This window comes from Amycolatopsis sp. WAC 01376 (assembly GCF_003947415.1).
Taxonomy (GTDB): Bacteria; Actinomycetota; Actinomycetes; order Mycobacteriales; family Pseudonocardiaceae; genus Amycolatopsis.
Map to the genome: position 1 here is coordinate 168607 of NZ_QHKL01000001.1, position 57671 is coordinate 226277.

Here is a 57671-nt window from a genome sequence, read left to right on the forward strand (position 1 = left end):
GAAGTGGTGACCTCCGCGGTGGACGTCCTCGAAGACCTGGCCGACGGCCCGGTGCTCGAGTTCGCCGTCGGAACCGGGCGGATCGCGATCCCGCTGGCCGCGCGCGGTGTGCCGGTGCGCGGCATCGAACTGAGCAGGGCGATGGCGGCGCGGATCGCGGACAAGCCGGGTGGCGACGCCGTCGAGGTCACGATCGGCGATATGACGAAGACGCGGGTGGCCGGTCAGTTTTCGTTGGCCTACCTGGTGTTCAACACGATCGGCAACGTGACCACCCAGGACGGGCAGGTCGACGTCTTCCGCAACGCGGCCGCGCATCTGCGGCCGGGTGGGCTGTTCGTCGTCGAGGTGGGCCTGCCGGAGCTGCGCCGCCTGCCGCCCGGGCAGGACATCGTCCCGTTCGCGATGGCATCCGGCTATGTCGGGTTCGACCAGTACGACGTGGTCACCCAGGAGTTCACGTCGAACCACGTCACCGTGACACCGGACGGGCGGGGACGGTTCCGCCGTATCCCCTTCCGGTATGCCTGGCCCGCCGAGATGGACCTCATGGCACGCATCGCCGGGATGCGCCTGAAGCACCGCTGGGCGGACTGGGATCGTTCGGAATTCACCGCCGAGAGCACCAAACACGTGTCGGTCTGGGAGCGTGCACCGCACTGACGGGTCAGGACGTTCGCGGAGACCTGTTCGTGGCGATGATCAGCGCGCTGACGGCGAGTGGGGGCAGCGCCCACAGTGCCGTGGCGAGGTAGCCGTTCTGCGTGGGGAGCAACGCGCCGTCCGGGGTGGCCGCGGCGAGCAGCAACCCGGCGAGTGCGCTGCCCACGGCCATGCCGATGCTGCGGGCGATCTGGTTGATCGAAAGCACGCTCGCCGTTTCTTCTGGTGGCACACCGACGAGAACGAGCTTGGGCATCACCGCGAAGACACCTCCGACGGCGAAGCCGAGCAGGGCGATCGCCACGAGGACGAGAGCGAGCGACTGGTTGCCGGCCGCGAACAGCAGGGCGCTGGCCGCGGCGATCACGATCGAGACCGCGTACGTCCAGCGCTCGGTGACGCGCGCGATGAGGCGCGGCACCGCTTTTCCCGCGGCGAACCCGAGCAGCGAGAACGGGATCAGGGCCGCTCCCGCGGCGACACCGGGAAGCGCGAATCCGTAGTGGGCGTCTTCGGGGGTCTGCACGTAGCGGGTGAACAGGCTGAACAGCAGGTACAAACCGGCGCCTGCCACGAGTATCGCCAGGTTCGCGCGCAAGAGGGGCCCTTGGCCGAGCAACCGAAGGTTCACCAACGGCACCGCGGTGCGCAGTTCGATGAAGGCCCACACCGCCAGGACCGCGGCGGAACCAGCGAGAAGTCCGGCGGCCAGCCATGGGGTCGACCAGATCGTGGATTCGGCGATGACCAGCAGGATCCCGAGAGTGCCGAGCGCGAGGAGCACCGCGCCCGTGACGTCGATCCGGGGTGGCTCACCCGGCGCCTCAGCGGGCAGCGTCCGCCAGGCGATGACCAACGCGACGACGGACAGGAGGAATCCGAACCCGTAGGCGGCACGCAGCCCCGCGAGTTGGTCGAGAAGGCTGATCACCGGATAGCCGACCCCGATGCCCACGGTCGAGGCGACCGACAACGCGGCGATCGTCGATGTCGAACGCTCGGGCGGCAGGTGCGAGCGGGCGACGCTCATCAACAACGCCCCGACAGCGACCCCGAGCCCCTGTAAGCCGCGCCCGATCACCAGCGCCGCGTACGGAAGCGGGAGCACCGTCAGCAGCCCACCCACCACGACCATGGCCAGGGTGACCAGGATCGTGGCGCGGCGATACGGGCCGCTGCCGAGCCTGCCCAGCACCGGTCCCGCGATCGCGCCGCTGAACAGCGTCACCGTCAAGGTCCACTGTGCGGTGTCCAAGGACACGTGCATCCCGGTGGCGACCGGAGTGATCAGGGGCGCCCCGACACTGCCGATCACCGCCCCCGCCAACGCCGTGCCCACCAACGCTGGACTCAACCGGTCAGCCATGGTCACTAAGTTACTGGTTACTAACTACTAACTCGATGTGATGTCGATCCCGAGAAGCGTCCGGACACGACAAAAGCGGCCCCGTGACTTGGTCACGAGGCCGCTTTGGTGTGGCGAGTGAGGGATTCGAACCCCCGAAGGCTGTGCCGTCTGATTTACAGAGAAGTCCTCAAGGGCGCCCTGATCTGCGGTTTTGCCGTCATGCCAGCTAGCTTTGGGGCGTATTTGGCGCAGATGCACTACGACACCGTCAACCAAAACTGTTCTTCAAGCCGTTCGGTACTCCATTCACCGTCTCGGAGTCACCCGCAGCTTCGCTGTTCAGGTACTGCTTACCCCCAGTCGAGACACTTCGCGTAGATCCTCAGCAGCTTAGAGAGACTGTGTCCCGACTGGTCGGGCCTACAAACCAGCCGGTTACTACGTAAGCAGCCTTGCCCCTAGGCCTACACGTTGGACCTACTGCTGATTTTGCCAAGGGAATGGCTGCACGTCTTCTGCCTGATGCGTAGCCACATAGTGCGCAAACTCATCGCGCTCCAGTGGATACCACTCATCATATGCATAACGTCGAAAAAATTCAGCAAGACGCTCACGGAAATGCTCGCCCGCGACGTTATTCAAACGACCTACTCGGTTCGAGGCGCGGACCGATTCCAACCCCCGAACCCCAAGTTGGAGGACAACTCGAAAGTCCACCGCCATTCGCTCAGTGATTCGATAATTGTCATCCCGAGGAAGGTAGAACCACTTTTGGTTCATCCTCGCATGCTGAGTTACGAGCGAGACCCATTTTTTAGGCTTGTCAGCCTGATCCGCAGCACGCCTTTCCACCGAATGAAACGGTCGAATTTCACACAGCGAAACATCTTCTGCGCGCCCAGCGTCGCAATCTTGACTAATAACGATGGCCGCCACTGGTCGAGCTTGCAGCAGGAGTGACACTCCGTCGCCGCCAGCCTCAATATCAGCCCAATTATGCAGTTCTGCCCCACGCTCGCCAGCAACTAGCAAGCTCCCCAGATCCAGATCAACCCTTGGCAGGGAAATAAAGATGTCACCTTGCCTAATGGGCTCCGAATCCTGAACTGCATCGTATATCACGTGCGCGTCCCCTAGACTTCGTACTCGCTAAACGCCCGAGCCTCACGCTCCGCAAGAGCCAACCTGCGAGCCTCAGCATCCTTCATTATCTTAATCGCTACCTGCTGCGCCTCTTGAAACGATAACGTACGATTCGATGCATCAATGTTATCCTCCCGTAAGCTGTCGATTTCAGCCTGCCTGGTAACAAAGCTGGCAATCTCGTGGACGTCAGGAGCAAACGCGAGGTTAGACGTGTGACCAGCAAGGGGCCGAAAATCTGGCTCCCGCACGTAAGGTGAAGTTGCTAGCGCCGACGCAATGACAACCGCCGCCACGACGGGGAAGCGCCTAGCTCGGCTATCACTGCCAATTAGCGACGCGGATTCCCGCGTGAATAATTGATCAACTAGCGGTTCGCAAAAAACTGATTCAGCGCCAAAACCTCCACCCACACTCGGCATCTCAAGTTCTGTCCGCATGGTCACTTCCCCCCTCAAATTCGCGCAACAACGAACCCTCAACGAACGAGAAGAACCATTCCTCGGAAGCCTCATGCGCCTTCGAGAGCCAATCGGAAAAGTCCAGATCTTTGCCCGAGACACCTTCAACGCTGGCAGTTACAGAAATATCGAGGATCATTGCAGGGCGTTCATCCTTAGCGCCCAAACCAAGCTTCACTGTTCCAATGGAACCATTGAAAGCGAGTGGGTAAGATACCTGAACTGACGTCGCAACAGACGGGCCAGCAGCCGATGCGACCACTGGACCAGGCAAGGTTATTTGAGTTCCCAACCTCTCTCGCAGAAACCCCAGGGGGTCAATGCCAGACTCCAACTTTATGGCACTGATATAGCGAAGCTGAAGATGTCGATAGTCGGGTGGGCTAGCATCACTCGTAACAGCAGCGTAAGCCGCGTCAAGATGGCCTTTCAGATCAATGGCGCTCGCGCGAAACTTATCCCAGTCATAATCGGAAGTCGCGTTGTACGACACAATACCAGGACCGGCTTGCACTAACGGCCACCCGTCAGCACTCGCCCGGAAGCGGTGCTTTGCGTTGTACGGCGCCATTTCATCCGGCACCTCCGCCACCGGCAACCTTTCCTGAAAAGGATAATTCTCGCGAATTGCCTGAAATAAGTTCCCGACGTACAGGGGGTGTGCCGGGTCGATCTGCCCACCGTTCGGCCCGGGTTTGAGCGCCCACCTGAGCTCAACAAGCGCCTCAACCAGAGGGGCGTTGGGCAGTCTATGCGGCTGCTGGCGCATTCGGCGGGACCTCCACGGACCTTCTACACGGCTCTACGTGGCTTCAGCCTACCCCAGCAACGTCACGTTTCTGACGCTTCAAGCAAGCCTAAAGACAGACGCGATCAGGCAAAACTACTCACAGTCAAGCACTGCAAGCCGTTACCACCTCACAGCGACGTTTCGGATCGTGCGCTACCTCCTGTCATGCGCGAGAGCCCCTGCGCCTGGCGTCCTTCGGGCGGCTTAGAAACATCGACTACCAGATCATCCTCATCGATCGCTCCTGGGTGATACCGCGTTCCATTGGCGTGAATGGCGTCCACACGCATCTGGATGAGGCGCCTACGCGCCTCGTCCTCCTGCGGGTTCCAGTACGACTCAGCCGCCGTCGTCTGCGCGGGGTGCTTCCGGTAGAGCATGCTCGGTTCGGCGATGAACTCCCCCGGCGTCACTGCCTCTGCCGCCAACAGCGTGGCGATGGTCTCGGCCCCCGTGAGAGCCATCCACCCGCCCAAGGACCAGATGAGATCCGTGTGCATCGCGACATTCGCCGCAAGCACTGAGAGCCTGTTCTCTGTCTGCTCTTTGTAGAAGCGGCCGGGCTCCACCGGACCATTGGGAGGGTCGTACGGCCCAGGCGTTGTCGTCCCATCCTCGTGCAGGTCAAGACCTGCTGAGACGCACCAGGCGACGCGGTGCAACGCGTCGATATCCCGCGCCAGTGCACCTGGCAGCAGCACGTCGTCCGCGTCGAGGTTGCGAATCACGATCCCCTGCGCCTGAGATAGCGCCATGTTGCGGGTGACGGCCGCGCGGCCGGCCAAACCGGTGCCGTAGTGGACGCGAGGATCATCGTCGGGAAGCTCTTGTTTCGGCACACCGCTACTGCCGTCTTCCTGAACACACCACTCCCAGGACCAGCCTTCCGGCATCTCCTGAGCCCGCAGAGACTCGTAAGCTTCCTTGAGATAGTGGTGTCCGCCCTCAAAGACGGCCGTCACTACGGAGATCAAGCGTGGCGTTGCCATTGCTTACTCGTCCCACTTTCGCAGCTCGGTGGTGTACGACAGGGAAATTCGGTCCGCCGGAGTCAGGAGTTCCGCCACGTCCACCGCACGCCCCGACGTGTCGTAGCTGATCTTCAGGATGGGAATCACGGGCACGTTGAACGGGATGTCATAGAGGGCCACCTCTTCCTCGGTGGGCATGCGCGCGGAAACGCGATCCTCGATCTTCCCCACCTCCACCCCTGCCGTGTAGAGCTGGTGAAGGGTACCGCCGGGCCATGGCTCGTTGGACGAGTCCAGCAGCGGCGGGTGATCCTTGACGAGCGAATACGGCAGGTACGAAACCATCCTGCTGTAGCCCTCGCCTTCCCGATATTGCCGCAGGTAAGTCCTGCGTAGGACGTAGTCACTCGACGCAAGCCCCATGATCTTGGCTACCTCGTCCGGCGGGGGTACGACCTCATAGGTCACCTTGTCGTCATTGACGGCAGCGATCTCAACCTTGGCATCCCGCTCCGCCGAGCCGTGGCGCCGACGAACGTCCTCAGGCTCTTTAACCAGGTCTTTCTCCGCCTGGTAGTTGATGTTCGAGCGCGTCAACTTCTGCGGAACCACGCGAACACGAACGGGCTGCCCTCGGCCGCCGGGCGCTAGAAGACCCTCCCCCTTCAGGGTCTGCACAGCGGCGGAAACGACGTTCTTCCCGACGCCAAACCGCTCTCGAAGTTGCTCGGTGTTCGGCAAGGTCTCCCCTGGCGCGAACCTGCCCTCGTGGATGTCCGCCCGGAGCTGCTCAGCTACCGCTTTCGCGTCCATTCGTTCCATGCCCTCATCCTCGCACACCATCCCAGGTTTCGAAACTTCATCCCGGGATGGACTTGACAACGCCGGGATGCAGACGGCAAAGTTCTCGGTACGCCATCCCGGGATGGAGAGAACATCCCAGGATGAACCTGGAATCGAACGAAGGGGACCCGATGAGGTCGGCACAAATCTCCCGCCGTCAGGCCGAAGCGTCTTTTGACGGGCTGGAGTTCGATGTTTCTGCTGTTCAGGCTGCCGCGCCGATGGCGTGGGACTTCCTGGAGTACACCGACGAAGAGCGCGAGGTTGACGCGCTGATCGCGTCGGTTGACGCGGAGCTGGCGGCTGCGACTGTTGCGGCGGATGTGCGGGTGACGCACTCGTTTACCGACGTCCGCCGGGCGACCCGCTCGGAGCGCCGTAGCGGCCGGACGGTGCTGCGGGCGTTGCCGTCGCTGCTGGACGCCACCGCTGCCGCGTCGTCTGAGGGCGAGGCCGCGTGATGCACACCTTCGATGAGGCGTTGCCGCAGGTCCAGCGGGCTCACGAGCACGTGCGGGACGACCTGCGTAAGGCGGATACGAAGGCGCAAGCGCTGTTGTCGGTGGTGGCTGCGGTGCTGGCCGGTGTGGTCGCGCTGTCCACGCGGTCGGTGTCGCCGGTGGCGATGGTCGCGCTGTGGGCGGCCGCTGTTCCGGTGTTCGGGGCGGTGTTGGTGCTGCTGTCGGCCCTGCGTCCCCGGATTTCGCAGTTCCCCACGCCGGGGTCTTGGCTGCACGCGGTCTACCACGGTCCGGCCGCGCTGCTGGAAGCGGCGAGCTCGGCGGCCGCGCAGACCATCGCGGCGGACGTGGTGCTGATCGGCGGGGTCGCGGTGCGGAAGTACCAGCGGATTTCCCGCGCTGTCGGGCTGCTGTTCGTCGGGATCTGCGTCCTCGCCGTCGCCCTGGTGCTGGCGGTGCTGACATGACGGCCCGGCTGATCTTCTCCACCGTATCCGCTGTTTCTGACCCCGACCTGCGCGGCTCGAACCGCCAAGAACGCTCCGCGCAGACCGGGACTCCCCACCACCACGCAGGTAGCTACACGGGAAGGCCCCTCATGGTACGGAGCAGGAAGCAGAACGTCGTGCACATCGCTGACGGCGACACCACCCTCGTGGCGCTGGCCCAAGGGACCCGGGACGGGCTCCCAGTGTTCGGGTGGGGTGAGGCCCCGGCCGGACTGCTCACCACCACCCAACTCCGGGCGGCCGGGCTATCGCCCGCCGGGCTGGACCCGCTGGCGTTGCTGGTGTTCCGCCACCGCAAGCCCTACGCCCGTCTGACCGTGGCGGAGCTGTATTCCGCGGTTGCGGCGGCCACCCGGCCGGAGCCGAGCGAGGCACAGCGCACCGCCCGTTTGCGAAACCTCGAGTTCGCTCACCGGGCACTGCGCACCTGCGTGGACTGCGCGCAGGAGAAGGACTACCGCATGCCGACCAGCACCCGTCAGTGCTGGTCCTGCCTGGAAATCGAGATGGCCAACGCCGTGGAGGTGGCCGCATGAACACGCACACCCTGATGATCCTGGGTGGGCTCGCGCTGGTCGGTGTGTTCAGCGTGTGGCGTGCCGGGCGGAAGTCCGCCACGAAGGCGCAGAAGGGCGTGCGGGAGGTGACCCGCATGACTGGCAACACCATCCGGCTCATCCTGGCCACCGCCGTCATCGCGTTCGTTCAGTGGCTCGTGGTTGTGAAGATCGGCAACACCACCGCTACCTGGATCGCGCTCATCGTCCCGGCCATGTTCGCCGCCGCCACCATCGTGCGGCTCATGGCCATCACCGAGGTCGTCACCACGCGGGGAGGTCGTCACTGATGAGCATCGAAACCGTTGCCGGGCCGCAGGACGCGCAGCACGTGCCGCTGTCCGAGGCGGACAAGCTCCGTCAGGATGCCGAGTCGGCTGCTCAGGTCCGCCGTCTGGCCAACCACCCCGACGTGATCGCGCTGCGGGTGGAGAAGGTCCGCACACAGATCGACGTGCTGTTGTGGGTTGGGATCTTCCTCGGTCTCGCGTTCACGATGGTCAACGTCCAGGCTTTCGCCGCCTCCGGTGCGGCCGTGTGGTCGCTGGCGTGGCTGTCCGCGTGGTTGCTGGATCCGATGGTGTCTCTCGTGCTGGTCGCGGTGCTGCGGGCGGAGCAGATCACCGCCCGGTACCAGGTCCAGACCGGGCGGTGGGCGCACCGGACGAAGTGGTTCGCGTTCCTGGCCACCTACGTGATGAACACGTGGAAGTCCTGGACCCACTTCGACGTCGCGGGGGTGGCGCTGCACTCGGTCCCGCCGGTGCTGGTGTTCCTCGCCGCCGAGACCGCGCCCGTCCTGCGGGACAAGCTCACCGAAGCCGTCATGAAGGCCGCCGGGCACGCCTTCACCGGCGAGGCGAATACGCAGGAGACGGCCCCGGCCGCCGAGGTCACCCCCGCCGTACCCGCCGAGACCCCGGACGCGGACGAGACGGTGCCGACGCCGGCACTCTCCCCGGCCCCGGCTCCGCGCCGCACCACCCGCAAGGCCAAGGCGCCCGCCAAGCAGGGCCGCAAGCTACGCGCCGATTACCTCGCCGAGGCCCGCGCCGCATGGGCTCCCGGCATCGAGATCACCCCGGCCTGGGTGCGTGAGGTCTGCCCCGAGGTCTCGCGCGGCACCTCCAAGAACGTCGCCGACGACCTGATCGCCGAAACCCGCACCGCGCCCACCGTCCTGCCGGTGCCAGCCCCGACCACCACCGCCCGCACCGACTCGGAGGAGGCCGCCTGATGTCCACCACCGCCGACCACACCCCCGCATCCGCGAACGGCCCCGAACCCGAGAGGGACACAACGGTGAACACGCCCAACCCGACCCCGGACACCACCTCTGACGAACGCCCGGACGGCCGCGTCGTGAACGGCAACGTGGTGGAGTTCAAGCCGGGCACCGCCCACGCCCCGGAGGAGATCCCGGCCCCGCGCGACACCGCCGCCGTGGTCCGCTCGGACGTCGTCGACGCGGAGATCGTGGACGAGTCCGAGCCCGCCACCTCCACGGTGAAGGTGGACCCCAAGGATGTGAAGAAGTCCTGGTGGGAGACCGTGTCCGACGCCAAGGCCCGGCCGCTGGTCGCGTCCTGGCTGCTCTCGGCCGAGGAGTTCAAGTCCCGCGCGAAGTTCCTCGTGCAGCTCGCCGGACACCAGACCGCGTTCCACGCGCTGCGGGTGCCCGTGTACGTCCCGAGCGCGTTACTCAAGGCGCCGGGCGCGCTGTGCCGGGGCACCGTTCGTGTACACCGCTGGGTGTTCGACGCGGAGTCGAAGCCGGTGCGCATGGACGCCCGGGATCGGGCCGACGTGAACGAGTACATGAGGTTGCGCGAGGCCCGCAACGAGACCGTTCGCCGCCGGTCCGCGCCGGTGATGGTCGGGGTGCTCATCCTCATCGGGATCGTGTACCTGGCCATCACCTATGTCACGCCGTTCTGGAACTGGACCATCCTCATCACCGCCATGACGTTGGTGGGCTGGTTCGGGGCGCCGAAGGACAAGCCCGTGGCCGGACGTGCGGTGGACAGCGCGAAGGCGCCGAAGCTCACGTCGTCGATGATCGAGGACGCTCTTGGGGCGCTGGGTATCGCGGGGATCAACCAGGCCCTCGCGAAGGGCAAGGGCATCGGATTCCCCTCGCCGATCGTGCGCGACGGCCCCGGATGGCGCGCGGATATCGACCTGCCGCCGGGCGTCACGGCCGGGGACGTCATCGACCGCCGTGAACGGCTCTCCTCTGGCCTGCGTCGTCAGCTTGGGTGCGTGTGGCCCGAGGGTGACCCGACCATCCACGAAGGCCGCCTGATCATCTGGGTCGGGGATAAGGACATGTCCACCACCAAGCAGGCCCCGTGGCCGCTCGCCAAGCCGGGCGCGACGGTGGACCTGTTCAAGCCGCAACCGTTCGGCACGGACCAGCGCGGCCGGTGGGTGCCCATCACCCTCATGTTCGCCTCCGGGGCCATCGGCGCCATCCCTCGCATGGGCAAAACCGTGTCCCTGCGCGAAATCCTGCTCATCGCCGCCCTCGACCCGCGTTCGGTGATCTACGCCTACGACCTCAAGGGCACCGGCGACCTGTCCGCTCTGGCGCAGGTCTGCCACGGCTACGGCGTCGGCGACGACCCCGAGGACATCGAAACCGCCGTCGTCGAACTCCGTGCCCTGCGGGAGGAACTGCGCCGCCGCGCGAAGGTGATCCGGAACCTCCCGGAGGACGTGTGCCCGGACAACAAGGTCACCCCCGCGTTGGCGTCCCGGAAGGATCTGGGGTTGGCGCCGATCATCATCGGGGTGGACGAGTGTCAGGTGTGGTTCGAGCACCCTGAGCACGGCGACGAACTCAAGGAAATCGCGACTGACCTCGTGAAACGTGGTCCCGCGCTGGGTATCGGGCTGTTCCTCGCCACGCAGCGACCGGACGCGAAGGCCATCCCGACCGACATTTCGGCGAACCTGTCCATCCGTTACTGCCTGAAAGTCATGGGGCAGACCGAAAACGACATGGTCCTGGGCACTTCGCAGTACAAGAACGGCATCCGCGCGACCACCTTTGCCTGGTCCGACAAGGGGATCGGCTACCTGCGCGGCGAAGGATCGGACGCGCAGATCACCCGGTCCGTCTACCAGGACGGGCCGACCGCCAAGCGTATCGCTGCCGGTGCCCGCAAGCAGCGCGAAGCCCTGGGCAACATCACTGGCTACGCCGCCGGGGAGGAAGTCGACCTGGAGACCGCCCGCCTGGACACCCTCGCCGACGTCCTGAGCGTGTTCGAGAAGGGCGAGGAGAAGCTCTGGTCCGATGTGATCGTGTCCCGGCTCGCCGAGCTGCGCCCGTCGACCTACGGGAAGTGGAACCCGGCCGCCCTGGCCACCGCACTCAAGCCGGACGGGGTGAAGCCTGGACAGGTGTGGGCCACCGACCCCGAAACCGGCAAGGGCAGCAACCGCAACGGCTACACCCGCGACGCCCTCACCAAGGCCCGCGATAACCGAAAGTAGTCGGCGAGTGGAGCTAGGGGCGCTCCGCGCTCTAGACCGGAGCGCCCCTAGACCTAGACCCCCACTCTAGAACCCCGCGAACTTCTGACCAGGACTCTAGGGACCTAGACCACCCCCGCGCCGACCAGCGGAAACCCACGGAAACCCCGGCTAGCCGCCATCGCCACCGGCCCTAGCCCTAGCTCAACGCACCCAAAAAAGACACACACAGTCACCGACGATAGGACACGCTTTGACCACGCACACCACCGGCCGCGCCATGTTCGCCGCCGTCCCGCTCGCCCTCGTGACGCTGTTCGTCACCGGCTGCGAGGTCCCGGCTGCCACCGGAACCCCCGGCACCCTCGACGCCACCACCGTCACCCGGCAGCTCGCCAAGCTCGCCGTGAAGCCCGCCGACACCGGCGCCCACTACAGCCGTGACGACTGGCCCCACTGGGACTCTGTCGGCAAGGGCTGCAACCGGCGCGAGGACACCCTCAAGACCCAGGGCCGCAACGTCACCACCGGCAAGGGCTGCAAGGTCCTGAGTGGAGAGTGGACCAGCCGCTACGACGGCGTGAAGGTCACCGACCCCGAAGCCGTCGACATCGACCACATGGTGCCGCTCAAAGAAGCGTCTCGCTCCCACACTCGCGACTGGACCGAGGCACAGCGGACCCGCTACGCCAACGACCCCAACGTGTTGGTCGCGGTGTCGGCGAAGTCGAACCGCTCGAAGGGTGACCAGGACCCCGCCAAGTGGCTGCCCGCCAAAGACCGGTGCGGATACGTCGCGCACTGGGTGCGGGTGAAGACCACCTACCGGATGAGCGTCGACCAGGCCGAGCACGACGCGATCGCCGCCGTCCTCAAGCGCTGCTGACCGACTGTCCCTGACTGTCCACTGTGGAAGGTAGTTCGATGACCGCGCACGCTGGAAACCCGCTCTTGGACTGGGCGCTGTACCTCGCGGGGATGGGATGGGCCGTGTTCCCGCTCGCGCCGGGAACCAAGCGGCAGCCCGTCGTGAAGGACTGGGAGAACCGCGCCACCACCGACCCCCTCCGTATCCGCCGGTGCTGGTCAGCCGACCGCTTCAACATCGGCGTGGCCACCGGGCCGTCCCGGTTGGTCGTGGTGGACCTGGACATGCCCAAGGATGGCAGCGGCCCGGACGGCGTGACCGCCCTCGCCGCACTCGCCGCCGAACGCGGCGGACCGATCCCGGACACCTACACCGTGAGCACCCCGTCCGGTGGGCGGCACCTGTACTACCTCGCCCCGGCCGGAACCACGCTGCGCAACAGTCAGGGACAACTCACCTCCTGTGTGGACACACGAGCGGGAGGCGGATACGTGGTGGGGCCGGGGTCGGTGCTCCCCAACGGCGCCTACGACCTCGCCGACGACACCGACCCCGTGGAACTGCCGGGCTGGTTGGTCCAGGTGTGCGCGGAACGGCGCTCTACGGCCAACTCAGGGCCGCTTGAGATCCGCTCTACGGACACCAGCCGCTACGGGTCCGCTGCACTCGCCGGGGAGTGCGACCGCGTCCGCAACGCCACACCAGGCACCTACAACGAAGTCCTCTCCAGCGCGGCCTACACCATCGGCCGCAAGGTAGGCGCCGGAATCATCGACCACGCCACCGCCCGCGCCGATCTCATCGCCGCCGGGGAAACCCTCATCGGCTCCGCCCACTGGCCGCCCAACGCCCGCGAAGTCGTCCGCGTGGTGGACGCCGGGCTGACCGCCGGTGCCCGAAACCCTGTCACCCGAGGAAAGGCCGCCTGATGACCGTGCCCGCCCTGCGGGTGGTGTCGCCTCCCCGTGAGCCGACCGCCACGTCCGCCGATGGCGCCGAAGTCCTGGATCAGATCGGAGAGTTCGTGTCCCGCTTCAACGTCTTCCCGTCCGAGCACTGCGCCCCGATGCTCGCGCTCTGGTACGCCCACACCCACGCCGCCGAGCACTTCTACATCACCCCGCGGCTTATCCTCTCCTCCGCCGAGCCCGGTAGCGGGAAGACCCGCGTTCTGGAGGTCGCGCAGTACCTCGTGGCCTCACCGGAGATGACGTTGTCCGCCTCACCGGCCGCGCTGTTCCGGCTCGTGTCCGCCGCACCGATCACGATCCTGTTCGATGAGGTGGACGCCATCTTCAACCCGAAGAACACCGGCAACACCGAGGACCTGCGCGCGCTGCTCAACGCCGGATACAAGCGGTCGGCGACGATCCCGCGCTGTGTCGGCGACGCCAAGGCCATGGCAGTGCAGCGGTTCAAGGTCTACGCCCCCGCTGCTTTGGCCGGCATAGCTGGGCACATGCCCGACACCATCACCACCCGCGCCATCACCGTCCACATGCGTCGCCGCGCACCGGGCGAAACCGTCGAACCCTTCAAGACCCGCCGCATCGAGTCCGAGGCCGAACCCCTGCGGGACCGGCTCGCCGACTGGGTTCGCAGCGTCGCCGAACAGGTCGGCGAGGCCGAACCCGAGATGCCCGACGGCGTCACTGACCGCTCCGCCGAAATCTGGGAACCGCTGCTTGCCCTAGCCGACGCCGCCGGAGGCGACTGGCCGGAGAAAGCCCGCGAAGCCTGCAAACATTTCGTGGCCAACAACAACCCGCGCGCCGGAAGCATCGGAACCCGCCTGCTCGCAGACCTCCGCGATGTCTTCACCGCGCACCAGGCCGAACGGCTGCCCACCACCGTCATCCTCGAATCCCTCCACGCGATGGAGGAAGGCCCCTGGGCCGACTACTACGGCAAGCCGTTCGACGCCCGCCACCTGTCCAAGGAACTCGGCAGGTACGGGGTGGAAGTCCACGCGTTCAAGCACAACGGCACCACCGCCAAGGGCTACCGCACCACCGGAGAAACCGGCCTTGCCGACGCCTGGACCCGCTACCTCCCACCGCCCGAAACCGGGGATTCCCGGTAACTGCGGTAACCCCGGTAACCGTGCAGGTCAGACGGTTACCGAGCCGAAATCGCTGCGGTAACTGCGGTAACCCGGTTACCGAGGTTACCGAGCCGAAAATCCCTCGGTAACCGTCTGACCAGCGAAGTTACCGAGGTTACCGCAGTTACCGACAACACCCGCTCAAGCCGTCAAGGAGACCGCCATGCACGTCGCGCACGCCACCACCACGCACCGCCGCGCGAGGAGAACCCGCCACCATGGCCACCACGAACTGGCTCACAGTCGCCGAATTCTGCGCCGAAATGAAGATCTCACGCCGGACATTCCAGCAATGGCGCGCCACCGGGCGCGGACCTAGCTGCCTGAAACTTCCGAACGGCGACCTCCGTATCCGCCGTTCTGAATACGAACGCTTTCTGGACCTGTGCGAGGAGGCTGCCGCCTGATGGCGACTACACATGACGTCCGCATCTGGAAACTCGAAAAGTACGAGGGGAAGCAAAAGACAACCTATCGAGTTCGCTGGGTTGTCGACGGCGAACGATTCGGCGAAAGCTTCGAAACCCTCGCACTCGCGGACAGTTTCCGCTCCAAGCTGCTCACGGCCGCCCGTGAGGGTGAGGCGTTCGACACCGAGAGTGCACTACCGGTCTCAATGCTTCGCGCGACCGAGGTCAAGTCTTGGTTCACGTTCGCGTGCGAGTACGCAGACATGAAGTGGCCGGAATCGTCGCCCAAGTACCGCGCTTCTCTCGCAGAGTCCCTGATGACCATCACGGTTCCCATGCTCAAGGGGAAGCCGCCGTGCGATCCCAAGACCCTGCGAAAGGCCCTCAAGACCGCCTTCAACCTGAACACCCGGAACGCTCCTCAAACCGACGAAGTCCGACAGGCTCTCTCGTTCGCTGCGAAGGCGAGCCGCAACGTTGGCGAGTTGGCGAATGCGGACACGCTGCGCACTGTTCTACGCGCCCTGGATCTCAAGCTGGACGGAAAGAAGGCAGCGACCAACACCGTTCGACTTCGCCGCGTCGCCCTCGGAAACGCCATCGAGTACGCAATGTCGCCCGAACAAAAGCTTCTGACGGCGAATCCGGTTGAGGACGTGAAGATGAAGAAACGAAAGTTCGTCGTCCATGAGGTGGACCCGAAATCCGTCGTGAATCCGATTCAGGGGCGAATGCTGCTCAAAGCAGTCGGCACGATCGGGAAGCAGGGGCCGCCCCTGGTCGCGTTCTACGGGCTGATGTACTACGCCGCTCTCCGGCCGGAGGAGGTAGCGAACCTGAACAAGGCTGACCTGTCCCTCCCCAAGGAAGGGTGGGGAGATCTGCTCCTCAGGAGGGCGCGCCCGGAGATCGGGCAGGAATGGACGGACTCCGGCGAGGCATCCGAAGAGGGGCCGCTCAAGCACCGGGCCGAAGAGGAGGAGCGGACGGTGCCGTGCCCACCTCAACTCACAGCCCTACTCCACGAGCACCTACGCCAGTTCGGGACCGCGCCGGACGGCAGGCTGTTCCGAGGAGCCCGCGACGGCGGCCGCGTCGGCAGCTCGGTCTACGGCCGAGTGTGGGCTACGGCACGCGAGAGGGTTTTCACGGCTGAGGTGGCCGCTGGACCGCTGGGGAAGCGTCCCTACGACCTTCGCCACGCTGCGGTGTCGACGTGGCTCAACGGCGGTGTGGAGCCCACGCGGGTGGCCAAGTGGGCGGGACACAGTCTCTCTGTCCTGCTGAGGGTCTACGCGAAGTGCCTCGACGGCGGAGAGCAGGCCGCCCGAGACCGCGTGACCAGGGCTCTTGGTGGCGAGTAGGCCCCGGGGAGCTTTGGGGCGTATTTGGGGCGGACAGCCGCCTACAGCCGCGCAGTGCTGCACACAACTGCACATAACAAGATCGGCCCCCTGACCTGGTTTCGCAGGTCAGGGGGCCGATCTTGCTGGTGTGGCGAGTGAGGGATTCGAACCCCCGAAGGCTGTGCCGTCTGATTTACAGTCAGATCCCTTTGGCCGCTCGGGCAACTCGCCGTGGCCGGGTGTCCCCGGCCGAGACGAAAGAATACCCAATGCCATGGCGGGCCGGTCAACCGGGTTCCGCAGGGCTAGGGTGGAAGCTCCTGACAAGCGAGTACGAGGTGTGAGAACACGTGGCGGATCCCTCTTTCGACGTGGTGAGCAAGGTCGATCGCCAGGAGGTGGACAACGCCCTGAACCAGGCCAGCAAGGAGCTCGGTACACGGTTCGACTTCCGGGGCACCGGGACCAAGATCGACTGGTCCGGCGAGGAAGCGATCGCGATCGAGTCCGAGACCGAGGAGCGGGCGCTGGCGGCGGTCGAGGTGTTCAAGGAGAAGCTGATCAAACGCGGCATCTCCCTCAAGGCCTTCGAGGCGGACGAGCCGGCGTTGTCCGGCAAGATCTACAAGGTCGGCGGCAAGATCCTGCAGGGGATCGCGTCGGACAAGGCGAAGCAGATCGCCAAGTTCATCCGCGACGAAGGCCCCAAGGGGGTCCAGGCGCAGATCCAGGGCGACCAGCTTCGGGTGTCCGGCAAGAAGAAGGACCAGCTGCAGGACGTGATCGCCTTGCTGAAGGGCAAGGACTTCGAGATCGCGCTGCAGTTCACGAACTACCGCTGACAGCCGCATCGACAAGGCCACCTTCGGAAGAAGGTGGCCTTCGTCCTGTCTACGACGCGGTGATCGTCCAGGTCCCGTCGCCTTCCAGCGACACGAAGGCCGGGCCGGACACGGGCACGCTGCCCTTGTAGTCGCCGAGCTGGTTCACGGGCAGCTCCGCGTAGTCGCCGCTGCGCACCCACACCGCGGTGTTCCCGTTGCCTTTGGTGGTGACGGCGACCGACGAGACGGCGTCGGGCACGGCGAAGACCGCGTCGCGCTTGCCCGAGAGCGGTTTGCCCGGTTGCAGCACGGGCAGTCCGCGTTCGTCGGTGATGGTCAGCGTCCAGGCGGCGTTGGCCTTGACGGTGAACGTCTTCGCCCGGTGGTCGGGCATGTCGTTGATCCACTGCGTGCCCTTGTACGGGCCGATGTCGTTGACGATCAGCTCGTTCTCGGTGTTGACCGCGACGTGCCCGGAACACTTCGGGCAGTCGAAGGTCACGAAGCCGATGCGCATCGGCCAGGCCATGGGGACCGACGCGTTCCCCTTCCCCGAGTGCTTCTCTTCCGACTGTGGGCCGGGCCGCGGGGTGGTGGTGGACGTCGGCGGCGGGGTCGCCGAAGGTGTGCGCAGTCCTTCCGGAGCGGCCGCCTGCGGGACGACACGGCCCAGGTTCGGCGGCGAACAGGCCGGCAGTCCGATGGTCAGCAGCACGGCACTCAACGCCGCGCCCAAGCGCCTGATCACGTAATTCCCCCCAGTCGAACCCGTCATCGGATCTTCGTCGGCCGATAGCCCAGCGTTACCGGACCACCCGGCCGAGCGATTCAGGACACTCGGACGTGGGTTTCCGCCGCGACGCCTTCGAGGGAGTCCTAAAGGGACAAATGCCCGTGTTGTAATCCGGCGATCGCGTTCGAGGAAGGTCACGATGAAGCGCCGTTTCAGCACCGCACTCGCCTTCGCGCTGTCACTCACGGTGATCGCGTCCCTGTTCACCGCCGCGCAGGCCGCGGAACGGCAACAGCTCGTGCCGGGCTACGGCTCGTACCCCCGGCTCATCCGCTTGGAACACTCCTCTGTCGGTCGCGGGCGCATCCTGGCGTCGCTGACCAGCGAAGACGCGAGCGGCAAGTTCACGCCGATCATGGAAAGCACCGACGAGGGCCAGACCTTCCACAAGGTCGGCGAGGTCCGCGACCGGGACGGCCGCCGCGGTATGTGCTGCGGGACGCTGTACGAGCTGCCGCAGCGGGTCGGCAGGCTTCGCGCGGGCACCCTGCTGTGGGCCGCGAGCTACCGGCAGGACGCCGGGCCGCAGCGGCGGATCGGCATCAAGATCTGGTCCAGCCGCGACGCCGGCCGCACGTGGTCCTTCCTTTCCGAGGCCGCCCGCTCCCACAACCACGACGGCATCTGGGAGCCGGAGTTCACCGTCGACGCGGGCGGCACACTGTGGCTGCACTACGCCGACGAGACCGAGGCGCCGCAGTTCGCGCAGGTGATGAACCGGGTCGCCTCCACCGACGGGGTGAACTGGGGCACCAAGCAGCGCACGATGGCCATCCCGCCCCATCGGGTGCGGCCGGGAATGCCGATCATCCGCCGTCTCCCCGACGGCCGGTACTACCTGGCCTACGAAATCTGCAACTACCGCGACCGCTACTGCGACCCGTACTTCAAGATCTCCTCCGACGGCGCCAACTGGGGCGACCCCCTCGACCCTGGCACCCGCGTCACCACCGCCAACGGCAACTACTTCCAGCACGCCCAGACGATCGCGCTGTTCCCCGGCGGCCCGAACGGGGTGCGGCTGGTGATGGTCGGGCAGATCTACACCAACGCGGCCGGTGTCCCGCAGGGCAAGAACGGCAAGGTCCTGCTCGCCAACGACAACTTCGGCGCCGGGCACTGGTACGAGCTGCCCGCGCCGGTGCACATCACCGGCATCCACAACAACTTCTGCCCCAACTACAGCTCGACACTGCTCCCGGTCGACGGCGGGAAGAACGTGCTGCAGATCTCCACCGAGTACAACCTCGGCTGCAAGGCGTATTTCGCGAAGGGACCGGCGTTCTGAGCCACCCGGTAGTGTGAGGCCGAGCGATCGGCTACGAAGCGGGGGCATCGCATGAAGGGCATCGTGCTGGCCGGGGGCAGTGGGACGCGTCTGCATCCCATCACCCAAGCGATCTCGAAACAGCTGCTACCGGTCTACGACAAACCGATGATCTACTACCCGATCTCAGTGCTGATGTTCGCCGGGATCCGCGAGATCCTGATCATCTCGACCCCCGTCGACCTGCCGCATTTCCGGCGGTTGCTCGGCGACGGCAGCCAGTTCGGGCTCAGCTTCAGCTACGCCGAACAGGCCGCCCCCAACGGGCTGGCCGAGGCGTTCGTCATCGGCGCGGACTTCGTCGGCGATGACGACGTCGCGCTCGTGCTCGGCGACAACATCTTCTACGGCCAGGGGTTCTCCAGCAGGCTTCAGGCCGCGGCGACCACGCTCGACGGTTGCGTACTGTTCGGCTACCCGGTCAAGGACCCGCAGCGCTACGGCGTCGGCGAGATCGACGCCGACGGCAAGCTCCTCTCCATCGAGGAGAAACCCGAGAAGCCGAAGTCGAACAAGGCCATCACCGGCCTGTACTTCTACGACAACCAGGTGATCGAGATCGCCCGCGACCTCAAGCCCTCCCCTCGCGGTGAGCTGGAGATCACGGACGTCAACCTCACCTACCTGCGGCAGGACCGCGCGACCCTGATCGATCTCGGGCGCGGGTTCGCCTGGCTCGACACCGGAACGCACGACTCGCTGCTGGAGGCCGGCCAGTTCGTGCAGGTCCTCGAGCACCGGACGGGCGTCCGGATCGCCTGTCTGGAGGAGGTCGCGCTGCGGATGGGCTTCATCGACGCGGACCAGTGCTACGCGCTCGGCGCCAAGCTGTCGAAGTCCGGCTACGGCGAATATCTGATGAACGTCGCGCGCACCCAGGGCGCTACCTGCTGAACAAGTTCTCCCGCAGGGTGTCTCCGGTGTAGTCGGTCCGGAAGACACCCCGTTCCCGCAGATACGGGACGACGTCGTCGACGAACGCGTCCAGCCCACCAGGGGTCAGATGCGGCACCAGCACGAATCCGTCGGCGGCGTCGCTCTGGACGTATTCGTCGATCGACTCCGCGACCTGCCGGGCGGTGCCGACGAACTGCTGGCGCGCGGTCACCTCGATGACCAGTTCGCGGATCGAGAGTTTCTTCTCCTCCGCGATCGCCCGCCATTTCGCGGCCACGGCCAGCGGATCCTTCTCGTGCCGGACGCGGCCCCAGGTCAGCGGTTCGGCGTCGGGATCCGGGTCGACCTCGGGGAGCGGGCCGTCGGCGTCGTAGGCGGAGAGGTCGCGGCTCCACACCTGTTCGAGGAACTGGATCGCGGTGGCCGGGCGCACCTGCTGGTAGCGGATCTCACGGGCGTACTCGTGCGCGTCCTCCTCGGTGTCGCCGAGGACGAACGTCGCGGCGGGCATGATCAGCAGCTCGCCGGGCTCGCGGCCGTACGCGGGCAGCCGTCGCTTGACGTCGGCGAAGAACTCCTTGCCGCTCTCCAGTGAACCGTGGCGGCTGAAGATGACGTCGGCGGTCTTGGCCGCGAACTCCCTGCCCTCGTCGGAATCGCCTGCCTGGATGACGATCGGCTGCCCCTGCGGGGTCCTCGGGACGGTGAACTCGCCGCGGATGTCGAACTGCGGTCCACTGTGGACGAATTGCTCGATGCCGCGCGCGAAGACGCCGTTCTCCTTGTCCCCCACCAACGCGTCGGGCGCCCAGCTGTCCCAGAGTTCCCGCACGGTAGCGAGGAATTCTTCGGCTCGGCGGTAGCGGTCCTCACGTTTCAGGAAGCCGCCGCGGCGGAAGTTCTGTCCCGTCCACGCGTCCGGTGAGGTGACGACGTTCCACGCGGCGCGACCACCGGAGAGGTGGTCGATGCTCGCGACCTGCCGCGCGACCTCGTACGGCTCGTTGAAGGTCGAGGAGAGCGTGCCCGCGAGGCCGAGCCGGGTGGTGACCGCGGAGAGCGCGGCCAGCACGGTGGTGGTGTTCGGCCGCCCGACGACGTCGGAGTCGAGGATCTGGCCCGCGTGCTCGCGCAGGCGCAGGCCCTCGGCGAGGAACAGGAAGTCGAACTTGCCCCGCTCGGCCGTGCGCGCGAGATGTTCGAAGGACGAAAAGTCGATTTGGCTACCCGAACGCGGGTCGCTCCACACGGTCGTGTTGTTGACGCCGGGGAAGTGTGCGGCGAGTTTGACCTGTTTGGGCATCTGTCACGCCTCCGCGTACTGGTTGGCGGCGACCCCGAGGCCGAGATGGTCGCGCAGGGTGGTGCCGATGTAGGCCTGCCGGAACGCGCCCGCGGCCTGGAGCGCGGGGACGGTCTCGGCGGTGAAGAACGCCAGGTCGTCGGGCAGGACGGCGGGCCGGATGTGGAAGCCGTCGAGTCCGTTGGACGCCGCGAGGCGTGGCAGTTCGGTGGCGAGGTCGGTGGGAGTGCCGGTGAAGCTCAGGCTGTGCGGGAAGGGCGCGTAGGCCTCCAGCGCGCGACGGCGGTCTAGGGCGGCCTGCTCGGTTTCGGCGAGCACGATCGACAGGCCGGCGAGAAGTTTGGCGTCGGGGAAACGCTCGCGGGCGCCGCGGATCTCGTCGATCAGGACGACGTCGGCGCCATGCGCGTAGGGCGAGTCGCCGTACACCGCGACGACCGGGTGGCCTTGGGGCGGACGCGGCGTGATCGAAGGTCCCTTGATGCTGAAGAAGCGGCCTTCGAAATCGACGTAGTGCAGTTTCTCGCGGTCGATGAAGCGGCCGGTCGGCTCGTCGCGGATGATCGCGCCGTCCTCCCAGCTGTCCCAGAGTCGCGCGATGACGTCGACGACCTCGGCGTTCTCCGCTTCGGCGTCCGCCTCGGACGGCAGGGTGCGCCTCCCGAAGTGCGCGACCTCGGCTTCGGTGCGCGAAGGCACCGCGAGGACGCCTGCGCGGCCGCGGCTCGCGAAGTCGAGCGAAGCGACGGCCGTCGAGATGTGGAACGGCTCGGTGTGCGTGGTGGTGACCGTCGGGACGAGGCCGATCCCGCTGGTCACGGGGGCTATCGCGGCGAAGGTGAGCAACGCGTCCAGTCGGCCTCGGACGACCTCTTCGCCTCCGGACTGGAGCGCGAGGGTGTCGTCGAGGGTGACGAAGTCGAGCGAAGCCGCTTCGGCGAGCTTCGCGTGGGCCAGGTAGTGGGCGGCGGTGAACAAGGCGACCGGTCGGACGTCGGAAACCCGCCAGGCGGCCGGATGCTGCCCGGCCCCGTCGAGCGCGACCCCGAGGTGCAACTGCTGTGCGGAACCCATGCCCGGGGAACCCCCGCGCGCACCCCTCGATTCCCCCTCCCACGAGGTGGGAACCGGATCGCGTTTAGCCCGCTAACTGCGCTCCGGTGGCGACTTGCGTTTAGCCCCCTAATCGCGATCTGGGGAGCGGAGCGCGTTTAGCGGGCTAATCGCGATCCGGGCGACGTGTCGCGTTTAGCGGGCTAATCGCGCTCTGGCGGGCGCGTCGCGATTAGGGGGCTAAACGCGCTCTGGCGGGGCGTCGCGTTTAGCGGGCTAATCGCGATCCGCCTGGTCAGAAGGGGCGCCGGGCCATCTCTTCGAGGCGCCGGATGCGTTCGTCCATCGGCGGGTGGGTCGAGAAGAGCTTCGAGAGGCCCTCGCCCGGCCGGAACGGGTTCGCGATCATGAGGTGCGACTGCGACACCAGCTTCGGCTCCGGCACGAGCGGCGCCGCGCGGGTTCCGTGGTCGAGTTTCCGCAGCGCGGAAGCCAGGCCGAGCGGGTCGCCGGTGAGTTCCGCGCCCGACGCGTCGGCCTGGAATTCCCGCGAGCGGCTCACCCCGAGCTTCACGATGGCGGCCGCGATCGGCCCGATCAGCACGAGGAGCAGACCGACCAAGGGGCTGTCGCCGTCTTCGCGGTTGCCGCCGCCGAAGATGCTCGTGAACATCGCGATGTTGGCGATCACGCTGATCACGCTCGCCAGCGCGCCCGCGACGCACGAGATGAGGATGTCGCGGTTGTAGACGTGGGACAGTTCGTGCCCGAGCACGGCCCGCAGTTCGCGCTCGTCGAGCAGGCCGAGGATGCCGGTGGTGCAGCACACCGCCGCGTGGCGGGGGCTGCGGCCGGTGGCGAAGGCGTTCGGGGCCTGGGTGGGGCTGACGTAGAGCCGCGGCATCGGCTGACGCGCCGTGGTCGCCAGCTCCCGCACGATCCGGTACATCGCCGGCTGCTCGGCCTCCGAAACCGCCCGTGCGCGCATGGCCCGCAGAGCCAGTTTGCCGGAGTTGAAGTAGGCGTACGCGTTCATCCCCAGCGCCACCAGCAGGCCGATGACCAGCGCACCCCGCCCGAAGAAGCCGCTGATCCCGACGATGATCGCGGACAGCACGCCGAGCAGGACGACGGTCTTCAGCCCGTTCTGGTGTTTGTGCACGACGTCCCGCTCCTTCCTTCTCCGGGGGTTGGGGGTTACTCATCGGAAACAACGCGATCGGGGGACGCGAAGTTCCTTCGCGTGCCCGGTTCGCGGGTTATCGTCGAACCCCGGAGCGATCATGGGGAGGCGCCTGTGCGAGGACCCGAACTGAGCCGCCGAGCCCTGTTCACGCTGGCCGCGGCCGGCGTTTCCACGGTCGCCCTGGCCCCGGCGGCCCGAGCGGAGAAAGTACTTCTCGTCGAGGTCGGAGGCACTCCGGAGGCTGTCGCGGTGAATTCCGTCACCGGCTTCGCGTACGTCTCGGACCCCTCCACCGGCACGATCGTGGTGCTCGATTCGCGCAGCGGCACCGTCGGCGACGTGATCCCGGTGGGCGGCGAGCCCGCCGGGCTGGCCGTGGACACGGCGACCAACCGGATCTTCGCCGCGAACCCGCCCGGCGGGACCGTCCTCGTCATCGACGGCCGGACCAACGACGTCGTCAGCGTGGTGCCTGCCGGCCCTGGAGCGTCCAGTGTCGACATCGACGAGCGGGCGAACCGCATCTACGCGGTCAGCGCGCTCACCGGGACGCTCGCCGTCCTCGACGGCGTCGGCTGCCGCCTGCTGGACCTCGTCCCCGGTCCCACGCGAGGGCTGTCGTCGACGGCGGTCGACAGCGGCCGCAAGCTCGCGTACTGCACCAGCACCGACACGGACTCGCTGGAGGTCTTCGACATCGGCGCGGGGAAGTTCATCGGCGGCATCCCGGTGGGCAAGTCACCGACCGGGGTCGCCGTGCACAGCGCGTCCGGGACGGTGTTCGTCGCGAATTCGGCGATCCATCATCTGTCCGTCGTGGACCCGGGCGCACGCAAGGAGAAGGCGACCGTGCTGTTGCGCTCGGAGTCTTCGTCGGTGGCGGTCCACGAAGGATCGAACACCGTGTACTCCAACGGAGGACCGAACGGCATCGCCAGGATCGACGGGGTGACGAGCCTGCTCACCGGCGACCTGTCACTCGGCGTGAACCCCGGCGCGGTCGCGATCGACCAGCGCACCAAGACGGTGTACGTGGCGGATCCCTTGCGCGGCAGGGTTTTCTTGATCAGGGACTTCTGAGGCCGGAGCGGGCTGGCGGGTTCGCGTGATCGGGCGGACGACACGCGTGACTGAATGGACGGCACGCGTGATCGGGCGGACGGCATCCTCACCACTCACGTGGCCGGAGCGGGCATGATGGCGGGGTGAGCGAGTACGAATTGCGTGGCGGGCCGCAGCCGGACGTGTCGGCCGTGGCCGCGGTACTGGCCCATCACGGTGTCGAAGGCCCGGACGGCAAGGCGCCCGGCGAGGCGCTGGTCTTCGCCGTGTCCGGCGGGATCGGGGCGGGCTACATCCTGTGGGACTTCGCGCACGAGACGATGTCGACCATCGTGTTCGGTTTCCGCGCGCGCTGGCAGTACCCGCACGAATGGCTCAAGTCCACTGTGGACCGTCTTGGGCTCGGCGCCGACTTCCACACCACCGGCGGCAAACGTGCCGCCGCGAAACGGCTCACCGCCGACCTCGAAGCGGGGCGGCCGGTCCTGGTGCTGCCCGACCGCGAGTCGCTCGGTTACTGGCATCTGCCGCCGGAGATGTCCGGCGGTGGCGGCCACTTCGTCGTCGCGTACGGCGAAGAGGACGGCCGGGTGCTCGTCGACGACCGGAATCTCGCCCGGCTGACGGTCGACCGGAAGACGTTCGACGCCGCGCGCGGCCGGGTCGGTTCGTACAAGAACCTGCTCGCGACGATCCGGCCCGGCGAGGTCCCGGACTGGCCGACGGCCGTGCGCGACGGGCTCACGGACTGCGCGCGGAACCTCTCGGCGCCGTCGAAGTCGTTCTCGCTGCCCGCGTGGGAACGCTGGGCGAAGGCGATGACCGACGAACGCGACCCCAAGGGCTGGCCGCGCGCTTTCGGCGAGCGGCGCGGGCTGGTCGGGGCGCTGTTCAACGTCTGGGAGAGCGTCACTCCGGCCGGGATGGAGGGCGGGCATCTGCGCGGGCTGTTCGCCGACGCACTCACCGAGGCCGCCGGTCTGCTCGAACTCCCCGCGCTGGCCGAACAGGCGCCGACCTGGCGCGGGATCGCCGAACAGTGGGCCGAACTGGCCGAGACGGCGGTTCCCGCGTCGAACGCGGAGTTCGCCTGGGTGCGCGGGCTGATCAGCACCGTCTCGGCCGGTGTCCGCGAGGGCGACGCGGGGCAGGACGCGGCCGCGGCCGCCGGCGCGGAGCTGTGGAAACTGCGCGCGCACCACAACGACGAGTCACCGTTCACCGAGGTCGAAGCACGCGAACTGTTCAGCACGATGGGCACGATGATCCGGGACATCCACACCGCCGAGACGGCCGCGATCCGCGAGCTCTCCGAAGCCCTGATGGAGTGAACCGGACCGGTGTCCGTTGCGCCGCGCGGCCGGAACAGCCCGCGATCGTTGAAGATCCACTTCGTGCACGCACATCCGCTCGGGACGACCAGTACGCGTCCCGCTCCCGAGATTCACCTTTACCGCCATCGCCTGCGTGTCACCGACCTGGACTACCTCGGCCACGTCGGGAACGTGCGGCTGCTGGACTACTTCCAGGAAGCCCAGGTCGCGATGCTCGACCCGCTGCGCGAGCGCGTCTTCCAGACGAAAGGGCCGACCTATCTGATCGCGAAACACAACGTCAGTTACGTGCGGCGGCTGACGTTCCGTGACAACCCGGTCGAGGTGGAGACCGTGGTCGGCCGGATCGGGACCTGTGACGTCGTGGTCAACAGCAGGCTGCGCGACGAACGGGCCGTCTACGCGCGGTGCCGCACGATCTGGGTCGCGTGCACCCTGCCCGACGGCGGCACACGACACCTCGACGAGGAGGAACGCGACCGACTGACGCGGTTCAGCGGCGCGATCGGCGAGCTCTCCTGAATCGACTTTTTAACCGTTTATGCTCCATTTCCCGTAATACCGGAAACGACTAAGCCGTTCAGCGGCTGATCATGACGGCTTTCGGCCGGTACCTTCGAAAGACCTCTCTCCCCTGCAGAGCTCCCCGGAGGTATTTCATGCCACGGCCGAAGTGTGTCCGCTTTCTCGCGCCCTTGGTCGGCGCGATGCTCTTGACCAGCGGGGTGGCCGTCGCCGCCCCTGACGGCGAAGACCCTCAATTCATCAGGCTGGCCAGCAGCACCTTCGATCCGCTCAGTCAGCGGACGGCGGCGAGCCAGGACTGGAAAGGCGCCTACCTTCTTCAGGTCCGGAGCGCGCTGACCGACGCACAGCGCGGGAAATTGCGTTCACTCGGCGTGCGAATCGGGACCTACATTCCCGATTTCGCCTACGTGGTGCGACTGAAGCCGGAGAAGCGCGAATCGGTGGCGAATTTGAATTTCGTCCGCTGGCTCGGTGAATACCGGCCTGCCGACAAGATGGAGATCTCGGCGGCCGCGGCCGGCAGTCACCTGGTGACGCTGGTCGAACCGGACGTGCGGGACCAGCGCGCGGTGGCCGAGCGGATCCTGCGGCTCGGCGGCGGCATCGAGGCGATTTCGCAGAGCGGGCAGCACATCGTCGCGAACCTCGGCTCCGGTCAGGCCGCCACTGTGGCGCAGGGGGCCGAGGTGCTCGCGGTCGGCGCGATCACCGCCCCCGAAACCGACATGGCCAACGCCAGGGAGAGCGGAGGCGCGAACTTCGTCGAGAGTGTCGGCGGCTACCGAGGCCAGGGCGTGCGCGGCGAGGTGATGGACGGCGGACTGCGGGTCACCCACCAGGAGTTCAAGGCGCGGCCGACGGTGATGCACGGCTCGAACTCGACCAGCACCAGCCACGGCACTTCGACGTACGGCCAGATCTTCGCGTCCGGCGTGAGCGCGCCGCAGCGTGGACTGCTGCCCGAGGGCCAAGGCATCTTCGCCACCTACAACAAGCCCGACCGCTACGCGCACACCAAGGAACTGGTCGACCCGGCCGGCAAGTATCGCGCGGTGTTCCAGAGCAACAGCTGGGGCGGCGGGCTGACGACGGCGTACAACTCGGTTTCGGCCGAGCTCGACAAGATCGTTTTCGACCACGACCTGCTGATCTGCCAGTCGCAGAGCAACGCGGGCACCCAGCAGTCGCGGCCGCAGGCCTGGTCGAAGAACGTGCTCTCGGTCGGCGGGCAGTACCACTACAACACGCTGGGCCGCACCGACGACAAGTGGAGCGGCGGCGCCAGCATCGGCCCGGCCGCCGACGGCCGGATCAAACCGGAACTGTCGAACTACTACGACCGGATCGACACGACGTCTTCCGGCAGTGACACCTCGTACACGACGTCGTTCGGCGGCACGAGCGGCGCGACGCCGATCACCTGTGGAAACGCCGGTCTGCTGTTCCAGATGTGGGCCGACGGCGTATTCGACGGCGGCCCCGGCAAGGGTCGCGACGTCTTCACCAGCCGCCCGCACGCCGCGACCGCGAAGGCGCTGCTGATCAACGGCGCCGACCAGTTCGCGTTCAGCGGCACCTCGCACGACATGACCAGGACACATCAGGGCTGGGGCACCGCGAACGTGCGGTACCTGCACGAACAGGCCAAGGCGAACGGGTGGAAACTGCCGGTGCTGGTCAACGAGACCGATCTGCTGGGCACCGGGCAGTCGAAGAAGTACACGGTCGCGGTGAACGGGACCAAGCAGTTCAAGGCGACGCTGGCCTACACCGACCCGGCGGGCTCGCCGAGCGCGTCGGTCACCAGGGTCAACGACCTGACGCTGAAGGTCACCGCGCCGAACGGGACGGTCTACTACGGCAACAACGGGCTGAAGGCGGGCAACTTCTCGACCGCGGGCGGCTCGCCGAACACCGTCGACACGGTGGAGAACGTCATCCTCGAAAAGCCGGCCGCGGGGACTTGGACGGTGGAGGTCGTGGCGACGCAGGTGAACGCCGACGGTCACCCGGAGACGACGGCGACGGACGCGGATTACGCGTTGGTGGTTTCTTGACGATGTGAGGGCCGCCGCTGGGCGCTTCTCGCGTGAAGGCCCCCTTCCCTCGGCTGAGCCGAGGGAAGGGGGCCTTCACGCGCTTCCGTATCGCATTCAGGTGACCAAACGCGGCGAGGAGCGTGAGCGGCATGCCCGCGCCCGGATGGCGGAGAGGTCTGCGCCGATGGCCGAGACGGCAGGTGTCGGTTGTGAGACGGAAGCGTGAGACAGCTGGAAGGCCTGTAACGAGGTGACCCGAGGTGCCGACGTCTGGGATACGTGACGCGAGCCAAGGAGCCTCTCGATGACCACCTGCCGACTCTGCGGCTCGGCCCATCTCGCCAGTGTCGTCGACCTCGGGGCCACACCGCCGTGCGAACGTTTCCTGACCGCCGAGCAGCTCCAGGAACCGGAGCCGACGTACCCTCTCCACCTGCTGGTCTGCACTGAATGCCGGCTCGCCCAGATCCCGCCGTTGATCACCCCGGAAGAGACATTCACCGAATACGCGTACTTCTCGTCGTATTCCGCCTCCTGGGTCGAACACGCCAAGACGTTCGTCGACGGCGCCGTCGAGCGGCTCGGGCTCGATGAGTCCTCGTTCGTCGTCGAGGTCGCCAGCAACGACGGCTATCTGCTCAAACATGTTGTGGCACAAAAGATCCGCTGTCTGGGCGTGGAACCTTCGGTGAACGTGGGCCAAGCCGCGCGTGACGCCGGGGTGCCGACGAAGACCGCCTTCCTCGGCCCCGAAAGCGGACGTGACGTCCGTGAGGAACACGGTCCGGCCGACCTCGTCGTGGCGAACAACGTTTACGCGCATATTCCGGACATCATCGGTTTCACGCACGGGCTCCGCGCGCTGGTCGCCGATGACGGCTGGGTCAGCATCGAGGTCCAGCATCTGCTGACGCTGATCCAGGAGAACCAGTACGACACGATCTACCACGAGCATTTCCAGTATTACACGGTCGAATCCGCGCGCCGGGCGCTCGCGCGCGGCGGTTTGTCCGTTGTGGACGTCGAACTCCTGCCGACGCACGGCGGTTCCATCCGGCTGTGGGCGCGTCCGGACGCCGTCGCGGGCGAGCCGAGCGAGCGGATGATGGAGGTCCTCGACGCCGAGAAGGCCGCGGGACTGCACGAAATGTCCGGCTACACCGAATTCTCCGAGCGGGTCACCAAGGTCCGGCTCGAGCTGAACAAGTTCCTCACCGACGCGGCGCTCGAAGGCAAGACCGTCGTCGGTTACGGCGCCCCCGGCAAGGGCAACACCCTGCTGAACCACTGCGGTATCCGGCCGGACGTGCTGCGGTACACCGTCGACCGCAATCCGTACAAGCACGGCCGGTTCACTCCCGGCACCCGGATCCCGATCCTCCCGCCGGAACGCATCGAGGCGGACCGGCCCGATTACGTACTCGTCCTTCCGTGGAATCTCCGGACGGAACTGACCGCCCAATTGTCCTATGTGGACGAATGGGGCGGGAAACTGGTCTTCCCCATCCCGCACCTGGAAATCGTCGAGGTGAAGTCGTGAAGGTAGTCCTCTTCTGCGGCGGCTACGGCATGCGGATGCGCAACGGTGACGCGTCCGACGTGCCCAAGCCGATGGCCATGGTCGGGCCGAGACCCCTGATCTGGCACGTGATGCGTTATTACGCGCATTTCGGCCACACCGAGTTCATTCTCTGCCTCGGCTACGGCGCGCACCACATCAAGGAGTTCTTCCTCAACTACCAGGAGACCGCCTCCAACGATTTCGTCCTGCGGGGCGGCAAGGCGGAACTGCTGTCGACCGACATCTCGGACTGGTCGATCTCGTTCGTGCAGACCGGTCTCGAATCGGCCATCGGCGAACGGCTGCGCCGGGTGCGTCCGCATCTCGACGGCGACGAGATGTTCCTCGCCAACTACGCCGACGTCCTCACCGACGCGCCGCTGCCGGAGATGATCGAGCGGTTCACGGCCTCCGACGCCGGCGCTTCGATGATGGTCGTGCCGCCGCAGTCGTCGTTCCACTGCGTCGAAATGGGTGAGGACGGCCGCATCGGCGCGCTGACCCCGGTCAGCGAGATGCCGCTGTGGGAGAACGGCGGGTACTTCGTGCTGCGCCAGGAGGTCTTCGACCACATCCCCGAGGGCGGCGACCTGGTGGCCGACGGCTGCGGCGAGCTCGCCAAGCAGGGCAAGCTGCTCGCGTACCCGTACCGCGGGTTCTGGAAGCCGACCGACACCGTCAAGGAGCGTGTCCAGCTGGACGACGCCTACGCGCACGGCGACCGTCCGTGGGCGTTGTGGGAACACGAACCGGCGCCGGCGTGATCGCACTCGGCACCGGCGGGATCCAGCGGCTCGTCGCGCTCGGCGCGCATTGTGACGACATCGCCATCGGGGCGGGCGGCACACTGCTGACGATCTGCGCCGCCAATCCGGGGGTCCGGGTGGACGCGCTCGTCCTTTCCGGCGGCGGCACCGACCGGGAGGCCGAGGAGCGGGCCGCGCTCGCGGCCTTCTGCCCGGGCGCCGACGTCGAGGTCACCGTGCTCAAACTGCCCGACGGCCGGCTCCCCGCGCACTGGGAAGAGGCCAAGAACGGGCTGGAGGACCTGCGCCGCCGCACCGACCCGGACCTCGTCCTCTCGCCGCGCACGGCCGACGCGCATCAGGATCACCGCGGCCTGGCGAAGCTGGTGCCGACGGTGTTCCGCACCCATCTCCAGCTGGAGTACGAGATCGTCAAATGGGACGGCGACCTCGGCAGACCCGCCGCGTACGTCGCGCTCTCCCCAGAGCTCGCCGAGCAGAAGGTCCGCCTGCTCCAGGAGCACTACGCCTCCCAGCGGCACCGGCCTTGGTACGACCGGGAAGCCTTTCTCGGCCTCGCCCGCATTCGCGGTATCGAATGCGGGCAGCGCTACGCCGAGGCCTTCGACCTCAAGAAACTGACGCTCGACCTCACTCCGAAAGGCTGAAAGCCATGCGTGTGCTGCTGACCGGGCACAAGGGTTACCTGGGCACGGTGATGGCCCCGGTGCTGGCCGCCGAAGGCCACGAGGTGATCGGCCTCGACTCCGGTCTCTACGACACCTGCGTGCTGGGCCCGAAGCCCGAAGATCCCGAAGGCTTCGAGGTCGACCTTCGTGACGTCACGGCCGAGCACGTGGCCGGGGTGGACGCGGTGATCCACCTCGCCGCGCTGTCCAACGATCCGCTCGGTTCACTGGCGCCGGACCTGACCTACGACATCAACCACCACGCTTCGGTCAAGCTCGCCAAGCTGGCGAAGGACGCCGGGGTCAAGCGGTACCTCTACGCCTCGACGTGCTCGGTCTACGGTGCCTCGGGCGGCGACGGCCTGGTCGACGAGGACGCGCCGCTGCGGCCCGTGACGCCGTACGCCGAATCGAAGGTGCGGGTCGAAGACGACGTCCAGGAACTCGCCGACGACGACTTCAGCCCGGTGTACATGCGCAACGCCACCGCGTTCGGTTTTTCGCCGCGGCTGCGCGGCGACATCGTGCTCAACAACCTGACCGCGCACGCCCACCTCTCCGGCGAGGTCCTGGTGCTCTCCGACGGCACACCGTGGCGGCCGCTGGTGCACGCCAAGGACATCGCGCGCGCGTTCGCGGCTGCGTTGGTGGCGCCCAAGGAAGCGATCCACGGCAAGGCGTTCAACATCGGCACCGAACGCAACAACGTGACCGTCGCCGAGATCGCCGAAGAGGTCGTCGAGGCCGTCCCCGGCTCCACGCTGCGGATCACCGGTGAAGCGGGCGCGGATCCGCGTTCGTACCGGGTCGACTTCTCCCGGTTCCGCGCGGCGATCCCCGGCTTCGACTGCGACTGGTCGGTCAAGGACGGCGCACTCGAACTGATCGAGGCCTACCGGACCCACGGCCTCACCGAACACGGCTTCCAGCGCCTGTTCACCCGGCTCGCGTGCTTGCAGGACCGCACCGCCGCCGGTGAACTCGACGACACCCTGCGGCGTCGCTGATGTCGCACCGGGACCTGGAGACGGGCGCCGACCTGGAGAAACTGGTCGAGCGCCTGTATCCGCTGTGCCGCAGCATCACCGGCGACGGCGTCCGCGCCACGCTGGAGATCGTCGGCGAGCACATCCCGCTGGAGATCCACGAAGTCCCGACCGGCACCCAGGTGCTGGACTGGACCGTGCCGCAGGAGTGGAACATCCGCGACGCGTACATCAAGGACGCCTCCGGCCGCCGCGTGGTCGACTTCCAGGAGTCGAACCTGCACGTCGTCGGCTACAGCGTCCCGGTGTCGCGGAAGATGCCGCTCGCCGAGCTGCGCGAACATCTGCACACCCTGCCGGACCAGCCGTCGTGGGTGCCGTACCGGACCAGCTACTACGCGCCGACGTGGGGTTTCTGCCTCGCGCAGGAAACCCTCGACGCGATGCCGGACGGCGAGTACGAGGTGCACATCGATTCCACTTTGGACGACGGTCACCTCACCTACGCCGAGCACGTCGTGCCGGGCGAGGTCGCCGACGAGGTGATCATCTCCTGCCACACCTGCCATCCGTCGCTGGCGAACGACAACGTCGCCGGAATCGCGATCGCGGCGGCGTTCGCGCAGACGCTGGAGAATCCGCACTACACGTACCGGTTCCTGTTCATGCCCGGCACGATCGGCGCGATCACCTGGCTCGCACGCAACACCGAACGCGTCGGCCGGATCAAGGCCGGGCTCGTGCTCGCTTGCGCGGGCGACCCAGGATCGTTGACGTACAAGCGAAGCCGCCGGGGCGACGCCGAGATCGACCGCGTGCTCGCGTACGTCCTCGCCGATCGCGCGCACGAGATCGTGGACTTCTCGCCGTACGGCTACGACGAACGCCAGTTCTGCTCCCCCGGCTTCAACCTCGGTGTCGGATCGCTGACGAGGACGCCGTACGCGGGTTATCCCGAATATCACACCTCGGCCGACAACCTCGATTTCGTCTCGACCGCGGCCATGGAGGAAACTCTTCAGACCCTGCGAGACACCTTCGCCGTCCTCGACCGCAACCGCAGCTACGTCAACCTCAGCCCGTACGGCGAGCCGCAGCTCGGCAAACGCGGGCTGTACGGCTCGCTCGGCGGGCGAAGCGACGCCAAAGAAGCCCAGATGGCCATGCTCTGGGTGCTCAACCTCTCGGACGGCGAGCACAGCCTGCTCGACGTCGCCGAGCGGTCCGGACTGCCGTTCGATTCCGTCGTCGCCGCCGCGAAGGCGCTGCACGATGCCGGATTGCTCAAGGATTGAAGGCCCCATGCGATCACTTCTGCGTTCCCCAGCCATCCGGGCGATGGCCGGACGGCTCAGCTGGGGCCTCGGCGACCAGGCCGTTTCCAGTATCACCAACTTCGTGGTCGGGCTGTTCGTGGCGCGCTCACTCGGCACATTCGCCTTCGGCATGTTCAGCCTCGCTTGGGTCAGCTACGGCGTGGTGCTCAACCTTTCGCGCGGGCTGACGACGGATCCGCTGATGGTGCGGTTCTCCGGGGTACCCACCGAGATCTGGCGGGCGGCGACCGCCAGGGCGACCGGCACGGCGCTCTCCGCGGGTGTCGTCGCCGGCGCGATCAGTGTGGTCGCCGGTCTCGTGGTGGGTGGCCCCATCGGCGGCGCGTTCGTCGCGCTCGGGATCGTCATCCCCACCTTGCTGCTTCAGGACGCCTGGCGGTTCACGTTCTTCGCGGCGGGGCACGGGAAGAAGGCGTTCGTCAACGACGTCGTCTGGGGCATCGCCCTGATCCCGGCGCTGTTCATCGCGCACCAATGGTTCGACACGGTCGTCGCGTTCATCCTGGCGTGGGGCCTGTCCGGGGCGGTCGCCGCCGGATACGGCTGCTTGCAGTCCGGCGTCCGGCCGGACCCGCGCGGCACGCTCGAATGGCTCAAACGGCACCGCGACCTCGGCGCCCGGTACGTGGTCGAGAACGTCAGCAACGCCGGTTCGACGCAACTTCGGATGTACGGGCTCGGCGCGATCGCCGGGCTGGCGAGTGTCGGCGCGGTACGCGGCGCCGAACTGCTGCTCGGCCCGTTCTTCGCCCTTCTGATGGGACTTTCCCTGGTCACGGTGGCCGAAAGCGCGCGGGTGCTCCAACGGGCCCCGCATCGCCTTCGCCACTTCTGCGCCGTTCTCGGCGCGGGCCAGGCGGTCGCGGCCCTGATCTGGGGTCTCGCCCTGCTTCTGGTACCCGACGACGCCGGCCGGTTCGTGCTCGGCGACGTCTGGGATCCCGCTTCGGAACTGATCCTCCCGGTGACCATCGGTATCGCCGCGGCCGGATTCAACACCGGGGCGGCCGCCGGACTGCGTGCGCTCGGCGCTGCGAAACGGAGCCTTCGCGCCCAGCTGATCAACTCCGCCGGCTATGTCGGCTTAGGGCTCATTGGCGCCTTCTTGGCCGGGGCGTCCGGATCCGCTTGGGGGGTCGCGTTGGCGATCACCAGCGGATCGGCGGTGTGGTGGCTCCAGCTGCACGCCGCTCTCAAGGAACACCTGACTTCGGAGAAGGAAGAGATGAGGACGTCATGAGCACCGCTCCTCCGCTGAGCATCGGGCTCCCGGTCTACAACGGCGAGGACTACCTCGCCGAATCGCTGGACGCACTCCTCGGCCAAAGCTACGAGGACTTCGAGCTGATCGTCTCGGACAACGCGTCCACGGACCGCACCGAAGAGATCAGCCGTGAGTACGCGAAGCTGGATTCCCGCGTCCGGTATGTGCGCCAACCGGTGAACATCGGCTGCGCGCCCAACCACAACTACTGCGTCGACGTCGCCCGCGGCGAGCTGTTCAAATGGGCCTCCGACGACGACCTCTACGCGCGTGACCTGCTGGAACGCTGTGTCGAGGCGCTCGACGAGCACCCCGAGTTCGTGCTCTCGCATTCGTGGACGGCGATGATCGACGAGAAGGCCGTCGTCACGCAGGCGCTGGAGTACCCCCTCAATACGGTTTCGCCGCACGCCGCGGAACGCTTCCGCAGCACGCTGTTCGCGCCCGGCGGGGACGACGACGGCGCGGTCATCCGCACCGAGGTGCTGCGCCGCGTCGCGCCGCTGGACAGCTACCACCACGCGGACCGCACGATCATCTCGGAACTGGCGCTGCACGGCCCGTTCCACCAGGTGCCGGACTGGCTGTACTTCCGCCGCGACCACCCGGGCCGCTCCGAACACGAGTACCCGACCGTGCGCAAGCGCGCCACCAACCTGGACCCGAAGCGCGCCGACAAGCTGCGTCACCCGATGATCCGGCTGCTCGGCGAGTACGTCCTCGGCTACGTCAACGCCATCCGCAACGCGCCGATCTCCGGCGCGGAGAAGCGCGAATGCTTCCGCTACCTGCGGCAATGGATGCTGAACCGGGCGGGGAACCCGGCCATGGGCCGGATGCCGGTGCAGGCCGAGGCCGAACTCGGTCCGCGCGAGGTGTCCGTGGCCTCGGTCGTCGCCGGCCAGGAGGGACGAGTCCCTTGAGCCCGCCCGTGAGAATCGGGCTGTTCGGACTCCTCGGATCAGGGAACCTCGGCAACGACGGTTCCTTCGAGGCGGTTCTCGGGTATTTGCGGACGGAGCATCCGGACGCCGCGCTCAGCGTGATGTGCGGCGGTCCGGAAATCGTCGCGTCGCGCTACGACCTCGAGACGACCGCGTTGAACTGGTACCAGGGCGAGTACCGGACGGCTGCGGGACCGGTGTCCATCGCCATGAAGGGCTTCGGCAAACTCGTCGACATCTTCCGCACGGCGGCGTGGGTGCGGCGCCAGGACGTGGTGATCGTGCCGGGGATGGGTGTCCTCGAATCCACGCTTCCCTTGCGCCCTTGGGGTTTCCCGTACGCCTTGCTGCTGCTGTCGGCGTCCGGGCGGCTGGTCGGCACCAAGGTCGCGCTGGTGAGCGTCGGCGCCAACGTGAGCGGCCACCGCGTCACCCGGTCGATCATCGGCCGGGCCGCGCGGCTGGCGACGTTCCGGTCCTACCGGGACGAACCGTCACGGGAAGCGATGCGCACGATGGGTGTCGACGTCACGAACGACCGCGTCTACCCCGATCTCGCCTTCGCCCTCTCCGCGCGGACGGACCCGGTGCTGCCCCGCTCCGTCGGGGTCGGCGTGATGGCCTATCACGGCGGGAACGACGACAGGGCCCGTGCCGACGAGATCTACGAGTCCTATGTGGACAAGATGACCCGGTTCGTCGCCAGGCTGATCGCCGACGGCAGGCCGGTGCGGTTGTTCATCGGCGACCGGGCCGACACGCAGGTCGTCGACGAGATCATGCGGGAACTGGAATCCCCGCTGATCACCGCCGCCGAAACGTCCACTTTGGACGATGTGCAGCGGGCGATGTCGGCGGTCGAGATCGTCGTCGCCACCCGGTACCACAACGTCCTGTGCGCGCTGAAGCTGGCGAAACCGACGCTGTCCGTCGGGTACGCCCGCAAGAACGACGTCCTCATGACCACGATGGGGCTCGGGGAGTTCTGCCAGTCCGCCAAGGAGATCGACTTCGACGCGCTGGTCCGCCAGTTCGCCGAACTCGAGTCGCGGGCGGGCGAACTGACCGAGATCGTCGCGAAACGAGGCGCGGAGCAGACACGGCTGCTGGAGCAGCAGTTCGCCGAACTGTCGGCCGCCCTCCTGCCGATGGGAGTCCGATGAAAGCGATCCCGGTGCCCGCCATCGCGGGCGCGTACCTGTTCGAGCCGACGCCGCACGCCGACGAACGCGGCTTCTTCAGCCGCACGTTCGACGCCGACGTCGTCCGGTCGGCGGGGATCGACCCGAACGGGTTCCTCCAGGACAGCGTTTCGCGGTCCCGCAAGGGAGTGCTGCGCGGGATGCACCTGCGTTCGGGTCTCGGCGAGGCGAAGCTGGTCCGGTGCTCGTGGGGCGCCGTCTTCGACGTCGTCGTCGACCTGAGGCCGGATTCGCCGACGTACCTCGGCAAGGAGACGTTCGAACTGTCCGGGGAGACCCAGGTCTCGCTGTACATCCCGGCGGGGTGCGCGCACGGGTTCCAGGCGCTCACCGAGTACGCCGACGTCTCCTACCGGATCGACCGCGCGCACGACCCGGCCGAGGACGTCGCGATCGCCCACGACGACCCGGAACTGGCGATCCCGTGGCCGCTTCCGGCGGCGCTGATGTCGGAGCGGGACCGGTCCGCGCTCCCGCTTTCCGCTGTCCTACAGAACACGAGGTGAGATCATGACCCGTCGTCTTCCCCGATCCATGCGGGCCAACGAGCGCCTTCACGCGATGATCCCCGGCGGCGCGCACACCTACGCCAAGGGGGACGACCAGTACCCGGAGAATCTGGCGCCGGTCATCTCGCACGGGCTCGGCGCGCATGTCTGGGACGTCGACGGGAACGAGTACATCGAGTACGGCTCGGGGCTGCGCGCGGTCAGCCTCGGGCACGTGCACCCGCGGGTCAGCGAAGCGGCCCACCGCGAGATCGACCGGGGCGCCAACTTCGCCCGTCCGTCCATTGTGGAGGAACGGGCGGCGACGAAGTTCCTCGAAACCGTTCCCACCGCGGAAATGGTCAAGTTCGCGAAGAACGGCTCGGACGCCACCACGGCCGCGGTCAGACTCGCCAGGGCGGCCACCGGCAGGCCGCTGGTGGCGATCTGCCACGACCACGCGTTCTTCTCCATCGACGACTGGTTCATCGGCACCACACCGATGTCGTCGGGCATCCCGGCCGGGATCACCGACCTGACCGTGTCGTTCCCCTACGGCGACCTCCCGGCGACCGAGCGGCTGCTGCAGGAGAACGCGGGCCAGGTCGCCTGCCTCATCCTGGAGGCGTCCACCCAGCTCGAACCGCCCGCCGGGTACCTCGTCGGCCTGCGGGAACTCGCCGACCGGTACGGCTGCGTCCTGGTCTTCGACGAGATGATCACCGGTTTCCGCTGGTCGGAGGCGGGAGCGCAAGGTCTCTACGGGGTCACGCCGGACCTCTCGACGTTCGGCAAAGCACTCGGCAACGGGTTCGCCGTCTCGGCGCTGGCGGGCAAACGGGAGCTGATGGAACTCGGCGGACTGCGCACCGCCGAGGAGCGCGTCTTCCTGCTGTCCACCACACACGGCGCCGAAACGCATTCGCTGGCCGCCGCCATCGCCGTCATGGAGACCTACACCGAAGAAGGCATCGCCGCGCGGCTGCACGCGCTCGGCGAGCGGCTCGCCGCCGGGGTCCGCGAAGTCGCGGCCTCGGCGGGGGTCGGGGAACACGTCGTCGTGCGCGGCCGGGCGAGCAACCTCGTCTTCGGCACGCTCGACGCCGAGAAGAAACCGTCGCAGGACTACCGAACGTTGTTCCTGCGGCAACTGGTCACCGGCGGGGTCCTCGGACCGTCGTTCGTGGTCAGCAGCGCGTTGTCCGAAGAAGACATCGACCGGACGGTCGAAGTGGTCTCGCAGGCCTGCCTCGTGTACCGCAAAGCGCTCGACGCGGATGATCCGGCGCCGTGGCTGGGTGGCCGTCCGGTCAAGCCGGTTTTTCGGAGAAGGGTATGAGCTCAAGGATCGCGGATCGCTCGGCCGGCTCGCGCACGCTTTGCGTGGCGCTGTCGGTGTTACTGCTCCAGGTCGCCGTTGAATCCACAGCGGAGGCAACCGAAGAGCCGGCTCGAGGGGTGTGCGGCACGACCGTCGGCGTCCCGTCCGCCCCGGAAGGCGCCCAGATCGTCGAACCGGGCACCGATCTCACCGACAAGACCCGGTTCAGCCAGCCGGGGAGCACGTTCTGGCTGGCTCCGGGCACGCATACGCTGAGTTCCGACCAGTTCGGCCAGGTGATGCCCAAGGACGGCAACGTCTACCTCGGCGCGCCCGGCGCCGTACTCGACGGACGCGGGATCAACCGCGCGGCCTTCACCACGCCGGCCAAGGACGTGGTGATCCGCGGGCTGACCATCCGCGGTTTCGTCGCCGAACGGGACCAGGGCGTGGTCAACCACGACTCCGGCGAACGCTGGACCATCGAAGGCAACGTCATCGAGGACAACGACGGCGCCGGGATGATGACCGGGGCTGGCCAGCGGGTGATCGGGAACTGCCTCCGTGACAACGGCCAGTACGGCATCAACGCCTACCGTTTCGGCGGCGGGCTGACCGATCTGGTGATCGAGGGCAACGAGATCACCGGGAACAACACCGGCGACTGGGAGACCAGGGTCCCGGGCTGCGGTTGCAGCGGCGGCGCGAAGTTCTGGGCCGTGAACGGGGCCGACATCGTCGGCAACTGGGTCCACCACAACCACGGTGTCGGGCTCTGGGCCGACACGAACAACAACGATTTCCTCATCCAGGACAACCTGATCGAGGACAACGCGTCCGAGGGGCTGTTCTACGAGATCTCCTACAACCTGGAGCTGATCGGGAACACCTTCAACCGGAACGCGCTGGTGCAAGGCCGGAACCGGGCCGCGAAGGGCGACAACTTCCCGGTCGCGGCGGTGTACCTCAGCGAATCCGGCGGCGAGCCGAGACTGCCCGCCCGGACCAGCAGGATCGACATCCGCGGCAACATGTTCTCCGACAACTGGTCGGGGATCACGCTGTGGGAGAACGCCGACCGCTTCTGCAACAGCCCGGCCAACACGTCGACGCTGTCCTGTACCGCTTTGGTGTCACCGACGGCCGCCTGCTCCGATCCGGGTATCAAGACCGAACCGCTGTACGGCGACTGTCGCTGGAAGACCCAGCGCGTTTCGGTGCACGAGAACACGTTCGAGTTCGATTCGTCGATGGAAGGCTGCCTCGGCCTCTGCGGGCGGATGGCGGTGCTCTCGAACTACGGGACCTTCCCGGCCTGGTCGCCGTACCGGGCCGCCGTGGTTTCGGAGGCGATCACCTTCCGGCAGGACAACCGATGGTACGACAACCAGTACTACGGGCCATGGACGTTCGTCACCCACGACACGTCACGGAAGCTGACCCCGGCGCAATGGCAGGCCGAGCCCTACCGGCAGGACGTCTGCAGTGGTTTCGGAGAGGCGACGACCTGCTGAAGTTTCACCTGTAAGTGTCCATCTGGGACGGTCCATACTGGCCTACCGTTGCCCTTATGCCCGCGTTCCTGGTTGTTCTGATGCTGATCGCGACAGGAGTCGTCCCGGCTCCGGCGGCTCCTGTCGCGGCCTGCGCCGCAGGACCGGTGAGCCCGGGAAAGCCGGCAGGCGCCGTGGTCGTCTCCCCGGGAACCGATCTTTCCGCGAAGACGCGCGAACTCCCGTCCGGTACGACGTTCTGGCTCACCGAAGGCAAGCACACCCTGGGCCCGGACGAATTCGGCCAGATCATCCCGAAGGACGGCAACGCCTACCTCGGCGCACCCGGCGCCGTCCTGGACGGCGGCGGCGTCAACCGCTACGCGTTCACCCAAGAGGCGCGCGACGTCGTCATCCGCGGCCTCACGATCCGCGGTTTCGCGGCGCCGCGGGATCAGGGCGTGGTCAACCACGACTCCGGTGAGCGCTGGACCATCGAAGGCAACACCATCGAGGACAACCGGGGCGCCGCGATGATGGCGGGACCGGGTCAAAAGGTGCTGCGGAACTGCCTGCGGAACAACGGGCAGTACGGCATCAACGCCTACCGGGCCGGCGACGGGATCACCGGACTGCTCGTCGAGGGCAACGAGATCACCGGCAACAACACCGACGACTGGGAGACGAAGGAACCCGGTTGCGGCTGCACCGGCGGCGCGAAATTCTGGGCCGTGAACGGCGCCGACATCCGCGGCAACTGGGTCCACCACAACCACGGCGCCGGCCTGTGGGCGGACACGAACAACAACGACTTCCTCATCGAGGACAACCTGATCGAGGACAACGAGGCGGAGGCGTTGTTCTACGAGATCTCCTACAACGTCGTGGTCCGCGGGAACACCTTGCGGCGCAACACCCTCGTGCAAGGGCGCGCTTTCGCCGCGCGGGGCGACAACTTCCCGGTCGGCACGATCTACATTTCCGAGTCCGGCGGAGAACCCCGCGTTCGCGCCCGGACCTCTTCGGTGGAGATCGTCGACAACGTCTTCGAGGACAACTGGGCCGGAATCACCCTTTGGGAGAACGCGGACCGCTTCTGCAACAGCCCGGCGAACACGTCCTCCGGCTCGTGCACGCGTCTCGTCCCTTCGGTCTCTTCCTGTGCCGCCCCGGGGATCTCTTCGCCGCCGCTGTACGACGATTGCCGGTGGAAGACGCAGCGAGTTTCCATCCACGGCAACAAGTTCTCCCACGGGTCCGCTTGCTCGGGCTTTTGCGGGCGGATGGCGTTGCTGGCTAACTACGGGACTTATCCGGACTGGTCGCCTTATCGGGGGTCTTCCGTTTCGGACGCGGTGACCTTCCGGCAGGGGAATCGGTGGTACGACAACGCTTATTCCGGTGGGTGGCGGTTCGTCGTTCAGGACACTTCGCGGACCGTGGGGGTTTCGGAGTGGCAGGGGGCTCCTTACTCGCAGGATGCTTGCAGCTCTTTTGGGGATGGTGGGTGCTGAGGTTCTCGGGTGCTCGGGTTCGACGATGTAGGAATTGGGACGTTGAGTGTCCCAATTCCTACATCGTCGCCTCTCTTTTTTCATGAAAGGTACTTTCATGCGATCAAAGAGCGAAAATTGTCGGCGCCTCGTCGCACCATGATCCGGTGCGACGAGGAACCTGGCCAACGAGCGCCCTACTCACCGCTCCGGACCATCCGGAAGTGATCCGCGCGGTCGATCTCGAACAGATCGGCGTGCCGCGCCGGACCATCTCCCGTCGATGTGCGGAAGGCGGCCCTTGGCGAAAGCTGCTGCCCGGGATCGTGTTGCTGAGCAGTGGCACGCCGACAGACGAGCACCGCGTCCGAGCCGGGTTACTCCATGCCGGACAAGACGCGGTACTCACCGGCACGTGGGCACTCCGCCGCCATGGCTTGGAAAGGGTTCCCCGACAGGAGGAAGTCCATGTGCTCATCCCGGCGAATCGAGGTGTGGCCGACTCCGGGTTCGTCCACGTGGAGCGGACTCACCGTCTGCCCCGTCCTCACCTCCGAGGAGACCTTCCCGTGGCTCCCGTCCCCCGAGCCGTCATCGACGCCGCCCGCAGGCTCACCGGCGAAGACGAGATCCAGGCGATGATGGCCGAGTCCGTCCAACGCCGGTTCTGCACCACCGACCTGCTCACCCGCGAGCTCGACCAAGCAGGTCGAAACGGAACGGCTCTGCCCAGGAAGGCCCTCCTCCCGCTCTTGGCTGGCGCGAGATCCGTTGCCGAGGCCGACGCGTGGCGTCTCTGGCGAAGATCCGGTCTCCCGCCTGGCCACTGGAACGTCCCGATCTTCGACGCGAACGGGAACTACATCGCCACCCCGGACTTCTGGTGCGACGAGGTCGCCTTCGCCTGGGAGATCGATTCCTTCCGCCACCACGCGGACCCCGACGGCCATCGCGCCACCGTCGCCCGCAACGCGCGGTACGCCGCCGCGGGGATCGTCGTGTTGCAGACGCTGCCGTCCCGCCTGCGCACCGAGCCGGACGAGGTCCAGCGCGAGTTGCGTGCCGCGTTCCGGGCGGCACAGAGCCGTCCGCGGCCGGAGATCCTGCTCAAACGGGTGGCGTAGCGTGAGAAAATGGCAGAGACGCCCGAGCCTTCGCCGGTGCTCACCGATACCCGTGAGCTGCTCCTCGGCTACCTCGACCACAACGCGACGGCGATCCTTCGCAAACTCGATGGACTCTCCGAGATCGATCTCCGGCGGAGCACGCTTCCTTCGGGGTGGACCCCGCTCGGCATGATCAAACATCTCGCCTGCACCGAACGTCTCTGGATTCGGCACATGTTCGGAGGCGAGCACGTCGACTTCTCCTGGCCCGGTACGGCCGAACAGGAATGGCGGGTCGGTGCCGGCGAGCCCACCGCCGGGATCATCGCTTTCTTTCACCGGGAACGCGAGAACTGCGCAGACCTGGTCGCCACCACACCGCTGGACGCCTTGGCCGCCCGGACGACCCGCCGCGGCGGCGTCGAGGAGCATCCGACCTTGGCCTGGATCTTGTTCCATCTCGCCCAGAGCTTCGCCCGGCACGCGGGTCACTTGGACGTCAGCCGGGAGCTGCTCGACGGCGTGACCGGGAAGTAGTCGTGCTCAAACCCGCCGTGTGAGCCGGTCCACCGCCCACGCCACCACCGGCACCACCGCGACAGCCACCCCGAAACCCCCGAACGTGTCCGTCGGATAGTGCGCCCCCAGCGCCACTTCCGCCCACCCCATCGCGAGCCCCGAAAACGCCACCAACCCCACCAGCACCCAGGCCCCGGCGACAGCGCCGAGATCCCGCACATCGATCACCAGCAGCGCGACGACGGTCGCGACGGTGACCGCGAAGGCCGTGTGCCCGCTGGGATAAGAAAGGAACTCGCCGTGGATCAGCCTGCCGGTCAAGGGTTTCAAGGCGGTGGTCAGCGCCACTGTCACCCCGGAGGCCACCACCAGCAGGATCGCCGTCCGCGGCCGCCGGTGCCGCACGCACACCCAGCCGAACAGCGCGATCACCACGATCGCGCCCAGCGGTTCACCCGCGAAGTCGATGACGGTCGCCAGGTACCAGAGCGGGCCTTGGACCCGGTCGACCACCGGCAGCACCAGGGCGTCGAGGCCGGCGGTATGGGAAGTCCCGGCGTAGCGGAGGCCGAGGACGAGGGCGACGACGAAACCGAAGGCGCCGAGCGTCCAGAGCGGGATCCGCGCCCGCGGCGGGAGCGCGGGCGGACCGGTGATCACGCGTCGATCGCCGCCTGGTAGCCGCCGATGAGCCGTTCGAGGCCGATCTTCGGGGTGAACTCCTGTTCGTACACCAGCCGTGCGGCCCAGCCCATTTCCTGGTTCCGTTCGGCGTCGCCGACGATCTCCCGCAGCCGCGCCGCGAGCGATGCGGCGTCCCCGGGTTCGTGCAGCAGGCCGGTGACACCTTCCTCCACCAGCTCGCGGAAGGCACCGTGGGCCGCGGCGACGGTCGGGACACCGGCGGCCATCGCCTCGACCACGACCAGGCCGAACGCCTCCAGCCATTCCGACGGGCCGACGACGGCGTTCGAGCGGACGATCAGGTCTCGACACTCCTCTTTGGACTGGAGCCCGAGGTAGCGGACGTCGTCGCGGCCGTGTGCCCAGCGCGCGACCTCGTCCTGCATCGGGCCGGTGCCGGCGATCACCAGCGGCGGCAGCGAACCGCCCGCGGCGGCGAGCTGGTCCCACGCCTTCATCAGCAGGCCGATGCCCTTTTCCTCGGTGATCCGGCCGAGGAAAAGCAAGTGCTCCCCCGCGCCCTTGCGCGTCTTGCCCGGATCGGTGACGTAGTTGTACTTCACCGCGAGCCGCTCGGCCGGCATCCCGGCGGCGATCAGGATCTCGCGCTGCGCCTTCGAGATGCAGAAGAACCGCGTGACATCGGACCACCAGCGGTTGCGGTTCAGCATCATGCTCGCCGCCATCGGCACGGTGGCCAGCGGGGAACCGCGGTAACACCCATGCCGCACCGCCGGAATCGGCTTGCGGCCCACGCAATCGGTGCAGATGTAGCCCTCGCGGTACAGCGTGCCGGGAGGGCAGATCAGCGTGTAGTTGTGCACGGTCGCGACGGTCGGGACCTTCGCGTCGGCACAGGCGGCGAGCACCGACGGCGACAGCAGCGGGAACGTGTTGTGGATGTGGACGACGTCCGGCCGGTCGTCGGCGAGGCGCCGCGCCAGTTCCGCGCGCACGGCCCGGTTCCACGGCACCTGCAGCGGGACGACGGCCTTGCGCGGCAGCGACATCTCCGCGATGTCGTCGCTGCGCCGCTCGAACAGGCCGACCTCGTGCCCGGCCTCGGCCAGCAACGCGGTCTCCTGGTCGACGACGGTGTTCTCGCCGCTCGGCTGCTCGGATCGGTAGCGATTGTGGATCACGAGGACCTTCACGCGCGCTCCTTTGTATCTGTGGTGAACCCGCGGCCGCGATCGACGTCGGCAGGGCGCTGCCCGGTCATCCACCTCACGGTGGCGGGCATGGCGCCCTGCCACCGCGATAGCGGAGGCCTTCGGCCGGGCGGGTTCACGCGTGTGGTCTCTCTTTGCGGCACATCTTCAGCTCCGCCTATCATCCGTGACGAAATCGGGTTCTTCGGCGGGCGCACGCACCAGCAGCGACGCGGCCAGGGCCAGGTGCAGCAGGTATGGCGACGCGTCGCCGAGGCCCGCCTCGGTGTAGGAGGCGGAAAGACAGTACGTGATCAGGAAGATCGCGCACGCCCTGGCGGGGGACGGCGGCCGCAGCACCGCGACCACGACCAGCACGAGTACGAACGCGGCCACGATCGCGACGCCGACGTAGCCCTGCTCGTGGTAGACGGCGAGCCAGCTGCTGTCGATCGGGAGCCCGTCGAAGGACTTGTCGGTCAGCCCGACGCCGAACAGGTACTCGAGTGTCGTGCGCGGCGCGTCGAGCAGCGCGTCCCACACCTTCGCGCGGCCGGTGAGGCTGGAGAAGTTCTCCTCGGACTGGCCCCGCAGGAACCAGGCCTGCAGCAACCCGCCCAAGGCCACCACCGCGAACAGGCCGCCGAACACGAGCCAGGTGAACACCTTGCGGGCGCGGGCGCTGGACATCCACTGCGACATCAGCGCCACCACGGTCCCGGCCACCAGGCCGAGCATCGCGGTGCGGGTGTGGGTCAGCAGCAGGATCCCGAACGACGGGACGATGACGACCAGCGCGTGTTTCCGCTCCAGTTTCCCGCCGAGCCACAACAGCACCGTGAGCCCGATGACGATGGCCGCGTACTGGCCGACCTGCGGCGGGGTCAGCGGCCACAGCGTTCCGGTGAGCCGTCCGCCGTACTCGAACGGCATCGCGTTGCCAGGGCTCAGCGCGAACCCGATCACCACTGTCACCAGCACCACGGCGTAGGCGCGGATATGCGTGCGGACGAGGTCGAGACCGCCGTTCCACCAGCGGGTCAGCAGCCACAGGGTGCTCAGGAAGAGGGCGAACCGGAAGCAGCGGAACAGCGCGCCGAATCCGCCTTCCAGGGTGAGACTGGAGACCACGCTCAGCACCAGCAGCAGGGTGAGCAGGAAGAGATACGCGCTCGGCCTGATCCGCAGCCGGGCGTTCAGGGCGAGCGCGATCACGAACGCGGCGCCCAGCGCGCCCATGGTGATCAGCTGGCTGACCGAACGCGGCAACGGGAGGAGCGTCTTCGCCCCTGTCGAGCCCAGGGTGTTGATGATCAGCAGTGTCCAGGCGACGCCGACCGCCTTGGGCATGCCCGTGCGGATCGACGGTTCGGCCCGGACCGAGGATTCGAGCATGTCAGCCACCTCCCACACGGGTGAGTTTGCTGCCCTGGTCCTGCTTGTAGGGCGCGCCCTGCCATTCGCCGAAGCCCAGCACCCGGCTCGGCTCGAAGGCGACGAAGTTCCACGGCCCGGAGTAGGTGTTGTCGTAGAGCCGGTTGCCCTGGGCGAAGGTGATCGCGTGCTGGACGACCTCGCCCTTGTACGGCGACCAGTCGGGGAACGTGCCGAAGTTCGCGAGCATCGCCATCCGCGCGCAGCTCTCCTCGCAGCCGGCGACGGCCGGGTCGAGCACGAACCGGTTGTGGTGGATCTCGACGCGCTGGGTCTTCCAGCGGCAGTCGGCGTTCAGCGGCCCGCCCGCGATCCCGGGCTGCGCGCATTTCGCCTGCTCGGGCACGAGCCGCGTGCAGGAGCCGGACGACGTGTTGGCCGGGCTGTTGCAGAACCGGTCGGAGTTCTCCCACAGGGTGACGCCGTTCCAGTTGTTCTCGAACGTGTTCCCGGAGATCTCCAGTTTGTCCGTGCGCGCCTTCACCCTCGGCTCGCCGCCGGATTCGGACACGTAGATCGAAGCCACCGGGAAGCTGTCGCCGCGGTCGATGTAGCGCTTGCCGTCCACCGAGTTGTTGCGGCGGATGGTGTTTCCGCTGATCACGGCGTTGTAGCTGGTCTCGTACATCAGCGCGGCGCCGTCGTTGTTCTCGATGACATTGCCCGCGATGCGGAAGTCGTTGTTGTTCGTGTCGGCCCAGAGCCCGACGCCGCGGTTGTCGTGCACCCAGTTGCCGACGATGTCGGCGCCGTCGACCTCCCAGAACTTGATCCCGCCGGAGCAGCCGCAGCCGTCGATCTTGCTTTCCCAGTCGCCGGTGTTGTTGCCGGTGATCTCGTTGCCCTCGACGACGAGACCGGTGATGCCGCTGTCCTGCGCGTAGGCGTTCATCCCGTACTGGCCGTTGCGCCGCAGGCAGTTGCCCCGGACCTGCTGCCGCGCGCCCGCCATCAGCGCCGCGCCGTCGTTGTCCTGGACGGCGCTGTGCTCGATGACCCATCCGTCGGCCGAATCGTGGTTGACCACGCCCTCGTCGTGCGGCGCGGCGAAGCCCTGCACGGTCAGGTACTGGATCTTGACGTCGGCGCCGTCGCCCGCGAAGGCGTACTGGTTGATCTTCCGGCCGTCGAGGACGGCCTTCGGGCCACCCACGTAGACGTTCCCCGGCTTCGGATTGACCTGGTCGTAGCGGTCGTCGCCGAGCTTGTGCGTCCCCGATGCCAGCCAGAACGTCGTCCCGGCCGGACTCGACCGCGTCTTCGCCGCGAGGTCGCCCGCCACCGCCGGGTCGATCTTCACCGCCCCTGCCGGCGCTTCCGCCGGACCCTCCGGCAACTTGTCGCACACCTTCGCGACCGCACCGGACGGCAGCTGGGCCGGATCCGGTCCAGGCTCGTCGACCGGGGTGGTGCAGGCGGTGAGCGTCAGCGAACCGAGCAGCACCAGAAGCGCTGCCCGGCGGAGGCGATGCGGTCGTGCGATCACAATGGGGGATCCTCGTTACCTGGTTCGAAGGTGAGCACGCCGGTGAGCGTGGCTCCGTCGGCGACGGTTCCGTTGCCGAGCAGGGTCCACGACGGCTCGCGACGGCCGAACCCTGCCGAGTACCAGCCCATCGGCGGAGTGGTCTCGCCGCGATGCGCCGACCAGTCCAGTTCCGGCGGCAGCTCGAACGAAGCCGTCCGGGCCTCGCCGTCGACGGTCCACGACAGCGTCGCCGTCCCGCCGGAAAGCGAGACCTCGACCAGCGGGCCGAAGTGGAACGCGAGACGGCAATGCTGTGCCTCGCCACCGCGAACCTCGTCGAGGATCCGCAGTTGGGTACCTTCCAGCTCCACCGAACGCCGGTGGACGGACGGCGCGTAGCCGTCGTGTTCCGCGCTCCAGCGCGACGGCGTTCCCGCCGCGATCACGGTGGTGACGGCGTGTTTCGTCCACAGGAACGGGCCACCGGAGACGGACTGGTCGGCCCGGGAGAGTTCGAGCGTGTTGTGCCCCGCCGTGGACCGGAAGTACGACCGCCACTTCGGTTCGCCGTGGTAGCAGTAGGTTCCGGGGTCGGCGAGGATGTCGACGCCGTCGTGCCGGACCTCCACCGCAAGCGCGTCCGCGTGCGCGTGCGCGGCGATGGACAGGAAGCCGTGCGGCCCGCCGTCGCAACGGCACCAGACCTTTTCGGCGCGCAGGATGGTCATCCCGGCGTCGGCGAAGTCGTCCCGCCGCCGCACCGGACGCCGCGAACGGACCTGGACGTCCTTCGCCAGCGCGGAGAAGAGCGGCGTGCGGACGTCGCCGCCCGGTGTTTCCGGCCACCAATCCAACCGTCCGAAAAGGACAGATCCGGTGTCGATGAGCGACGCCCAGCGGCTCGTCTCGTCACCGTCGACGATCAGGCCGAAACCGTCGTCGGCGTCACCTTGCCTCGGCGGCCGCAATCGATTGTCCACTATGGACGCGAGCGCGTCGGTCATCCGCAGCAGCACGAGCCAGGTCGACTCCGGCACCGCGACACCGGCGGCCTTCGCCTCCAGCGCCCCGGCGAGCCCCAGTTCCAGGACGAGACCGTGGTATTCGGTGGCGAGCTCGCGGTTGAGACCGGACTCAAAAGTGTTGTGCCGCAGCATCTTGTCCAGCGACGCCAGCGCCGTGTCCCGCCACTGGGCGGATTCGGGGAACCAGGCGAACGCGCAGGCGGCGGCGAGCTGTCCGGCGTCCTCGGCGATCACGTGATTGTTCGCCGACGAACCCCGGCTCGGGAACGCGGCCAGCCAGCGCTGATGGTGCCAGATCTGGTTGAGCGCCACCGGGTTGTCGTCGAACAGCGCCGGGGCCTGCGCCCAGCCGTCGAGCAGCCGCCGGACCCACACCCACGACAGCAGCCGGATGCCGAGTTCGATCCCGCTGACCCAGTGCACCCCGCGCATCGGCGGGTTGGCCGCCCACCAGGACTTCAAGTGCGCGGCCACGCGTTCGGCGTACCGATCGTCGCCGGTCAGGGCATACGCGGCGGCCAGCACGGTGAGGTGCTGGTGCCGTGACGGCTCCCAGATCTGCTTGATGTCGCCGACCGCGTCCTCACTCCGATAAGGGATGTCGAAGGAGTACACATCGGACGGTGCGCGGCGACCGGTCTTCGGGTCGTACGACCAGTCCGGGTCGGCGAGGTCGTCCCGCTCGACGCCGAAGTACTCGGCGCGCCCGTCCATCAGCCTGTCCGCCTTGACGAGCAGATCCTTCACCGCCTCACCGGAGACGGCGGCGAGGACCTCGTCACCGGGCACCGACGCGAATCGCCGGTCCGGCAGCCAAGCCGCCTGCTCGCTGGCGACTCCGCGCCACTGGCGTTTGCGCACGACGTCGGTGACGCGGCCCGCGATCTCGGCGGGCCCCATCCGCGACAGTCTCCGCAGGTACCAGGAGGCGTCCATCAGCCGAGTCCGATCCGCACCGGTGCCCCGGTCTCCAGGCTGCGGTTGACCGCGAGCGTGGCCAGCGTCGTCGCGACGAGCGAGTCGACGGAGACCGGCATCGCGACCCCGGTGGTCAGCGCGTTGACGAACGCTTCGACTTCGGCGGCCTGGCCCTTGTCCCGGCCCTTGGGGATCCGCGAGCTGGCCCATTTCTTGCGGCCGAACACCGACGCGCGCGCGAAGTCGTCGAACTTCAGCACCTTGCCGTCGGTGGTGATGTCGATCGTCTCCTTGGGGAACGACGCCGCACCGCTCGTGGTGTACGCGATCGACGCGGTCGAGCCGTCCGGGTAGCGCAGCAGGATCTGCAGGTCCTGGTGGCCGGGCGTCGCGGTGGCGTACACCGAGACCGGGTCGGCGCCGAGCAGCCAGCTGACCGTGTCGATGAAGTGGCCGCCCTCGCCGGCGAACCGCGAGCCCTCGCTGTCGGCCTGGTTGTACCAGCTGTTCGCGTCGAGCTGTCCGGCGTTGACCAGGTACCGCACGGAAGCCGGGCCGATCCGCGGTCCGAAGTGGAGCACCGACTCGTTCAGCAGCGGGGCGAACCGGCGGTTGAAGCCGACCTGCAGCCGGTCGTTGCCGGACTCCTCGATCGCGCCGAGCACGATCTCGAGTTCCTTTTCGGACAGGGCGAGCGGCTTCTCGACGAAGACGGCCTTGCCCGCGAGCAGCGCGCGCCGGGTCAGCTCGGCGTGCGAACTGTGCCGGGTCACGATGAACACGGCGTCGATCGAGGAGTCTTCGAGCATCGTGTCGAGATCGGTGGTGGCGCGGCCGAAACCGAACTTGCGCTTGGCGTTCGCACCCGAAAGCGCCGAGGTGGTGACGACCTCGGCGAGGTCGACCTTCTCCATCTCCGCGAGATGCGGCAGGAGCATGGAGGACGCGTAGTTGCCCGCGCCGATGAACCCGATCCGCACGCCGCCCGGCTTCGGCGCCGCGCGCACCGCCGACGGCTTCGGCACGGAAACCGCCGTGACGGCCTGCTCGGCCGGGCCCGCCGGGCGCTTGTCGTATTCGAACAGCACGGCGACGGCCTTGAGTTCGCCCTCGTTCAGCTTCCGGTACGTCTCGACGGCGTCCGAGAAGTCCGAGACGTACGAGATCAGCGGCTCGACGTCGAGACGGCCGCGGCCCATCAGGTCGACGACGCATTCCAGGTTGCGGCGCTCGGTCCAGCGGACCTGGCCGATCGGGTAGTCGCGGCCCTCGAGTTCGTACTCCGGGTCGTAGCGGCCGGGGCCGTACGAGCGGGAGAAGCGGACGTCGAGTTCCTTCTCGTAGTAGGCGTTCCACGGCAGGTTCAGCGAGCACTTGCCGATGTCGATCACCCGGCCGCGGTCGCGGCTCAGCTTCGCGGCCAGCTCCACCGGCTCGTTCGTGCTGCCACCCGCGGCGAGGTACACCTGGTCGACGCCGTGCCCGGAGCTGAGCTCCGCGACCGCGGTGTCGATGACGCCGGAGCCGGGGTCGCCGCAGTTGAGGGCGCCGAGCTGTTCGGCGATCGCGCACCGCGCCGGATCCGGGTCGACGCCGACCACGCGGACCCCGGAGGCGACCAGCAGCTGCACGACCAGCTGGCCGATCAGGCCGAGGCCGATGACCAGCGCGATGTCGCCGATCTGCGGTTCACCCTGGCGGACGCCCTGCATCGCGATCGCGCCGACCGTGCCGAACGCGGCGTGCCGCGGGTCGACGCCGTCCGGCACCTTGGAGTAGAGGTTCTTGGGCACCCAGTTCAGTTCCGCGTGCAGCGCGTGCTCGTTTCCGGCACACGCCACGAGATCGCCGACGGCGACGTCGTCGATACCCGGGCCGACCTCCTCGACCACGCCGCACAGCGAGTACCCGAGCGGCGTGTACGAGTCGAGTTTGTTCATCGCCTTGCGGTAGGTCGCGCTCAGCCCGTTCGTCGCGACGCTCTGCATCACCTTCGCGACCTGATCCGGCCGCGCCTTCGCCTTGCCCACCAGGGAAAGGCTCGCCTCGGACACCTTCATCATCTCGGTGCCGGTGGAGATCAGCGAATAGGCGGTGCGGACCAGCACACCCCCCGGTTTGCACGCGGGCACTTCGACGTCGAGGAGCGCGAGCTCCCCGCTCTTGTAGTTCTGCACTACCTGCTTCACGTCGCTCCTCAGCGATTAAATGGATCGCGCCGCGATGGCACCGCGATACCAGTACTCGAGGGTCAAGATGTGCCAGAGGTGCTTGGACCGGTCCTGCTGCCCGGACGCGTCTTCGTCGACGAGCCGTTGCAGGGCCTCACGGCGGAGGAACCCGGCCTTCACCAATTCGCCTTCGTTCGTCACCTCGCGCACCAGTGGCGCGAGGTCGCGGCTCATCCAAGCCCGCAGTGGTGCGCTGAACAGGCCCTTCGGCCGGTGCACGATCTCGGCGGGGAGGATCGAGAGCGCCGCTTGCTTCAGCGCCATCTTTCCTTGGCGCTTCACGATCTTCTTGTCGCCGGGGATCCGGAACGCGGCCTTCACGACCTCGATGTCGACGAACGGCGTCCGCACCTCGGTGGACGCGGCCATACTGGACCGGTCGGTGTAGGCGAGGTTGAGCCCTGGCAGGAACAGCCGCGAATCGGCGAGGCACATGCGGTTCACGAAGTCGGTCAGCGTGTTGTCGTGATAGGTGTCCGCGTGTTCGGTGATCACGTCGTCCACCGCGCCCGCGAGGTCCGGGTTCAGCAGCGCGACGAGCTCGGCCTGGTCGTACATCGTGTAGCTGCGCCGGAACGCGGTCTCCTCCGGCAGTTCCGCGAACGAGAGGAACCGTTTGGCGAACCGCACCGAACGGAATCCGCGCTTCGACGTCGCCACCGGCAGTCTGTCCACAAGGGACTCGACCGGACGCCGCACGAGACCGGGAACCCGCTGGTACTGAACGGCGATCTTGTTCGCGAGATGCTTGCGGTACCCGGCGAACAGCTCGTCGGCGCCCATGCCGGACAGCATCACCTTGACCCCGGCCTCGCGGGCGGCGGTGCAGATCAGGTAACTGTTGATCGCCGCCGGATCGCCGATCGGCTCGTCGAGGTGATACGTCATCCGCGGCAGCAGATCGAGCACCTGTGGCGCGATCTCGATCTCGTGCAGGTCGACGCCGAACTTCGCGGCGACCTTCTTCGCGTACATCAGGTCGTCCGGCATCGCTTCGAACTTCGCGTCCTCGGCCCGGAAACCGATGGTGTACGCGGAGATTCCCGGCTGTTCACGGGCGGCGATCGCGGTCAGGTAGCTGGAGTCGAGGCCGCCGGAGAGGAACGTCGCGACCGGCACGTCGGCCATCAGGTGCTTGCGCGTGGAGTCCTCGATGACGGCGTTGAGGTCGAACTCGCCCTCATAAGCGGCTCCCTCTTCGGCGACCTGGCGCAGCGACCAGAACGTGCCGCGTTCGACGTCGCCGTTCGGCCGGAACCGCGCCCAGCTGCCCGGCGGCAGCTTTTCGGCCTCGCGGAACGCGCAGCGGCCGTCCGGAACCCAGTAGTAGAGCAAGGAGGCGACGAGCGCGGTGTCGTCGACCGTCAGGGAACCGCCGAGTTCGGCGGCCAGCGCCTTCAACTCCGAGGCGAACGTGACACCCCTGCCGCGGCGCACGAGGAACAGCGGTTTGATGCCCAGCTGGTCCCGCACCAAGGTCAAGGCGCCGGTGCGCTCGTCGAAGACACCGAACGCGAACATGCCGCGAAGCCGGTGCAGGCCGTCGGTGCCCCACTTGCGCCACGCCTCCAGCAGGACCTCGGTGTCGGACGTCCCCCGGAACCGCACCCCGGCGGCTTCGAGCTCTTTCCGCAGCTCCGGCGCGTTGTAGAGCTCGCCGTTGTAGGTCAGCGCGAGCCCGTCCTTGACCATCGGCTGCGCGCCGGTCTCGGTCAGGTCGACGATCGACAGCCTTCGGTGTCCTAAGTGGACTTCCTCGTGGTCGTACCGGCCGGAACCGTCCGGCCCGCGATGGGCGAGGGTCTTGGTGAGCCGATCGGTGAGCGGGCCCCCGTCCGGCCAGAAGTAGGCCCCTGCGATGCCGCACATCTGCTTTCGCTCCCCTTACAAGGCTTCGGCGTTATCCGGTGACACGGGCGCGAATCGTTTGGTCGGCTGATCGGCGTTGCCGAGTTCCTTGGCGCGTTTGTACGGCGTCGGATGCCCGTTCTTCTTCGGGAACATCTCCACCGGCTTCGGCATGGACCGGGCCGCCCGCCCGCGCAACGCCGTGTGCAGGCCGTCCCACAGCGTCCCGTCGGTGTGGTCGCGCGGATCCGGATCCACCACGACGACCCCGATGATCGGGATGTGCCGGTCGGCCAGCTGGCGGGCGACGGTGTGCAGCCATTCGGTGTTCGCGTGCCCGGTGCGGACGACGAGGATCGTCTCCTCACCGAGGACTTCGAGGTCGGTCCACGACGTCCCCGGCTCGACCGAACCGACGCCGATCCGGCGTTCCCCGGCCGCGGGCGGCGTGTCTCCGCGATCCAGCACCTGGATCGGGCCTTGGCCTGCCAGCTCCCGGAGATTCGTCTTCGGCAGGTCGTCGACGAGCGACGCCGTCCCCTTCTCCGCCAGCTCACGCGCCATGTCGACGGCGAGCGCGGCGGTGATCTGCCGGGCACCGAGGTCGAGCAGCGACACCGAACCGCCCTCTTGCCGGACCGCGCGGACCAGCGTCGCCGCGACCCGCTGCCGCCTGGTCACCGCACGCGAGCGGCGCAGGAAACGCGGCGGCTTGGGCAGTTGCGCGATCACGGAAGCGCCGAGGTGATGAGAGATCTCGCGGCGCAGCACCGGCCGGTCCTTGACCACGCTCGTGACGGCAGCGAGCCCCAGCCCGGCGAGCAGTCCCAGCGCGAAGCCGATCCCGGCGTCGGTGGCGAGCGTCTTGAGGAAGGACTGCGGCAGGATCCGCGGCGCGTCGACGATCTGCGTCCCGGCGGCGACCTTCGGCGTGCCGATGCCCGCCTCCTGCGCGCGGCCGTCGTAGTCGGAGATCTTGGATGTCAGCTCCGCGCGGCGCGAATACAGCCGTTCCAGCTGGGCGGGGTTGGCGTTGCGGTTCTTGGCCTCCTCGGCGACGATCGCCGACTCGATGGAGCCGAGTTCGTTCTGTGCCTGGTTGCGCTGGTCGAGCAGGGCCTTCTGCTCGGCCGCCGCGGCCGCCTGGTTGCGTGAGATGTACTCGGTGATGAAGGAATCGGAGATCGCCTGCGCGCGAGCCACGGCCTCCTCGTCGGTCCTTCCCTTGACCGTCAGCTGGAGGACGTTGTTCGTCAGGCCCAGCCCCTCGTAGTCCTTGAGGAACTCCTCCGGCGCCTGGGTGCTGTTCAACTTCTTGAGTGCCTCGGTGGCGGTCTTCGTCGTCTGGAGCACGGCGACGTCGGTCCGCATCAGCGTTCCGCTGTCGGTCGGCGAGTCGTCGGGGTGGACGACCAGGATCTGCGCGACGGCGGTGGGCGGCGACGGCAGGAACACCGCGACCAGCCCGCCGAGGATCAGGCCGAGCAGGGCCATGGACGTCCACAGGCGACGCCGTCTCCGTACCGAGACGACCAGCCGCTGCAGGTCGATGAGCGGTTCGGACTTCGCTTTTTCGGCGCTGGTCACGCGGTACCTGCCAGTGCTTCGTGGTCGGCGGGGGTGGCCGCGCCGGGCCGGGTTCGGGTCGGGGAGACGGGGCGGAGCAGCACGGTGCCCACCACGGTGAGCCCGGCGTCGGCGACGGCTTCGGCGATCCCGACCAGCTCCCACGCGGACCGGGAGCCGAGGCTCGTCACGACGAGGACGCCCTCGGCGTCGGCGTCTTCGATGACGGGCCGCGCCGGGGAAACCGTCACCGGCGCGAACCACCGGCCGGCGAGACGGGTGATCCGCCCGGCGGCCGCCTGCCCGGCGTGGTCACCGTCCACGGCGAGGACGAGCAGCCGCCGGTGCGGGAGCCGCGAAACCAAGCGCCGGTACTGGATGTCGGCGTCGATCTCGTCGGCGAAGACGTCGACCCGCGGGATGTTCCACGGCCGGTCGTCACGGAGGATCTTGGCCCGCAGGGTGGTTCCCGCCGGGCGCCGGTCCACGGCGTCGAAGGTGGCCAGCACCGGGCCGCCGACCGCCGCGGCGATCTCCTCGTCGTCGCGCAGCCGCCGGTCGGTGCGGGCGGTGAACAGATGCCCGAACAGGCCGATCAGGAAGAACAACGCCGCACCGCCGATGGCGAGCTGCGGCAGCGTGGGCGCGGCCGCCGAAGACGGCAGCTCGGCCGAACCCAGCACGACCATGTTGCCGAGACCGCTCGCCGTGTCGGCCGCGTTCAAGGTGGACATCGCCGACTCGATCGTCGAACGCAGCCCCTGCAGTTCGGTACGGAGCTGGACGCTCTCCACCGTCGTCTTGCCGTCGTTGACCTTCGCCGAAAGTTCACTGATCCGCTGGTTGGTCTGCGCGACCTGCTGCCGCAGCGTCTCGCGGCGCTCCTGCGCCAGCTGCACGGCGGCGTCACCGGAACCGGCGATGATCTGCGTGGAGTACTTCACGAACTCCTGGGCGAGCTGGTCCGCGAGCCGCTGCGTCTGTTCGGCGGTGTCACCGATGGCCTCGATGGTGATGACATTGCCCTGCGCCACCGACGTGGTCACCTTGTCCCGCAGGTCGGCGCCGGTCTCGCCGTCCCCGAGCCCGGCGGCGGCCCGGTCGAGCACGACCGAACTGGTCGCCACCTCGGCCTGGGTGAGCAGTTCGTCCGCCTCACGCGGGCCCTGCAGCAGCACGCTGGAGGTGGTCCGGTAGCCGGGGGAAAGGATCACCGACGATCCCGCGCCGACCAAGGCGCCGAGGAGGGCGAGGACCACCAGGGTCCGCCACCTCCCGCGCAGAACCTGTCCGATCATGGACAGGCGCACCGTGTCGTCACTCAAAGCCGGGATCTCCCATCGGCGCGGTTGGGTGTGGCATGAATCCCGTCGGACCGACCACGGCGTTGGTTACAGAATCGCCCCAGTCTTGTTCAAAACGCGACCGGGAAGTCGATCAACGGATCGCGGCCTCGTAGGCCGAGAGCAGGGCTTTCTGGGAGTTCTCCCACGAGAGCGGACCGGCGACGCGCGCCCGCCCCAGCTCACCCATCGTGGCCCGCTGCTCCGGCGAGTCGAGCAGATGCGCGATGAGCTTCGCGAATTCCGGCTCGTCGTTCGCCGGCGCGTACAGCGCGGCCTCCCCTGCCGAAACCCGGGCCTCCCGGAGCTCGAACGAGACGATGGGACGGCTCATCGCCATGTACTCCATGATCTTGTTCATGGTCGACACGTCGTTGAGCGGATTCAGGGGGTCCGGCGAAAGACAGACGTCAGCCGCGGACAGATAACGCAGCAGGTCTTCGTCGGGAATCCGGCCCGTGAACTCGACCTGATCGTCGAGCTTCAGCTCCTTCGACAACGCCACCATGGCGTCGAAGGCGTCACCGGAACCGATGAACACGGCATGCCAGTCG

52 protein-coding genes and 1 tRNA gene (2 of these 53 only partly in view) are annotated in these 57671 nt (G+C 67.5%); 33 read left to right on the top strand and 20 right to left on the bottom strand.

Going from position 1 to position 57671, the window contains the following annotated elements:
- Nucleotides 1–663 carry the 3' portion of a class I SAM-dependent methyltransferase gene (locus DMH03_RS00890; protein WP_125790120.1) on the top strand. Its footprint begins 99 nt before the window's first position, so only the last 663 of its 762 coding nucleotides appear in the window; its start codon lies beyond the left edge, outside the window; it ends in the stop codon at nt 661–663.
- A gap of 4 nt (nt 664–667) precedes the next feature.
- On the opposite strand, the gene DMH03_RS00895 is transcribed toward DMH03_RS00890, so the two are convergent.
- The 5 genes from DMH03_RS00895 to DMH03_RS00915 form a co-directional block, all read right to left on the bottom strand.
- Nucleotides 668–2029 carry an MFS transporter gene (locus DMH03_RS00895; RefSeq protein WP_125790121.1) on the bottom strand — a complete coding sequence of 454 codons (1362 nt, stop codon included), beginning with the start codon at nt 2027–2029 and terminating at the stop codon, nt 668–670.
- 459 nt (nt 2030–2488) lie between these two features.
- Complete coding sequence (locus tag DMH03_RS00900; protein ID WP_125790122.1) at nt 2489–3133, bottom strand: hypothetical protein; 645 nt, start codon at nt 3131–3133, stop codon at nt 2489–2491.
- 444 nt (nt 3134–3577) lie between these two features.
- The gene (locus DMH03_RS00905) at nt 3578–4384 is read right to left on the bottom strand and encodes a TIGR04255 family protein (RefSeq protein WP_125790123.1); all 807 of its coding nucleotides are present in this window, start codon (nt 4382–4384) and stop codon (nt 3578–3580) included.
- A gap of 149 nt (nt 4385–4533) precedes the next feature.
- The gene (locus tag DMH03_RS00910; RefSeq protein WP_125790124.1) at nt 4534–5394 is read right to left on the bottom strand and encodes a glycosyltransferase; all 861 of its coding nucleotides are present in this window, start codon (nt 5392–5394) and stop codon (nt 4534–4536) included.
- Between the two features lie 3 nt (nt 5395–5397).
- Nucleotides 5398–6198 (bottom strand): GntR family transcriptional regulator, encoded by an 801-nt coding sequence (locus DMH03_RS00915; protein WP_158633056.1) that lies wholly within the window; start codon nt 6196–6198, stop codon nt 5398–5400.
- Nucleotides 6199–6320: 122 nt separating this feature from the next.
- On the opposite strand from DMH03_RS00915, the gene DMH03_RS00920 reads away from it, so the two are divergent.
- The 11 genes from DMH03_RS00920 to DMH03_RS00970 all read left to right on the top strand — a co-directional run bounded on the left by DMH03_RS00920 (nt 6321) and on the right by DMH03_RS00970 (nt 15972).
- Nucleotides 6321–6680: a hypothetical protein gene (locus tag DMH03_RS00920; RefSeq protein ID WP_125790126.1), complete on the top strand. Its 360-nt coding sequence runs from the start codon at nt 6321–6323 to the stop codon at nt 6678–6680.
- A complete protein-coding gene (locus DMH03_RS00925) occupies nt 6680–7147 on the top strand; it encodes a Pycsar system effector family protein (protein ID WP_125790127.1) in 468 nt (155 codons plus the stop codon). The genes DMH03_RS00920 and DMH03_RS00925 overlap by 1 nt, the downstream gene beginning before the upstream one ends.
- Before the next feature lie 158 nt (nt 7148–7305).
- Nucleotides 7306–7725: an RRQRL motif-containing zinc-binding protein gene (locus DMH03_RS00930; RefSeq protein ID WP_233611215.1), complete on the top strand. Its 420-nt coding sequence runs from the start codon at nt 7306–7308 to the stop codon at nt 7723–7725.
- Nucleotides 7722–8036 (top strand): hypothetical protein, encoded by a 315-nt coding sequence (locus DMH03_RS00935; protein WP_125790129.1) that lies wholly within the window; start codon nt 7722–7724, stop codon nt 8034–8036. Before DMH03_RS00930 ends, DMH03_RS00935 begins: the two co-directional genes overlap by 4 nt.
- Nucleotides 8036–8983 (top strand): hypothetical protein, encoded by a 948-nt coding sequence (locus DMH03_RS00940; protein WP_233611216.1) that lies wholly within the window; start codon nt 8036–8038, stop codon nt 8981–8983. Before DMH03_RS00935 ends, DMH03_RS00940 begins: the two co-directional genes overlap by 1 nt.
- Entirely contained in the window at nt 8983–11247 is a 2265-nt protein-coding gene (locus DMH03_RS00945; protein WP_125790130.1) for a cell division protein FtsK, read from the top strand. The genes DMH03_RS00940 and DMH03_RS00945 overlap by 1 nt, the downstream gene beginning before the upstream one ends.
- A 232-nt stretch (nt 11248–11479) precedes the next feature.
- Nucleotides 11480–12112 (top strand): HNH endonuclease family protein, encoded by a 633-nt coding sequence (locus tag DMH03_RS00950; RefSeq protein WP_233611218.1) that lies wholly within the window; start codon nt 11480–11482, stop codon nt 12110–12112.
- Between the two features lie 38 nt (nt 12113–12150).
- On the top strand, nt 12151–13023 hold the full coding sequence (locus tag DMH03_RS00955) for a bifunctional DNA primase/polymerase (protein ID WP_125790131.1): 873 nt from the start codon (nt 12151–12153) through the stop codon (nt 13021–13023).
- Nucleotides 13023–14177, top strand: coding sequence for a DUF3631 domain-containing protein (locus DMH03_RS00960; RefSeq protein WP_125790132.1), 1155 nt, complete (start codon nt 13023–13025; stop codon nt 14175–14177). The genes DMH03_RS00955 and DMH03_RS00960 overlap by 1 nt, the downstream gene beginning before the upstream one ends.
- Before the next feature lie 239 nt (nt 14178–14416).
- Nucleotides 14417–14605: an AlpA family transcriptional regulator gene (locus DMH03_RS00965; RefSeq protein WP_044855770.1), complete on the top strand. Its 189-nt coding sequence runs from the start codon at nt 14417–14419 to the stop codon at nt 14603–14605.
- A complete protein-coding gene (locus tag DMH03_RS00970; protein ID WP_125790133.1) occupies nt 14605–15972 on the top strand; it encodes an integrase in 1368 nt (455 codons plus the stop codon). The genes DMH03_RS00965 and DMH03_RS00970 overlap by 1 nt, the downstream gene beginning before the upstream one ends.
- A 131-nt stretch (nt 15973–16103) precedes the next feature.
- Here the strand turns inward: DMH03_RS00970 and DMH03_RS00975 are convergent.
- Nucleotides 16104–16185: transfer RNA gene (locus DMH03_RS00975), tRNA-Tyr, on the bottom strand.
- Nucleotides 16186–16304: 119 nt separating this feature from the next.
- On the opposite strand from DMH03_RS00975, the gene DMH03_RS00980 reads away from it, so the two are divergent.
- Nucleotides 16305–16796, top strand: coding sequence for a YajQ family cyclic di-GMP-binding protein (locus DMH03_RS00980; RefSeq protein WP_005152002.1), 492 nt, complete (start codon nt 16305–16307; stop codon nt 16794–16796).
- Nucleotides 16797–16845: 49 nt separating this feature from the next.
- On the opposite strand, the gene DMH03_RS00985 is transcribed toward DMH03_RS00980, so the two are convergent.
- Nucleotides 16846–17526: a hypothetical protein gene (locus DMH03_RS00985; RefSeq protein ID WP_125790134.1), complete on the bottom strand. Its 681-nt coding sequence runs from the start codon at nt 17524–17526 to the stop codon at nt 16846–16848.
- 184 nt (nt 17527–17710) lie between these two features.
- Here DMH03_RS00985 and DMH03_RS00990 point away from each other — a divergent pair, with 184 nt between their 5' ends.
- Both DMH03_RS00990 and rfbA read left to right on the top strand, forming a co-directional pair.
- Entirely contained in the window at nt 17711–18859 is a 1149-nt protein-coding gene (locus DMH03_RS00990) for a sialidase family protein (protein WP_125790135.1), read from the top strand.
- Nucleotides 18860–18910: 51 nt separating this feature from the next.
- Nucleotides 18911–19792: a glucose-1-phosphate thymidylyltransferase RfbA gene (rfbA, locus tag DMH03_RS00995; RefSeq protein WP_125790136.1), complete on the top strand. Its 882-nt coding sequence runs from the start codon at nt 18911–18913 to the stop codon at nt 19790–19792.
- On the opposite strand, the gene DMH03_RS01000 is transcribed toward rfbA, so the two are convergent.
- From DMH03_RS01000 to htpX, 3 genes are all read right to left on the bottom strand, one after another.
- Complete coding sequence (locus DMH03_RS01000) at nt 19782–21098, bottom strand: NtaA/DmoA family FMN-dependent monooxygenase (protein ID WP_125790137.1); 1317 nt, start codon at nt 21096–21098, stop codon at nt 19782–19784. The two genes, rfbA and DMH03_RS01000, sit on opposite strands and share 11 nt — an antisense overlap.
- A 3-nt stretch (nt 21099–21101) precedes the next feature.
- Nucleotides 21102–22172: an LLM class flavin-dependent oxidoreductase gene (locus DMH03_RS01005; protein ID WP_125790138.1), complete on the bottom strand. Its 1071-nt coding sequence runs from the start codon at nt 22170–22172 to the stop codon at nt 21102–21104.
- A gap of 274 nt (nt 22173–22446) precedes the next feature.
- Nucleotides 22447–23313 carry a zinc metalloprotease HtpX gene (gene htpX, locus DMH03_RS01010; RefSeq protein ID WP_125790139.1) on the bottom strand — a complete coding sequence of 289 codons (867 nt, stop codon included), beginning with the start codon at nt 23311–23313 and terminating at the stop codon, nt 22447–22449.
- 135 nt (nt 23314–23448) lie between these two features.
- On the opposite strand from htpX, the gene DMH03_RS01015 reads away from it, so the two are divergent.
- The 18 genes from DMH03_RS01015 to DMH03_RS01105 all read left to right on the top strand — a co-directional run bounded on the left by DMH03_RS01015 (nt 23449) and on the right by DMH03_RS01105 (nt 43467).
- Nucleotides 23449–24417 (top strand): YncE family protein, encoded by a 969-nt coding sequence (locus DMH03_RS01015; RefSeq protein ID WP_125790140.1) that lies wholly within the window; start codon nt 23449–23451, stop codon nt 24415–24417.
- Nucleotides 24418–24542: 125 nt separating this feature from the next.
- Nucleotides 24543–25730 (top strand): BtrH N-terminal domain-containing protein, encoded by a 1188-nt coding sequence (locus DMH03_RS01020; protein WP_125790141.1) that lies wholly within the window; start codon nt 24543–24545, stop codon nt 25728–25730.
- Nucleotides 25731–25793: 63 nt separating this feature from the next.
- A complete protein-coding gene (locus DMH03_RS01025; RefSeq protein ID WP_233611219.1) occupies nt 25794–26255 on the top strand; it encodes a thioesterase family protein in 462 nt (153 codons plus the stop codon).
- Nucleotides 26256–26392: 137 nt separating this feature from the next.
- Nucleotides 26393–28318, top strand: coding sequence for a S8 family serine peptidase (locus DMH03_RS01030; RefSeq protein ID WP_125790143.1), 1926 nt, complete (start codon nt 26393–26395; stop codon nt 28316–28318).
- A gap of 286 nt (nt 28319–28604) precedes the next feature.
- Nucleotides 28605–29840: a class I SAM-dependent methyltransferase gene (locus tag DMH03_RS01035; protein WP_125790144.1), complete on the top strand. Its 1236-nt coding sequence runs from the start codon at nt 28605–28607 to the stop codon at nt 29838–29840.
- Nucleotides 29837–30625 carry a sugar phosphate nucleotidyltransferase gene (locus DMH03_RS01040; RefSeq protein ID WP_125790145.1) on the top strand — a complete coding sequence of 263 codons (789 nt, stop codon included), beginning with the start codon at nt 29837–29839 and terminating at the stop codon, nt 30623–30625. The genes DMH03_RS01035 and DMH03_RS01040 overlap by 4 nt, the downstream gene beginning before the upstream one ends.
- On the top strand, nt 30598–31275 hold the full coding sequence (locus tag DMH03_RS01045) for a PIG-L deacetylase family protein (RefSeq protein ID WP_370310621.1): 678 nt from the start codon (nt 30598–30600) through the stop codon (nt 31273–31275). The genes DMH03_RS01040 and DMH03_RS01045 overlap by 28 nt, the downstream gene beginning before the upstream one ends.
- Nucleotides 31276–31280: 5 nt before the next feature.
- Nucleotides 31281–32303 (top strand): NAD(P)-dependent oxidoreductase, encoded by a 1023-nt coding sequence (locus DMH03_RS01050; RefSeq protein WP_125790146.1) that lies wholly within the window; start codon nt 31281–31283, stop codon nt 32301–32303.
- The gene (locus DMH03_RS01055; RefSeq protein WP_125790147.1) at nt 32303–33577 is read left to right on the top strand and encodes a DUF4910 domain-containing protein; all 1275 of its coding nucleotides are present in this window, start codon (nt 32303–32305) and stop codon (nt 33575–33577) included. Before DMH03_RS01050 ends, DMH03_RS01055 begins: the two co-directional genes overlap by 1 nt.
- Nucleotides 33578–33584: 7 nt before the next feature.
- Complete coding sequence (locus DMH03_RS01060) at nt 33585–34859, top strand: hypothetical protein (RefSeq protein WP_125790148.1); 1275 nt, start codon at nt 33585–33587, stop codon at nt 34857–34859.
- Nucleotides 34856–35806, top strand: coding sequence for a glycosyltransferase family 2 protein (locus DMH03_RS01065; RefSeq protein WP_125790149.1), 951 nt, complete (start codon nt 34856–34858; stop codon nt 35804–35806). Before DMH03_RS01060 ends, DMH03_RS01065 begins: the two co-directional genes overlap by 4 nt.
- The gene (locus DMH03_RS01070; protein WP_125790150.1) at nt 35803–36990 is read left to right on the top strand and encodes a polysaccharide pyruvyl transferase family protein; all 1188 of its coding nucleotides are present in this window, start codon (nt 35803–35805) and stop codon (nt 36988–36990) included. The genes DMH03_RS01065 and DMH03_RS01070 overlap by 4 nt, the downstream gene beginning before the upstream one ends.
- A complete protein-coding gene (locus tag DMH03_RS01075) occupies nt 36987–37535 on the top strand; it encodes a dTDP-4-dehydrorhamnose 3,5-epimerase family protein (RefSeq protein ID WP_125790151.1) in 549 nt (182 codons plus the stop codon). Before DMH03_RS01070 ends, DMH03_RS01075 begins: the two co-directional genes overlap by 4 nt.
- Before the next feature lie 4 nt (nt 37536–37539).
- Nucleotides 37540–38856 carry a glutamate-1-semialdehyde 2,1-aminomutase gene (locus tag DMH03_RS01080; protein ID WP_125790152.1) on the top strand — a complete coding sequence of 439 codons (1317 nt, stop codon included), beginning with the start codon at nt 37540–37542 and terminating at the stop codon, nt 38854–38856.
- Nucleotides 38853–40352, top strand: a complete 1500-nt coding sequence (locus DMH03_RS01085) for a right-handed parallel beta-helix repeat-containing protein (RefSeq protein WP_233611220.1) — start codon at nt 38853–38855, stop codon at nt 40350–40352. Before DMH03_RS01080 ends, DMH03_RS01085 begins: the two co-directional genes overlap by 4 nt.
- Before the next feature lie 56 nt (nt 40353–40408).
- Entirely contained in the window at nt 40409–41845 is a 1437-nt protein-coding gene (locus DMH03_RS01090; RefSeq protein ID WP_125790153.1) for a right-handed parallel beta-helix repeat-containing protein, read from the top strand.
- A 548-nt stretch (nt 41846–42393) separates the two neighbouring features.
- Nucleotides 42394–42948 carry a hypothetical protein gene (locus tag DMH03_RS43010; RefSeq protein ID WP_370310622.1) on the top strand — a complete coding sequence of 185 codons (555 nt, stop codon included), beginning with the start codon at nt 42394–42396 and terminating at the stop codon, nt 42946–42948.
- A 9-nt stretch (nt 42949–42957) separates the two neighbouring features.
- Entirely contained in the window at nt 42958–43467 is a 510-nt protein-coding gene (locus DMH03_RS01105; RefSeq protein ID WP_125790154.1) for a DinB family protein, read from the top strand.
- A 6-nt stretch (nt 43468–43473) separates the two neighbouring features.
- Here DMH03_RS01105 and DMH03_RS01110 read toward each other — a convergent pair whose 3' ends face one another.
- The 10 genes from DMH03_RS01110 to DMH03_RS01155 all read right to left on the bottom strand — a co-directional run.
- Nucleotides 43474–44109 (bottom strand): phosphatase PAP2 family protein, encoded by a 636-nt coding sequence (locus DMH03_RS01110; RefSeq protein WP_125790155.1) that lies wholly within the window; start codon nt 44107–44109, stop codon nt 43474–43476.
- Nucleotides 44106–45287: a glycosyltransferase family 4 protein gene (locus DMH03_RS01115; protein WP_125790156.1), complete on the bottom strand. Its 1182-nt coding sequence runs from the start codon at nt 45285–45287 to the stop codon at nt 44106–44108. The genes DMH03_RS01110 and DMH03_RS01115 overlap by 4 nt, the downstream gene beginning before the upstream one ends.
- A gap of 165 nt (nt 45288–45452) precedes the next feature.
- Nucleotides 45453–46679 carry an O-antigen ligase gene (locus DMH03_RS01120; RefSeq protein WP_125790157.1) on the bottom strand — a complete coding sequence of 409 codons (1227 nt, stop codon included), beginning with the start codon at nt 46677–46679 and terminating at the stop codon, nt 45453–45455.
- Nucleotide 46680: 1 nt separating this feature from the next.
- Complete coding sequence (locus DMH03_RS01125) at nt 46681–48204, bottom strand: right-handed parallel beta-helix repeat-containing protein (protein WP_125790158.1); 1524 nt, start codon at nt 48202–48204, stop codon at nt 46681–46683.
- A complete protein-coding gene (locus DMH03_RS01130) occupies nt 48201–50147 on the bottom strand; it encodes an alginate lyase family protein (protein ID WP_125790159.1) in 1947 nt (648 codons plus the stop codon). Before DMH03_RS01130 ends, DMH03_RS01125 begins: the two co-directional genes overlap by 4 nt.
- A complete protein-coding gene (locus DMH03_RS01135) occupies nt 50147–52318 on the bottom strand; it encodes a bi-domain-containing oxidoreductase (protein WP_125790160.1) in 2172 nt (723 codons plus the stop codon). Before DMH03_RS01135 ends, DMH03_RS01130 begins: the two co-directional genes overlap by 1 nt.
- Before the next feature lie 15 nt (nt 52319–52333).
- Nucleotides 52334–54229, bottom strand: coding sequence for an asparagine synthase (glutamine-hydrolyzing) (gene asnB / locus DMH03_RS01140; RefSeq protein WP_125790161.1), 1896 nt, complete (start codon nt 54227–54229; stop codon nt 52334–52336).
- Nucleotides 54230–54244: 15 nt separating this feature from the next.
- Nucleotides 54245–55795, bottom strand: coding sequence for a Wzz/FepE/Etk N-terminal domain-containing protein (locus DMH03_RS01145; protein WP_125790162.1), 1551 nt, complete (start codon nt 55793–55795; stop codon nt 54245–54247).
- Nucleotides 55792–57072, bottom strand: a complete 1281-nt coding sequence (locus tag DMH03_RS01150; protein WP_125790163.1) for an exopolysaccharide biosynthesis protein — start codon at nt 57070–57072, stop codon at nt 55792–55794. The genes DMH03_RS01145 and DMH03_RS01150 overlap by 4 nt, the downstream gene beginning before the upstream one ends.
- 139 nt (nt 57073–57211) lie before the next feature.
- Nucleotides 57212–57671: the 3' portion of a glycosyltransferase family 4 protein gene (locus DMH03_RS01155; protein ID WP_125790164.1), read on the bottom strand. The gene runs 728 nt beyond the window's last position; only the last 460 of its 1188 coding nucleotides appear in the window; its start codon lies off the right edge, out of view; it ends in the stop codon at nt 57212–57214.

Bases quoted from the DNA above. Each gene is read 5' to 3' on its own strand.
- DMH03_RS01085 (WP_233611220.1), top strand. From the start codon at position 38,853: ATGAGCTCAAGGATCGCGGATCGCTCGGCCGGCTCGCGCACGCTTTGC.
- DMH03_RS00955 (WP_125790131.1), top strand. From the start codon at position 12,151: ATGACCGCGCACGCTGGAAACCCGCTCTTGGACTGGGCGCTGTACCTC.
- DMH03_RS01080 (WP_125790152.1), top strand. From the start codon at position 37,540: ATGACCCGTCGTCTTCCCCGATCCATGCGGGCCAACGAGCGCCTTCAC.
- DMH03_RS01065 (WP_125790149.1), top strand. From the start codon at position 34,856: ATGAGCACCGCTCCTCCGCTGAGCATCGGGCTCCCGGTCTACAACGGC.
- rfbA (WP_125790136.1), top strand. From the start codon at position 18,911: ATGAAGGGCATCGTGCTGGCCGGGGGCAGTGGGACGCGTCTGCATCCC.
- DMH03_RS00910 (WP_125790124.1), bottom strand. From the start codon at position 5,394: ATGGCAACGCCACGCTTGATCTCCGTAGTGACGGCCGTCTTTGAGGGC.
- DMH03_RS01130 (WP_125790159.1), bottom strand. From the start codon at position 50,147: ATGGACGCCTCCTGGTACCTGCGGAGACTGTCGCGGATGGGGCCCGCC.
- DMH03_RS01050 (WP_125790146.1), top strand. From the start codon at position 31,281: ATGCGTGTGCTGCTGACCGGGCACAAGGGTTACCTGGGCACGGTGATG.
- DMH03_RS00990 (WP_125790135.1), top strand. From the start codon at position 17,711: ATGAAGCGCCGTTTCAGCACCGCACTCGCCTTCGCGCTGTCACTCACG.
- DMH03_RS00920 (WP_125790126.1), top strand. From the start codon at position 6,321: ATGAACCTGGAATCGAACGAAGGGGACCCGATGAGGTCGGCACAAATC.
- DMH03_RS01150 (WP_125790163.1), bottom strand. From the start codon at position 57,072: ATGATCGGACAGGTTCTGCGCGGGAGGTGGCGGACCCTGGTGGTCCTC.
- DMH03_RS01120 (WP_125790157.1), bottom strand. From the start codon at position 46,679: ATGCTCGAATCCTCGGTCCGGGCCGAACCGTCGATCCGCACGGGCATG.
- DMH03_RS00960 (WP_125790132.1), top strand. From the start codon at position 13,023: ATGACCGTGCCCGCCCTGCGGGTGGTGTCGCCTCCCCGTGAGCCGACC.
- DMH03_RS00965 (WP_044855770.1), top strand. From the start codon at position 14,417: ATGGCCACCACGAACTGGCTCACAGTCGCCGAATTCTGCGCCGAAATG.
- DMH03_RS00905 (WP_125790123.1), bottom strand. From the start codon at position 4,384: ATGCGCCAGCAGCCGCATAGACTGCCCAACGCCCCTCTGGTTGAGGCG.
- DMH03_RS01055 (WP_125790147.1), top strand. From the start codon at position 32,303: ATGTCGCACCGGGACCTGGAGACGGGCGCCGACCTGGAGAAACTGGTC.
- DMH03_RS01030 (WP_125790143.1), top strand. From the start codon at position 26,393: ATGCCACGGCCGAAGTGTGTCCGCTTTCTCGCGCCCTTGGTCGGCGCG.
- DMH03_RS01090 (WP_125790153.1), top strand. From the start codon at position 40,409: ATGCCCGCGTTCCTGGTTGTTCTGATGCTGATCGCGACAGGAGTCGTC.
- DMH03_RS01035 (WP_125790144.1), top strand. From the start codon at position 28,605: ATGACCACCTGCCGACTCTGCGGCTCGGCCCATCTCGCCAGTGTCGTC.
- DMH03_RS00935 (WP_125790129.1), top strand. From the start codon at position 7,722: ATGAACACGCACACCCTGATGATCCTGGGTGGGCTCGCGCTGGTCGGT.
- asnB (WP_125790161.1), bottom strand. From the start codon at position 54,229: ATGTGCGGCATCGCAGGGGCCTACTTCTGGCCGGACGGGGGCCCGCTC.
- DMH03_RS01105 (WP_125790154.1), top strand. From the start codon at position 42,958: ATGGCAGAGACGCCCGAGCCTTCGCCGGTGCTCACCGATACCCGTGAG.
- DMH03_RS00940 (WP_233611216.1), top strand. From the start codon at position 8,036: ATGAGCATCGAAACCGTTGCCGGGCCGCAGGACGCGCAGCACGTGCCG.
- DMH03_RS00895 (WP_125790121.1), bottom strand. From the start codon at position 2,029: ATGGCTGACCGGTTGAGTCCAGCGTTGGTGGGCACGGCGTTGGCGGGG.
- DMH03_RS00970 (WP_125790133.1), top strand. From the start codon at position 14,605: ATGGCGACTACACATGACGTCCGCATCTGGAAACTCGAAAAGTACGAG.
- DMH03_RS01000 (WP_125790137.1), bottom strand. From the start codon at position 21,098: ATGCCCAAACAGGTCAAACTCGCCGCACACTTCCCCGGCGTCAACAAC.
- DMH03_RS00925 (WP_125790127.1), top strand. From the start codon at position 6,680: ATGCACACCTTCGATGAGGCGTTGCCGCAGGTCCAGCGGGCTCACGAG.
- DMH03_RS00915 (WP_158633056.1), bottom strand. From the start codon at position 6,198: ATGGAACGAATGGACGCGAAAGCGGTAGCTGAGCAGCTCCGGGCGGAC.
- DMH03_RS01005 (WP_125790138.1), bottom strand. From the start codon at position 22,172: ATGGGTTCCGCACAGCAGTTGCACCTCGGGGTCGCGCTCGACGGGGCC.
- DMH03_RS01060 (WP_125790148.1), top strand. From the start codon at position 33,585: ATGCGATCACTTCTGCGTTCCCCAGCCATCCGGGCGATGGCCGGACGG.
- DMH03_RS00945 (WP_125790130.1), top strand. From the start codon at position 8,983: ATGTCCACCACCGCCGACCACACCCCCGCATCCGCGAACGGCCCCGAA.
- DMH03_RS01075 (WP_125790151.1), top strand. From the start codon at position 36,987: ATGAAAGCGATCCCGGTGCCCGCCATCGCGGGCGCGTACCTGTTCGAG.